At 50.1% G+C, this 57,671-nt stretch carries 48 protein-coding genes (2 of these 48 only partly in view); 32 read left to right on the top strand and 16 right to left on the bottom strand.

The genetic code is table 11. From position 1 onward, the window contains the following. Nucleotides 1-1,911, top strand: partial view of a transglutaminase-like domain-containing protein gene (locus AC50YG_RS07850; RefSeq protein ID WP_494825947.1) — the 3' portion only. Its footprint begins 843 nt before the window's first position; the window shows 1,911 of its 2,754 coding nt (coding positions 844-2,754); its start codon lies off the left edge, out of view; the stop codon is at nt 1,909-1,911. Here the strand turns inward: AC50YG_RS07850 and AC50YG_RS07845 are convergent. Further along, nucleotides 1,876-2,052 (bottom strand): hypothetical protein, encoded by a 177-nt coding sequence (locus AC50YG_RS07845; protein WP_494825945.1) that lies wholly within the window; start codon nt 2,050-2,052, stop codon nt 1,876-1,878. The two genes, AC50YG_RS07850 and AC50YG_RS07845, sit on opposite strands and share 36 nt — an antisense overlap. Before the next feature lie 134 nt (nt 2,053-2,186). Here AC50YG_RS07845 and AC50YG_RS07840 point away from each other — a divergent pair, with 134 nt between their 5' ends. Together AC50YG_RS07840 and guaA are read left to right on the top strand one after the other, a co-directional pair. Beyond that, the gene (locus AC50YG_RS07840) at nt 2,187-4,172 is read left to right on the top strand and encodes a helix-turn-helix domain-containing protein (protein ID WP_494826362.1); all 1,986 of its coding nucleotides are present in this window, start codon (nt 2,187-2,189) and stop codon (nt 4,170-4,172) included. Between the two features lie 183 nt (nt 4,173-4,355). Next, nucleotides 4,356-5,894, top strand: coding sequence for a glutamine-hydrolyzing GMP synthase (gene guaA, locus AC50YG_RS07835; protein WP_494825943.1), 1,539 nt, complete (start codon nt 4,356-4,358; stop codon nt 5,892-5,894). Between the two features lie 83 nt (nt 5,895-5,977). On the opposite strand, the gene trhO is transcribed toward guaA, so the two are convergent. Then, a complete protein-coding gene (gene trhO, locus AC50YG_RS07830; RefSeq protein WP_494825941.1) occupies nt 5,978-6,871 on the bottom strand; it encodes an oxygen-dependent tRNA uridine(34) hydroxylase TrhO in 894 nt (297 codons plus the stop codon). A gap of 241 nt (nt 6,872-7,112) precedes the next feature. On the opposite strand from trhO, the gene AC50YG_RS07825 reads away from it, so the two are divergent. Next, the gene (locus tag AC50YG_RS07825) at nt 7,113-7,532 is read left to right on the top strand and encodes a MarR family winged helix-turn-helix transcriptional regulator (protein ID WP_341281023.1); all 420 of its coding nucleotides are present in this window, start codon (nt 7,113-7,115) and stop codon (nt 7,530-7,532) included. A 24-nt stretch (nt 7,533-7,556) separates the two neighbouring features. Further along, complete coding sequence (locus AC50YG_RS07820; protein ID WP_494825939.1) at nt 7,557-8,477, top strand: oxidoreductase; 921 nt, start codon at nt 7,557-7,559, stop codon at nt 8,475-8,477. A gap of 418 nt (nt 8,478-8,895) precedes the next feature. Here AC50YG_RS07820 and AC50YG_RS07815 read toward each other — a convergent pair whose 3' ends face one another. Then, nucleotides 8,896-9,186, bottom strand: coding sequence for a hypothetical protein (locus AC50YG_RS07815; RefSeq protein ID WP_494825937.1), 291 nt, complete (start codon nt 9,184-9,186; stop codon nt 8,896-8,898). Nucleotides 9,187-9,378: 192 nt separating this feature from the next. Here AC50YG_RS07815 and AC50YG_RS07810 point away from each other — a divergent pair, with 192 nt between their 5' ends. Beyond that, nucleotides 9,379-9,777, top strand: coding sequence for a DUF6979 family protein (locus AC50YG_RS07810; protein WP_494825935.1), 399 nt, complete (start codon nt 9,379-9,381; stop codon nt 9,775-9,777). Between the two features lie 101 nt (nt 9,778-9,878). Here AC50YG_RS07810 and AC50YG_RS07805 read toward each other — a convergent pair whose 3' ends face one another. Continuing rightward, the gene (locus AC50YG_RS07805; protein WP_494825933.1) at nt 9,879-11,282 is read right to left on the bottom strand and encodes a prolyl oligopeptidase family serine peptidase; all 1,404 of its coding nucleotides are present in this window, start codon (nt 11,280-11,282) and stop codon (nt 9,879-9,881) included. Nucleotides 11,283-11,505: 223 nt separating this feature from the next. Here AC50YG_RS07805 and AC50YG_RS07800 point away from each other — a divergent pair, with 223 nt between their 5' ends. After that, entirely contained in the window at nt 11,506-11,670 is a 165-nt protein-coding gene (locus AC50YG_RS07800; protein ID WP_341281028.1) for a hypothetical protein, read from the top strand. 118 nt (nt 11,671-11,788) lie between these two features. Here AC50YG_RS07800 and AC50YG_RS07795 read toward each other — a convergent pair whose 3' ends face one another. Both AC50YG_RS07795 and AC50YG_RS07790 read right to left on the bottom strand, forming a co-directional pair. After that, complete coding sequence (locus tag AC50YG_RS07795; RefSeq protein WP_494825930.1) at nt 11,789-13,108, bottom strand: sensor histidine kinase; 1,320 nt, start codon at nt 13,106-13,108, stop codon at nt 11,789-11,791. Next, entirely contained in the window at nt 13,108-13,785 is a 678-nt protein-coding gene (locus AC50YG_RS07790; RefSeq protein WP_494825929.1) for a response regulator transcription factor, read from the bottom strand. The genes AC50YG_RS07795 and AC50YG_RS07790 overlap by 1 nt, the downstream gene beginning before the upstream one ends. A 458-nt stretch (nt 13,786-14,243) precedes the next feature. Here AC50YG_RS07790 and AC50YG_RS07785 point away from each other — a divergent pair, with 458 nt between their 5' ends. From AC50YG_RS07785 to AC50YG_RS07770, 4 genes are all read left to right on the top strand, one after another. Continuing rightward, on the top strand, nt 14,244-14,987 hold the full coding sequence (locus AC50YG_RS07785; protein ID WP_494825927.1) for a polyphosphate polymerase domain-containing protein: 744 nt from the start codon (nt 14,244-14,246) through the stop codon (nt 14,985-14,987). After that, nucleotides 14,980-15,663, top strand: coding sequence for a DUF4956 domain-containing protein (locus tag AC50YG_RS07780; protein WP_494825925.1), 684 nt, complete (start codon nt 14,980-14,982; stop codon nt 15,661-15,663). The genes AC50YG_RS07785 and AC50YG_RS07780 overlap by 8 nt, the downstream gene beginning before the upstream one ends. Before the next feature lie 128 nt (nt 15,664-15,791). Continuing rightward, on the top strand, nt 15,792-17,804 hold the full coding sequence (locus AC50YG_RS07775) for a carbohydrate-binding domain-containing protein (protein ID WP_494825923.1): 2,013 nt from the start codon (nt 15,792-15,794) through the stop codon (nt 17,802-17,804). A 293-nt stretch (nt 17,805-18,097) separates the two neighbouring features. Continuing rightward, entirely contained in the window at nt 18,098-19,489 is a 1,392-nt protein-coding gene (locus AC50YG_RS07770) for an NCS2 family permease (protein WP_494825921.1), read from the top strand. An 87-nt stretch (nt 19,490-19,576) separates the two neighbouring features. On the opposite strand, the gene AC50YG_RS07765 is transcribed toward AC50YG_RS07770, so the two are convergent. Next, nucleotides 19,577-20,656 carry a phosphodiester glycosidase family protein gene (locus AC50YG_RS07765; RefSeq protein ID WP_494825919.1) on the bottom strand — a complete coding sequence of 360 codons (1,080 nt, stop codon included), beginning with the start codon at nt 20,654-20,656 and terminating at the stop codon, nt 19,577-19,579. Continuing rightward, entirely contained in the window at nt 20,653-21,081 is a 429-nt protein-coding gene (locus tag AC50YG_RS07760) for a hypothetical protein (protein ID WP_473756599.1), read from the bottom strand. Before AC50YG_RS07760 ends, AC50YG_RS07765 begins: the two co-directional genes overlap by 4 nt. A gap of 262 nt (nt 21,082-21,343) precedes the next feature. On the opposite strand from AC50YG_RS07760, the gene msrB reads away from it, so the two are divergent. The 6 genes from msrB to AC50YG_RS07730 all read left to right on the top strand — a co-directional run bounded on the left by msrB (nt 21,344) and on the right by AC50YG_RS07730 (nt 29,944). Beyond that, nucleotides 21,344-22,333 (top strand): peptide-methionine (R)-S-oxide reductase MsrB, encoded by a 990-nt coding sequence (gene msrB, locus AC50YG_RS07755; protein ID WP_494825916.1) that lies wholly within the window; start codon nt 21,344-21,346, stop codon nt 22,331-22,333. Between the two features lie 22 nt (nt 22,334-22,355). Then, nucleotides 22,356-22,928, top strand: coding sequence for a nitroreductase family protein (locus tag AC50YG_RS07750; protein WP_099521446.1), 573 nt, complete (start codon nt 22,356-22,358; stop codon nt 22,926-22,928). Between the two features lie 281 nt (nt 22,929-23,209). Then, nucleotides 23,210-24,736: a glycoside hydrolase family 43 protein gene (locus AC50YG_RS07745; RefSeq protein WP_494825915.1), complete on the top strand. Its 1,527-nt coding sequence runs from the start codon at nt 23,210-23,212 to the stop codon at nt 24,734-24,736. Nucleotides 24,737-24,895: 159 nt separating this feature from the next. Continuing rightward, the gene (locus tag AC50YG_RS07740) at nt 24,896-26,647 is read left to right on the top strand and encodes a sensor histidine kinase (RefSeq protein WP_494825914.1); all 1,752 of its coding nucleotides are present in this window, start codon (nt 24,896-24,898) and stop codon (nt 26,645-26,647) included. Nucleotides 26,648-26,663: 16 nt separating this feature from the next. Next, a complete protein-coding gene (locus AC50YG_RS07735; protein ID WP_473756594.1) occupies nt 26,664-28,274 on the top strand; it encodes a response regulator transcription factor in 1,611 nt (536 codons plus the stop codon). A 152-nt stretch (nt 28,275-28,426) separates the two neighbouring features. Further along, a complete protein-coding gene (locus AC50YG_RS07730; RefSeq protein WP_473756593.1) occupies nt 28,427-29,944 on the top strand; it encodes an ABC transporter substrate-binding protein in 1,518 nt (505 codons plus the stop codon). Between the two features lie 122 nt (nt 29,945-30,066). Here the strand turns inward: AC50YG_RS07730 and AC50YG_RS07725 are convergent, their stop codons facing one another. From AC50YG_RS07725 to AC50YG_RS07715, 3 genes are read right to left on the bottom strand one after another with little or no spacing between them, the layout of a single operon-like run. Then, a complete protein-coding gene (locus AC50YG_RS07725) occupies nt 30,067-31,101 on the bottom strand; it encodes a 2,3-diaminopropionate biosynthesis protein SbnB (RefSeq protein ID WP_494825912.1) in 1,035 nt (344 codons plus the stop codon). Continuing rightward, nucleotides 31,098-32,066 carry a 2,3-diaminopropionate biosynthesis protein SbnA gene (gene sbnA / locus AC50YG_RS07720; protein ID WP_494825911.1) on the bottom strand — a complete coding sequence of 323 codons (969 nt, stop codon included), beginning with the start codon at nt 32,064-32,066 and terminating at the stop codon, nt 31,098-31,100. Before sbnA ends, AC50YG_RS07725 begins: the two co-directional genes overlap by 4 nt. Before the next feature lie 16 nt (nt 32,067-32,082). Then, nucleotides 32,083-33,303 carry a phenylacetate--CoA ligase family protein gene (locus AC50YG_RS07715; protein ID WP_494825910.1) on the bottom strand — a complete coding sequence of 407 codons (1,221 nt, stop codon included), beginning with the start codon at nt 33,301-33,303 and terminating at the stop codon, nt 32,083-32,085. Between the two features lie 183 nt (nt 33,304-33,486). Between AC50YG_RS07715 and AC50YG_RS07710 the strand changes: the two genes are divergently transcribed. Then, nucleotides 33,487-34,341, top strand: a complete 855-nt coding sequence (locus AC50YG_RS07710) for a YheC/YheD family protein (RefSeq protein ID WP_494825909.1) — start codon at nt 33,487-33,489, stop codon at nt 34,339-34,341. Between the two features lie 114 nt (nt 34,342-34,455). Here the strand turns inward: AC50YG_RS07710 and AC50YG_RS07705 are convergent, their stop codons facing one another. After that, the gene (locus AC50YG_RS07705) at nt 34,456-35,355 is read right to left on the bottom strand and encodes a LysR family transcriptional regulator (protein WP_494825908.1); all 900 of its coding nucleotides are present in this window, start codon (nt 35,353-35,355) and stop codon (nt 34,456-34,458) included. Between the two features lie 134 nt (nt 35,356-35,489). Here AC50YG_RS07705 and AC50YG_RS07700 point away from each other — a divergent pair, with 134 nt between their 5' ends. The 5 genes from AC50YG_RS07700 to AC50YG_RS07680 all read left to right on the top strand — a co-directional run bounded on the left by AC50YG_RS07700 (nt 35,490) and on the right by AC50YG_RS07680 (nt 43,051). Continuing rightward, complete coding sequence (locus tag AC50YG_RS07700) at nt 35,490-36,536, top strand: 2,3-butanediol dehydrogenase (protein ID WP_494825907.1); 1,047 nt, start codon at nt 35,490-35,492, stop codon at nt 36,534-36,536. A 349-nt stretch (nt 36,537-36,885) separates the two neighbouring features. Further along, entirely contained in the window at nt 36,886-37,755 is an 870-nt protein-coding gene (locus tag AC50YG_RS07695) for an ABC transporter permease (protein WP_341282861.1), read from the top strand. 12 nt (nt 37,756-37,767) lie between these two features. Continuing rightward, the gene (locus tag AC50YG_RS07690) at nt 37,768-38,655 is read left to right on the top strand and encodes a carbohydrate ABC transporter permease (protein WP_494825906.1); all 888 of its coding nucleotides are present in this window, start codon (nt 37,768-37,770) and stop codon (nt 38,653-38,655) included. A 13-nt stretch (nt 38,656-38,668) separates the two neighbouring features. Then, nucleotides 38,669-41,308 (top strand): glycosyl hydrolase, encoded by a 2,640-nt coding sequence (locus tag AC50YG_RS07685; protein WP_494825905.1) that lies wholly within the window; start codon nt 38,669-38,671, stop codon nt 41,306-41,308. 201 nt (nt 41,309-41,509) lie between these two features. Further along, nucleotides 41,510-43,051 carry a DUF5597 domain-containing protein gene (locus tag AC50YG_RS07680; protein ID WP_494825904.1) on the top strand — a complete coding sequence of 514 codons (1,542 nt, stop codon included), beginning with the start codon at nt 41,510-41,512 and terminating at the stop codon, nt 43,049-43,051. A 398-nt stretch (nt 43,052-43,449) separates the two neighbouring features. Here AC50YG_RS07680 and AC50YG_RS07675 read toward each other — a convergent pair whose 3' ends face one another. Then, entirely contained in the window at nt 43,450-44,493 is a 1,044-nt protein-coding gene (locus AC50YG_RS07675) for a LacI family DNA-binding transcriptional regulator (protein WP_494825903.1), read from the bottom strand. Between the two features lie 283 nt (nt 44,494-44,776). Between AC50YG_RS07675 and AC50YG_RS07670 the strand changes: the two genes are divergently transcribed. The 5 genes from AC50YG_RS07670 to glpK are packed head-to-tail and all read left to right on the top strand — an operon-like array spanning nt 44,777 to nt 51,442. Next, the gene (locus AC50YG_RS07670) at nt 44,777-46,582 is read left to right on the top strand and encodes a DUF5605 domain-containing protein (protein WP_494825902.1); all 1,806 of its coding nucleotides are present in this window, start codon (nt 44,777-44,779) and stop codon (nt 46,580-46,582) included. Between the two features lie 55 nt (nt 46,583-46,637). Further along, on the top strand, nt 46,638-48,071 hold the full coding sequence (locus AC50YG_RS07665; protein WP_473756575.1) for an L-fucose/L-arabinose isomerase family protein: 1,434 nt from the start codon (nt 46,638-46,640) through the stop codon (nt 48,069-48,071). A gap of 47 nt (nt 48,072-48,118) precedes the next feature. After that, on the top strand, nt 48,119-48,982 hold the full coding sequence (locus AC50YG_RS07660) for a transketolase (protein WP_494825901.1): 864 nt from the start codon (nt 48,119-48,121) through the stop codon (nt 48,980-48,982). Between the two features lie 3 nt (nt 48,983-48,985). Further along, nucleotides 48,986-49,924 carry a transketolase family protein gene (locus AC50YG_RS07655; RefSeq protein WP_494825899.1) on the top strand — a complete coding sequence of 313 codons (939 nt, stop codon included), beginning with the start codon at nt 48,986-48,988 and terminating at the stop codon, nt 49,922-49,924. Nucleotides 49,925-49,936: 12 nt separating this feature from the next. After that, nucleotides 49,937-51,442: a glycerol kinase GlpK gene (glpK, locus tag AC50YG_RS07650; RefSeq protein ID WP_494825897.1), complete on the top strand. Its 1,506-nt coding sequence runs from the start codon at nt 49,937-49,939 to the stop codon at nt 51,440-51,442. A gap of 197 nt (nt 51,443-51,639) precedes the next feature. Here the strand turns inward: glpK and AC50YG_RS07645 are convergent, their stop codons facing one another. Next, nucleotides 51,640-51,720, bottom strand: a complete 81-nt coding sequence (locus AC50YG_RS07645; RefSeq protein WP_414811846.1) for a putative holin-like toxin — start codon at nt 51,718-51,720, stop codon at nt 51,640-51,642. 213 nt (nt 51,721-51,933) lie between these two features. Here AC50YG_RS07645 and AC50YG_RS07640 point away from each other — a divergent pair, with 213 nt between their 5' ends. From AC50YG_RS07640 to AC50YG_RS07625, 4 genes are all read left to right on the top strand, one after another. Further along, complete coding sequence (locus tag AC50YG_RS07640) at nt 51,934-52,785, top strand: sugar phosphate isomerase/epimerase family protein (protein WP_494825896.1); 852 nt, start codon at nt 51,934-51,936, stop codon at nt 52,783-52,785. Nucleotides 52,786-53,044: 259 nt separating this feature from the next. Beyond that, on the top strand, nt 53,045-53,473 hold the full coding sequence (locus AC50YG_RS07635) for a MarR family winged helix-turn-helix transcriptional regulator (RefSeq protein ID WP_473756570.1): 429 nt from the start codon (nt 53,045-53,047) through the stop codon (nt 53,471-53,473). Between the two features lie 32 nt (nt 53,474-53,505). Next, nucleotides 53,506-55,161, top strand: coding sequence for an MDR family MFS transporter (locus AC50YG_RS07630; protein WP_473756569.1), 1,656 nt, complete (start codon nt 53,506-53,508; stop codon nt 55,159-55,161). Between the two features lie 174 nt (nt 55,162-55,335). Then, nucleotides 55,336-55,827, top strand: a complete 492-nt coding sequence (locus AC50YG_RS07625; protein ID WP_494825893.1) for a GyrI-like domain-containing protein — start codon at nt 55,336-55,338, stop codon at nt 55,825-55,827. Between the two features lie 102 nt (nt 55,828-55,929). Here AC50YG_RS07625 and AC50YG_RS07620 read toward each other — a convergent pair whose 3' ends face one another. Further along, entirely contained in the window at nt 55,930-57,207 is a 1,278-nt protein-coding gene (locus tag AC50YG_RS07620) for a glycoside hydrolase family 18 protein (RefSeq protein WP_494825892.1), read from the bottom strand. 399 nt (nt 57,208-57,606) lie between these two features. After that, nucleotides 57,607-57,671 carry the 3' portion of a hypothetical protein gene (locus AC50YG_RS07615; RefSeq protein WP_473756565.1) on the bottom strand. The gene runs 1,699 nt beyond the window's last position, so only the last 65 of its 1,764 coding nucleotides appear in the window; its start codon lies off the right edge, out of view — the gene reads right to left on this strand; its stop codon occupies nt 57,607-57,609.

The raw sequence follows: 57,671 nt of genomic DNA, 5'->3' as shown, positions 1-57,671 counted from the left end.
TATGGATTTGATGACAGCACATTAGGAGCGCCGCTAAAGCAGGATGAACGAATTGTTTTTACGGGGCTGTCTCCTGTGCGGACATATTGGCGCGGGGAGACGAAAGCCTTTTATACCGGCAAAGGGTGGCAGGAAACGGAGCAGCGTTTGACGCTGCTGCCTATTCCAAATGGTGGAGAGCGGATTGTGTCCGCTAATGGCGAGGGAAGTGTGGAGGAAGATAGTGAGGCGGTAGAGGCCATTGCAGAGGCAGCGATAGAGGTAGAGGCAGATACAGCGAAAAAGACAGAGACAGATATACAGACAGATGCAGATACAGCGAAAAAGACAGAGACAGATATAGAGACAGATGCAGATATAGCGAAAAAGACAGCTACAGAGACAGATGTAGAGATAAAGATAGATAAAGATGCAGATATAAAGATAGATACAGTGACAGGTGCAGAGGCTGGAGAAGACAGGGATATAAAAAGCCAAGGGACAGGCGCGGAGACAGCCGTCAGCCCAGAGCGAGTCGTCGTTCAAACGGTGCTCCTTAAACAGGCGGAGCGAGGCTTTCCGCTTTTTATGGGCGGAACCTCGGGTACTTTGCTGGATATAACCTCCTCGGAGCCAAAAAGCAAGCTGAGCACTTATTTAAAAAATGAAGCGTCGGGCGCGCTGTACGCCCCTTCGGATAAGGTGCTTATAGATAGGTACACCGTTCAGACGCTGCTTCCCGTGATGGATGAAGCTGCCTTGCGCAGTGGCGGTATTCAAGCGGGAGAGAAGGAAGCACTGGCCGAGTATTTACAGCTGCCGGAATCGCTGCCGAGCCGTGTTGCTGCACTGGCAGCCGAGGTATCGGGGGGCGGATTAACGAGCCGCTATGATCAGGTGAAGGCGGTTGAAACTTATTTGCGAAGCAGCTATACCTATTCGGCTGAAAATAGTGCGCTCCCTAAAGGTGGAGCAGATTTCGTGGACGATTTTTTGTTTAAGCAGCATGAAGGGTATTGCGTACATTTTTCCAGTGCGATGGTCATTATGCTTCGTACACAAGGCATACCAGCTAGATGGGTGAAGGGCTTTGCGCCCGGCACCGTATCTTCGGAGCAGCCGGATGCACGAAATGATACCGCCCATGCAGGAGTGAAGCTGACCGCCTATGAGGTGAAAAGCAAGGATGCCCATGCTTGGGTAGAAGTGTACTTCTCAGGAGCAGGTTGGGTGCCTTTTGATCCGACGCCGGGGTATGGCGGCGAGGGAACAGCCGCGGGAGCAGCGCTCGCGGGCTTGGCCGGCGGCACAGCCGGCAGTGCGGCGGCAGGCGGCGAAGGGGCCGCCGGAGCTTTTGCCAGCGCTGCTGCGCGCCCGATAGGGCAGCGCGCGCAAGCGCTGGCTGTGGCGGCGGCTGAGCAGGCCGCCACGGCTCTCGCGCAAGGGGCGGATGCCCTTGCGCGTGCGGCGCTTGGCGCCGCCGAGGCAGCGGCGGGGGCGACGCCCGCCGCTAAAGGCGCCGCAGGCGCGGCTGCGCTGGCGCTGGCAGCCGTGCTCTGCGCTGCGGCGCAGCATAGGCGGCTGCGCCTGCGGCTGGCGCTGCGCCGCTACAGCGCCGCCTCCCGCGGCGGGACGCCGGACCGCGGCAGCGCCGGCGTCCAAAAGCAGTTTGCCGCAGTATCGGCGGCAATCTGGCCACAGCTGGACCGCTGCGTAGCCAAAAGGCAGCCGCAGCAAACAGCAAGGCAATACGCAGCAGCGCAAGCCGCTCTGCTGCCCACCTCCCAGGCCGAAGCCTTGCAGCGCTTCGTCACCTGGGATGACGCCGCCCGCTATGGGCAGCGGCGTGCCTGGCAAGCGCCGCTGCCGGAGGAGCTGTCGGCAGCGGTCGCCCTATTATGTGCCCGCAGGCATTCCGCGCGGCGCACATAACCAATCGGAGCAAGCCAGCTCCATCAGCTTGCTCCGCATCTCCAAAGAAGCAGGCAGTCCACTAACCATGCGACTGCCTGCTTCTTCTTTTTCCCCATCATACTCCCATCCTTCCTCACCGTTCCCATTCATCTTAGTCATACCAGGAGCTCCCTAAGCTCAAACGACGCACAGACAAAAGGCTAGTGATGAGAACCATTTTCAACTATAATAAAATGGAGCTTAAAAGGACAGATAACGCTTATCTGTATCGGGATGTGAATTGAGTGAATCGAATGAATCGTATGAACTGGAATGACCAGCTGTTGTTGTGGCATGAAGCGACTGTTAAATTGCTTGATATCAGGCATGTGGCTTTGGGGAAAAATGAAGAGCTGCGCGGCTATTTATTGCCTTCCAGCAGCTTTATATGGATAACGCGCGGACAAGCGTTGGTGACACTGGATGGGGAGAACTATGCTGCCCAGCGCTTTCGCCTGCTGCATGGTGGCAAGGGGATGTGCCTAAACATTGTTCCGTCAGCGGATGTAATCGAATACGATCTTATTTTTTATAAAGGACATTTGGCTGGTCAAGGCAATCGAAAGCTTCAGCAGCTAATGGAGCACAGCAATCCGTTTCAAATCCAATACGGCTTTGCTCCGCAGAACCCGCTTGCGCTGCATACGATTGTGCGGAAAATGGAGGAAAGCTGGGGCAAGCTAAGCATGCTGGACAAGCTGGGCTCGAAGGGGCTGCTTTATCAGTTTGTGCATGAGTTGATGGGCCAGCTTACGGCTCAGGAAATTGCCGCAATTCGGCCAGACTTGGTATGGCAGGCGATTCGTTATATCGAAGACAACTACCCGGAGCCGATTACAGTTGAAGGTCTGGCAGGGCTGCTAGGCTGCAGTGCCAGCTATTTGTCGCGTTTATTCAAAAAACAGCTGGCAACGACGCCGAACGACTATTTGATAAAAGTTCGCATGGATCACGCCAAGCAGCTGCTTTCGGACACGCAAGCTACGCTGCAGGAAATTGCGGCGAGCACCGGTTATCTGGATGTGTATTATTTTAGCCGTGTGTTCAAAAAGCATACCGGATTGCCGCCGCTTCGCTTCCGCTCCCGAGCCTCAAGCGGCAAATTAGTTCAGAATAATCCATTTCATCGGTCAGGGCAAGCCATTGTCCCCCATCCAACCCACAGCTACAATTACAATGATAATAGTTATCAACCAGTTGGAGAGGGAGATTTAGCAATGTATAAGGAATTAAAATTGTCGATGGCTGCTGTTATGCTGCTTTGCATGGCTCTATTGTTCAGCGGGTGCGCAGGTTCTGCGGCCGTAAATGATCGCTCGATAACGGCAGAAGCGTCGGCAACGGGGGAAAACAGCGCGGTGCAGCAAGCGCTGCAAACCAAGGTTGTACAGCATGTAATGGGCGAGACGGAAATTCCGGTTAACCCGCAGCGAATAGCGGCAAGTGGCCTAGAGGATATTTTGCTGGCGCTTGACGCACCTATTGTGCAGGCACAGGCGATGAAGGGCCAGTATTTATATGAAACGCTGCAGGAGAAAAACATTCCGGCCATTTACACGCCAGACAGCTTGAACTATGAGGCTATTTTGGATGCGAAGCCGGATTTGATTATGGCCCATTTGCTGCCGACCGATAAAGAAAGTTATGAAAAATTGAGCAAAATCGCTCCAACGATCGTTTACGATCGTGGTGACTGGAAAACATCCATGGCAGCTATCGGCAAAGCCATCGATCGGGAAGAGCAAGCTCAGGCAGTCATTGATGCGTACAATGAGAAGCTGGAGCAAACCAAAGAAGCTGTTGCGAAGGCTGTAGGCGCCAATAATTCCGTCGCGTTTATTCGCCCGTCTCAAAGCGATGTGCAGGTCTTTTTCCCGGCGTTCGCATACACTAGCCTTGTCTACAAGGATGTTGGCTTAGCTACGGATGCCTCTGTCGTAGAATTGGAGCAGAAGGAAGAAGAGGGCATATGGGGAGTAGGCGAGTCGCTGGAGAAGCTGCCCGAAATAACGGCTGACCATTTATTTGTGACGGTTGGCGGATCATTTGATTCGGAGGAAGAAGCTCAGACGGCTTTGACTGAACTGGATGAAATCGAACAAATGAAAGTGTGGCAGGAAATTCCGGCCGTAAAAAAAGGCAATGTGCACAAAGTATCAGCGAGACATTGGATGCTGAATGGGCCAACAGCTGACAGCATGAAGCTGGACGATGTGCTCCAGGCACTCGTTAAATCTTAAAGCAGCGCAGCAGCTCTGTAGGGGGCCTTCCGTCATGGAAGGTCCTTTTTACCGCCGTTATACTACCTTTTTTATCCATATGAGGCGCTTCTCCTTTAAAAAAGAAGGATTATCGTCGCTCAGCCTTGACTCGCTCAAAGCGCCTTATATATAATTACTACATTAATTGAGGGAGGCTCGGTAATGAACAAGCCAAATGAAATCATCATTGTTCTGGACTTCGGAGGACAATACAATCAGCTAATCGCACGTCGCATTCGTGATTTGGGCGTATACAGCGAGTTGCTGCCATTTAATACATCGGTTGAGCGCATTCGTGAAATTCAGCCGAAAGGGATTGTGTTCTCAGGAGGTCCAGCCAGCGTATACGAAACGAACTCGCCGCTTGTTGACCCGGCAATCTACGATCTGGGAATTCCGATCTTTGGCATTTGCTACGGCATGCAGCTGATGTCGCATCAATTGGAAGGTAAAGTAGAGCGCGCAGGCAAACGGGAATACGGTAAAGCAGAGGTTGATTTTACGCCGGACAGCCGTTTGACGCAAGGCCTAGACGCTCGCCAGACCGTATGGATGAGCCACAGCGATCTCGTAGTAGAGCCGCCAACAGGCTTCAACGTTGACGCAAGCACGGAGCATGCTCCAATTGCGGCAATGAGCAACCCGGACAAGCACTTCTATGCGGTGCAATTCCATCCGGAGGTTCGTCACTCTGTATTCGGCAATGAAATGATTCGCAACTTCCTCTACAACATTTGCGACTGTGACGGCAACTGGTCGATGGAGACATTTATCGAGGATACAATCCGCGATATTCGCGATCAGGTTGGTGACAAGAAGGTACTATGCGCCCTTTCCGGCGGTGTAGATTCCTCCGTTGTTGCGATTTTGCTGCACAAGGCGATCGGCGATCAGCTTACTTGTATGTTTATTGACCACGGCTTGCTCCGCAAGGATGAAGCAGAAGGCGTTATGGAAACATTCGTGGGCAAATTCGATATGAAGGTTGTCAAAATCGATGCAAGAGAGCGTTTTATGAGCAAGCTTGCGGGTGTTGACGATCCTGAGCAAAAACGTAAAATTATCGGCAACGAATTCATTTACGTTTTCCAGGAAGAGTCGGATAAATTCGATGACTTTGAATTTTTGGCGCAAGGCACGCTGTATACGGATATCGTAGAGAGCGGTACAGCTACAGCCCAAACGATCAAGTCCCACCACAATGTCGGCGGATTGCCGGAAGACATTAAATTCAAGCTTGTAGAGCCGCTTAAAGCGCTATTCAAGGATGAGGTTCGTAAAGTCGGTTCCGAGTGCGGATTGCCAGATGCCATCGTATGGCGTCAGCCATTCCCAGGTCCAGGCCTTGCGATTCGCGTGCTTGGCGAAGTAACCGAAGAGAAGCTGACGATCGTACGCGAGTCGGATGCGATTCTTCGCGATGAAATTGCCAAGGCTGGTCTCGACCGCGAAATTTGGCAATACTTTACTGCGCTTCCGAACATGAAGAGCGTAGGCGTTATGGGCGATGCCCGCACGTATTCCTACACCGTAGGTATCCGCGCCGTTACGTCGATTGACGGAATGACAGCAGACTGGGCGCGTATCCCTTGGGATGTGCTTGAGAAAATCTCCGTTCGTATCGTAAACGAAGTGGACAACGTTAACCGTATCGTTTATGACGTTACGTCTAAACCACCAGCTACGATTGAGTGGGAATAGTCGTAACGTAGCATAATCAAAAAACTCTCTTTCTTTTGCGCTTAATGGCAATGGAAAGAGAGTTTTTTTATATTCAGCACCCATTAAACGCTTGTCACATGCTCCTCGCAATCCATAGAGCAGAAGCCGTGATGGGTCTCCTCGCAGTCCGGGCATACAATATGCTGACGGTGACAAGTATCATCGGCGCAGTTAATATAGGTTTCCGCGGGAGCTTCGCAGTGATAGCATTTTCCGACGACGACAGCTTCATCCGTGCGGTTAATGGTCACCGAAATCCGCTCATCGAACACATAACATTTACCATCAAAAAGCTTTCCTTGAACTTCCTCGTCTTTGCCATAGGTGACAATGCCGCCATCAAGCTGATAGACATCCTTGAAGCCTTCGCTTAGCATGACGCCAGTCAGCTTCTCGCAGCGGATACCGCCAGTACAATAAGTAATGATCGGCTTGTCCTTCATATCCGCCATATTTTCGCGAAGCCATTCCGGAAATTCCTTGAAGGTTTTAAGATCAGGCCTGATCGCATTGCGGAAATGTCCGAGATCGTATTCGTAATCGCTTCGGCCATCAAGCACGATGACATCTTCTCTTTGCAAATAGTCGTGGAACTCTTTGGGAGACAAATGCGTTCCAGTTAACGTATTAGGATCAAGCGGTTTGTCGTAGCGGAGAGTAACGAGCTCCTTTTTATAACGGACAAACATTTTTGGGAATGCATGCTGATCAGCTTCATCAATCTTAAATACCATATCGGCAAATAACGGATTGGAGAGCAGGTCTCGCATATATTGCTCGGTTTGCTCAATCGTTCCGGAAACCGTGCCATTAATGCCTTCGTCCGCAATAAGAATGCGGCCTCGCACGTTTAACTCCTTGCAGTAAGCCAGATGTTCGGCTGCGAATGGCTCCGCATCGGGGATCGCAACAAATTTATAATACAATAAGACCTGATAATTGGAATGGTTGTTCATTGCCAAATTCCTTTCTGTAACTAAGTTGAGAACATATTATATTGTAATAGACATAGGACATGTTCACAACACCAACTGTGCTTATAATTTCGTTAGGATGACATCGTTTTTTAATCCAATCCAGTCATTTTCTGCTAAATTAAGCTCGAAACCACCTATAACGATGTAATTGACTTTAATATAGCTTAGTTATAAGATATGTATAAGATAGACAGAAGGTATAGAGAGGATGCAGGTGGAAATGGAGAATTTGAAACTCGAGTATTACCTCAAGCTATTTCAAACCTTCGAGATACTGGAGCGGAAATGGATTAAGGATTGGAATCAGAACAATCAAGTGGGACTTTCAAAAAGTCATATTAGAATACTTGGAATATTAAATGACAAAGGCCCTCAAAGACCCTCTAAGCTGGCGGACGACCTAAACATAACGACGGGCGGCATAACGCTGCTTACAAAAAAAATGCTTGATGACGGCTATATCATCCGGTCAGAGGGCCATCGGGACCGCAGAGTGGTGCAGTTGGAAATCAGCGCTACAGGCAAAGACATTTTAGCCACAGCGCAAGAAGAAATTAATCGGCTCATGGAAAATATGTTTAATAAGATGACGTTGGAAGAAATGCAGACAATGGCTGCACTTTTAAACAAGCTGCTATAAACAATAGAAATGGAGTGCATACAAATGAGCGTAGTTTGGACCAAAGACAACATCACAGATGTGTCAGAGCAAGTAGTCATTATTACAGGCGCGAATAGCGGGTTAGGTTTTGAAACAGCAGCAGCACTAGCTGAAAGAAAGGCGAAGGTTATATTAGCTGTTCGGAACATGGAGAAGGGAAGCGAGGCAGTCGGCAAAATAAAGTCGCTCTATCCGGGTGCACATGTGACACCGATGCAGCTCGACCTTGGTGATTTGAATAGCGTTAGGACGTTCGCTGCAGATTTTATGAATCAATATGAGTCGCTGTCTATTCTTATCAATAATGCAGGCATTATGATTCCGCCGCTTCGCTTGACCAAGGATGGCTTTGAATCACAGTTTGGCGGAAACCATTTGGGCCATTTTGCACTGACAGGCCTGCTCTTGCCAACGTTAATTTCGACTCCAAATGCAAGAGTTGTTACCGTAAGCAGTATAGCTGCTCATAATGCCGCTATCGATTTTGACAATTTAGACGGTTCCAAGGGATACAGCGCTATAAAGTTTTATGGACAAAGCAAGCTGGCCAATCTCATGTTTGCCAGAGAGCTTCAAAATAAGCTGCGTTCCAATCATTTAGATGTGGCAAGCGTAGCCTGTCATCCGGGAATATCCAATACCAATTTATTTTCCTTCGGTTCAGGAAAACAGGCCAACACATTCATGCGTATGCTTACGGGTTTATTAAGTCAACCAGCACATATGGGGGCTTTGCCTACCTTGTATGCTGCTACAGCACCTACAATCAAGGGCGGGGAGTATATAGGCCCGGATGGCAGAGGCGGCAGGAAAGGTTATCCTAAGAGTGCCGAGATTATTAATAAATTATACGATGCTGATATTTCAAATCGGTTATGGAATATTTCAGAAAGCTTAACGGGTGTTTCTTACAAGTTCAACTAGAGTATATATGCCAATCAGAATTGTGCGGTTACTTTTTACTTAGCACTTATCCGAGGCTAATCTCATCTGGAAGCTAAAAAGAGGCTTAAAGACCGCCGCATGCGAGTGTTGCAGGGAGCAAGCAGCTCGGGGCGCGCTAACTCCTTTTTTGAAGGACTGAGTTTCCGCTATTCTGACATGTGAGACGATTTGAGACCTTAAGCGGACAGGGGAGCCGTTATGGCTCTTTCACGTCAAAATCATGTTTGGCAGTGCAATAGCGTCTCCTGAGTCCGCATTTCCTGCCATAGCCCGTGATTTGGTTGAAATAGCGTCTGCTGTGTCCGCGGAGAATATGCACGAAGCTTAAATAACTCCCTTCCGTGTGCGATAAACCGCAGCCTCAAGGGAACTTATTAATATTTGCGATGTGATGAGCTTACTTAGGAAACTGCAAGGGGATGAAATTGTTGAACAATCCCGCAGCTGTGATTTTTTCAGATTCACTAATTTCGGTTGTGCATACACTTAAAACTACGTAGCTTTGACAAGTGGTTACTTTCTCAATAATCGTTGTGCCGAGTAGGTCCACGCCCAAATTGATAATTAAACTGTTGCTTTCCTCTTTGATGTGCCCTTTCAGCCACTCGGCGTATTGCTGCTTGCTAGGAACCGTTACCGCGGCTATTACAAGTAGGAATAGAACGATGATAACCGTATATTTTTTCACAACCAACCATCCTTTATGTACATAGTCATATTTCTGAATCACTCGCGGTTTGCCAAGCTGCTTCAAGCCAAATACGATGCCTCAAATGTATTGGAATATGTTAGCCTGTATATAGGCATTATAGCTAGTTCGAAGCTTGAGAGGAATACAATTTTGGGAATTATTTGATTATAGCAGAAAAGGATGATAGGGATGAACAAGTATGGGGTGGTCGCCATTCATGCTGCGCGGCTCATTTTAGATGATGGCAATATTCAGCCCTTAACTGCGTGGAATTCAGCTGCTTCGAGTCTTTTTGGCGAAGGTACTTCTTCACAGAAAAAAAGGTGTCCTAAAAATTCCTTTCTTGGTTTATGTGAGGAAGGGCTAGTGCATGGTATACATAAAGGTAAATACACGGTTACTGATGGATCGCAGTTAAATAAGCAATATGCCATTTGTGCTGTTCAGATTTTACGAAGCCAGCCTGAACTAATAAATGATAAGTCAGGATTATGGAAGGAAGTTATGAAAGGTGTTCAGAAGAAACACAATTCACAAATGGATGTTGTACTCGCATTATGGAACAGTAAGTTAATCGTCGAGGAGTAAAAAAGGGGTATGCAGATTTTCTCAGGTGCGAATACGCAGCTACGCAAAGTCTTTAACGCATTCGCACCTTAAGAAAAGGTCTACCTATAATTTAACTTTCATTATTTTGTTTGCTTCGCCAGCCATTCCATAAGGGTGACGGCTTTACCGCCCACCTTCACAGGCTTGCCATTATAGTCGCTCAACACTTCATTGTTCAGTACATAAATCCAGGACCAATGGCCATTGTATTCATATGGATTGTTGTTTCCATTGCCTTTGACGTACTGGCCGCTCTTGTCGAGCACGGTGTCAAAATAAGAATAATGGACATCTGGTGCACCAGCAGCAATGAGCCGCTTATAGGTAGGCGTTGTGTTCTTTGAAGTATCTACGGTTTGATCCGCTCCGGCGGCCGTAAACCAGATCGGAACATTTTTAAGCTTGGCGATATCCCTGTTAGTTAACCAAGAGTCCAAATAGGCCTCTGCCGATGGATAAGCAGCTGCAAAATAATTAGGGTTCGCAAGAAGCATATTAAGGGTCATAAATCCGCCGTTTGAACAGCCGCCAATATAGATACGCTTCGGATCAATATTCGCTTTATTGTCTTTGACATATTGTTTGATTAAGGCCGTCAAGGCGCTTGTATACATGCTGCTGCCATCCTGCGTATATTGCCCGGTTCCGTTATTCATCCAGAAGGTAGGTGTTTGGGGTACAAGAACAGCTGCTTCGCCAAAAAACTTCTGTACAGAGTCTTCAGCTAATGCGGTTACCCGGTTGCCCAATAGGGCTATACGAGGGTCGGTTCCCCCTTCTCCAGCTCCGTGGAGCCAGATAATTAACGGGAGCTTCTTCTCGTCGGAATCAGGCACATAAGAGGCATAGGTAAGCGCAATGTTGCCATGTTTAGAGTCTTTATAATTGAATTTTCCTGTTGTATCAAATTTGTCGACAGTCTGTTCCAAGACCGTATGAGGAGTTTCCTTCGTCGTTGTCAAATCATTAATGGCGTTTCCGGCATTATCCTTGAGCACTTTCTGCTGAATGATTGTATATTGAATATCCACATATTGATTCGTAAAGGTTTGCAGATCATAGTTAAACGTGCTTGCAGTTGCAAGATCAGGATGAACGCTCATCTCAATCGTAATGTACCGGCCGGTTTGCTGATCCAGTTTATTGCCTTCCTCGTCGGAAAGGTAGGTGTTAGTTATTTTTCTGCTGCCGCTATCGAAGCCGTCATAGGAGCTTTGGGTTTCGAAGTTGAACATGGGATAATTGCGCTCCACCAATACCTTGAAGCTGTCAGTAGCCAGCGAGTTTCCTTGAATCGTGCTTCCGGTGTTCAGGACGATTTTATGCACGCTTGGCCCCCAGTCAAAGCCCTTCACAATGAGCGAGTAGGAAGGCTGTACAGATTTGGAATCTGAATTGTTTGCGCTTACATTTGTGAACGCAAAATTGGTTGAGGTAACCGCCAAAACAAGCAGGCTCGAAAATAATCCTTTGTTCATCTTCATGATCATACTCCTCCATTTCAATTGGCTGCTTTAAGTAAGCGTATCACTTCAACCATAAAATGACAATAAAATTGAAGGATAAAGCGCCTCCCTCCATGTTCCAATTCAACAGGTATGAGAAGCTTCATAAATATTTCCGCAAAAATTCATATCCATTTAAGGTTGCTTGTCTATAATAGGTATTGTTCACATCAATATGGGACAGAAATGAGAGGCTACCATTATGAAAAAGACATTAGCAGCAAGTATGCTGATGATCAGTATTATGTTCAGCAGCACATTGGCGTCAGGCGCAGCAGCAGCGGACAACTTAAATCGACTACAAGGCAACCAAAGTTCAATCGAGAGCGCACAACCAGATGGAGCGGACCAGTCTGCTTCCAAATAGGCGAGTACACCTTAACGATTGCAAAATAGCCAAAAAAGACTGATGAGCCGTCATCAGTCTTTTTTGTACGCGTTTCTAGAGGTGCCGCACGCAGGAGCCGCTAGCCGCTAGCCCCCGCCTAATCCCCGCGAGATAGATGAACATAAAAGCTGGTTGACTCGCCAACTGTACTTTTCGCGTAAATTTTCCCCTTATGCTGATCGATGATAGATTTGGCAATCGCCAAACCAAGTCCGTATCCGCCTTGCTTGCGCGCCCTGGAGGAATCGGTTCGGTAAAAGCGGTCAAAAATGCGGGTCAGATGCTCAGCGGCAATTCCTTCACCAGTGTTGGTGAGCAACAGCACGACATCGTTTTGCTGCTTCTGGAGCGACATCGTAACCGTTCCCTTGGCGCTTGTGTATTTGACCGCATTATCCAGCAAAATCATGACGACTTGCTTAATCTGCTCACTGCTGCCCAGCACCATCAAATCTGGCTCAATCTCATAATCCAGAGACACATTTTTTTCGAATATGACAGCTTCCATCGTTAAAATAATATTTTCAACCGCTTCACTCATATTGAACTGTCTATAGATCATGTTTGCTCGGGAATCATCCATTTCCGTTAAATACAGCAGGTCATTGGTCAGCTTCGTCATTCTTTCTGTTTCTGATTTGATATAATGCAGCCATTTCGCCTGATTGTGAATCGTATCCTCACTATTAGAGAGCAATACATCCGTATTGGTGTTAATGATCGTAAGCGGTGTTTTCATTTCATGGGAAGCATCGGCGATAAATTGCTTCTGCTTATCGAAGGCTTCCTTCACGGGTCTGATCGATTGGTTAGCGAAGAAACGGCTGGTGAAAAACAAGATGATCAGCATCGCGAGTCCAACGAAAGAGAACGTATAAATTAAATTGGTCAAAATCTCTTGCTGGGCGGTGACGTCAAGGAAGACCAGGTTATATCCTTCATTGGTCTGCTGCTTGATAAAAGCCCAGTGGCTCCCATCTAAATTGAACTGTCCGGTGTTTTTATTCACCGTAGAGGCCTCCTGCACAGCAGCGATGCAAAATGCATTGTCTACTGCAAATGGAGAATTCGTGCTTGTAATATTCCACTCGGCATCTGTTTTCAGTGAAAAAGCAACCGAACGCTCCGGCCTTGAATCTCCATTATCCATAGGTCCGCTATCCATGGGTCCACTCTCTATAGCTCCGTTATTAATAGATGCAGAAGGAGAATCGTCCTTGTGCCTGCCGGAGGGGGAAGAATTAGAACCGCCAGAGGGCTTCTGATAAAAATCAGCTACCCGGTGAATCTCATCGTTGATATCTGCCTGTACATTACGGTACGTAATAACGTATATAGAGGCGAAGGCGATCAGCATGACGAACGAAATGATGACCAAATTAACGATAAGAAACCGATTTCTGAGCTTCGTGAACATTAGGCAGTCACCTCTAATACATACCCTACGTTTCGAATCGTGTTAATGCGTACCGTCGAATGTAGGAACGTAAACTTTTTCCTCAAAAAAGAGATGTATACCTCCACATTGTTGTGCTCCGCCTCTGAGTCAAAGCCCCATAGCTTCTCAATAATCAGCTCCTTGGAGGTGATCGCCTGCTTCCTGACGATCAGCAGTTCGAGTAGAGCACTTTCCTTCAAATTGAGCTTTATTTCTTTATCTTTAACGGAAAGCTTCAAATTCGCCGTGTTTAATTCGATATCTCCGAACTTTAACGCATCCTCCGGCAGCACCTCGCCTTTGCGCCTTAGTGCAGCTCGTATTCGGGCAAGCAGCTCCTCCGATGAAAAAGGCTTGGCGATATAGTCATCCGCTCCATGGTCAAGCCCAGCCACCATATCGGTAATTTCCCCTTTTGCGGTCAGCAGAATGACCGGGGTAGATACGCCCTCTTTACGAAGCTGGGTAAGGACGCTGATTCCGTCCATTTCTGGCATCATAATATCAAGCAGCAGCAAATCATAGATGCCGCTTCGTGCATAGTCGAGCCCGGAAACGCCATCATGGACAGCGTCAACGGCGTAATTATGCTTCTTTAATATTTGGCTCAACGCTTCAGCTAAATGAAGCTCATCTTCTACAATTAAAATTCTCATGGCCAGTCATCCTTTATATATAGGTTGTGTATCAAGGTGAAACGGCCGAAAGCCGTCCTTGGTGACGCGGCGCGTTTCATTCCGAGAAATAGAGAGAAAGGATAACGAAATGATATCCCTTCCTATATTTTTAATAAGGCCATTATATCAGGATTACCTTTAGTCAACCTTAATGTTTGCAGCGGAAAGGCCTCGTTTGACAAGGTTTCTTAAAAGCATGGTGAAAAAGGCGTAGCGGAATGAAAAGGCAGGCCTTGCGAAGCGTCAGCCAAGCTTTTCATGCAGTGCAGCCCCATTTTCACCACTTTTTTAAAATTAAAATATTGTAAATTCATTTAAGTTTCGTTAAAGGTTTGGGGACTAAGATACGAATATAGCAAGCGAGAACATAACGCAAACCACAAACGAGATCGCCAAGCCAATAACATGCGAGACCAAATAGAGAGGATTTGAACGATATGGCTATTGAGGTTTTTAACCGATATGAAAACAAATATTTGCTCAACAGTGCAGCCTACCGCAACTTCTACCTTCAACTGCTGGAATATATGGAATTGGACGATTACAACAAGCAGCATGAATTTTACTCCATCACCAACCTGTATTATGACACCGAGCATGATGCCTTGATTCGCAACAGCCTGTCCAAGCCGAAGTATAAGGAAAAGCTTCGCCTCCGAGCTTACGGCACTCCTAAGGAGGATGCCAAGGTTTATCTGGAAATTAAGAAAAAGGTGTTTGGTCTTGTTAACAAAAGAAGAACGGGACTGAAGCTGAACGAAGCCTATGAATTTGTCCGTACAGGACTTCAGCCGGAGCTGCAAGGGTACATGAACAAGCAGGTGCTGCAGGAAATCACCTATTTTCTTCACCAATATGAATTGCAGCCTAAAGTGTATCTGGGTTATGACCGTAAAGCGTTGTTCAGCAAAGAGAATCGTGACCTCCGCATTACCTTTGATACGAACATTAATTGTCGGCGGTATGATCTGAGGCTCGAGAGCGGCAATTATGGCGAACCGCTGCTGGAGCCTGGACAATGGCTCATGGAAGTGAAGGCAGAGAAGACGATCCCGATGTGGCTGTCGAGAATGCTGTCGGAGCATCAGATGTATCGCACAAGCTTTTCGAAATACGGCAATGAATATAAAAAAATGCTGAAAAACAGCAAGCTAGAAATGGAGAGTGTCCTTTATGCTTGATTCTCTTTTTTCCTCAACGCTCACGACAACGGATTTGACCTTTAGCACAGCCGTTATCACGATTTTATTATCCCTTGTTCTTGGTGGAATGATCAGCTATACCTATATGAAAACGAACCCGAATGGCTATTCGCAAAGCTTTACACTGACGATGGTGCTGCTGCCCGTCATAGTGGCGATTATCATTTTGCTTATCGGCAGCAATATCGCTCGAGCGTTCAGCCTTGCAGGAGCCTTCTCCATAATCCGGTTTAGAAGCGCGCCAGGCGACCCTAAAGACATCACCTTTGTATTGTTCACTATGGCAGCGGGTCTAGCTTGCGGAGTCGGTTCATTCGGTTACGCGGTATTGTTCACGATTATTCTTTGTGTACTCATGGTGATTCTTAACCGCGTTAAATTTGGCGTAAGAAAGACGCTGCAAAAAGTGCTGAAAGTAACGATCCCGGAAAATCTCGGGTATGAAGAAGCATTTGCTGAAGTGTTTGCTGAGTTCAAGGTAGGATATGCGCTAAGCAAGATCCGCACGACTGAACTTGGCAGCTTATATGAGCTGGTTTATACCGTTACTATTGATGAGCAGACGAACCAAAAGGAATTTCTGGATGCGATTCGCTGCAGAAACGGAAATCTGGATATCTCATTAACAATGAGCCCAACTATGAATGACTATTAAGCGTAAACGGCTGTCGCCGTCTTCTGACGGCAAAGCTACCGTTTCGCGGTGAAATATAAGAGGATTATAAGGGTGAAACTTATGAATTCTTATATTTTAAACCAACCTAAACTGAGAGGATGATTTATATGAAAAAGAATAAATTTCGCGAGATGTTAGGTGTTTTGCTCATTTGCTCGGTCGTATTGTCGGCTTGCAGTACTTCATCACAAGCAACAACAACAACAACGTCAGCGGTTACTACGTCAGCTACTACCGCAGCCGCTAGTTCACAAAGCAGCGATACCACTGCTGCTGCATTGCCAGCCAGTGTTGCCGTATCGGATGTAGTGACGTTTGACGAGGCGGAAAAGGCTGTTGCTTGGAGCGCCGAGACGTCCACGACGATCAAGCTGAATGGAACAAGCGCTGCCGTTACTGGCTCAGGAGCAAAAGCTTCGGGCGGCTCCGTAACGATTTCGGCAGCCGGCACCTACGTTCTCAGCGGAACGCTGAGCAACGGGCAAGTTGTAGTGGATGTACAGGATGATGGAGACGTTCATCTCGTGCTTAATGGAGCTGCCATTCATGATAACGACAGCGCTGGAATCTACATCAAGGAAGCGGGCAATGTAGTCCTTACGCTACAGGAAGGTACGGAAAACACGATCTCCGATGGTGATACCTACGTATTCGCGGATGCTGCAACGGATGAGCCAAGCGCAGCTATTTTCAGCAAAGCGGATCTGGCGATTAATGGTACGGGCAAGCTGACGGTAGTCGCAAGCTACAATGATGGAATTACAAGCAAAGACGATTTGAAAATCGTATCTGGAACCATCGACATCACGGCTGCGGATGACGGCATTGTCGGTAAGGATATGGTTGCGATCGCGGATGGCACGGTAACGATTAAAGCTGAAGGAGACGGCATTAAATCGACGAATGCTACCGATGAGGGCCGTGGATTTATCGCGATTGCGGATGGTACATTTACGATTGAAGCCGGTAATGACGGCATTCAAGCTGAAACAGCGCTGATTGTAGATGGCGGCACCTTTAATCTCGTAACAGGTGGAGGCAGTGTGAACGGTGAAGTGAAGCAGGAAGAGGGCCCAGGTGGCATGCAAAGAGGCGGAATGAATGCCACTTCGGCAGCAGGCACATCAACCGACGCAGCGGCGACAGCCACTACAGAAACTACGGCAACCGAATCAACGAGTGCGAAGGGGCTTAAGGCAGGCGGCGATCTGACGGTTAACGGCGGCACCTTCGCCATTGATTCAGCAGATGATGCCCTGCACAGCAACAGCAATGTGACGGTAATAGGCGGAGAGCTAGAAATGGCTTCGGGTGATGACGGCATTCATGCTGACGCACTGACGACGATCGCCGGAGGCAGCATTAACATCACGAAAAGTTACGAAGGCATTGAAGGAGCAAATATTACGATCTCCGGCGGCGAGACGCATGTCGTTGCTTCCGATGACGGCATCAATGTAGCCGGCGGCAGTGATGAAACGAGCGAGGCGGCAGGAGGCCGGGCAGATCAGTTCAGCGCAGCCTCCAGCAACCTGCTCACCATTAGCGGTGGATATGTGACCGTGGATGCAGCAGGCGATGGACTAGACTCGAACGGCTCGATTACGATGACAGGCGGCACGGTTATAGTGAATGGCCCAACGGGCAACGGTAATGGTTCATTGGACTACGATGGCAGCTTTGACATTAGCGGAGGAACGCTTGTGGCAGCAGGAAGCTCAGGCATGCTTCAGGCCACAGCTGACAATTCCAGTCAATCCACCATCGCGATGACGTTCTCTGAGGCTCAGCAGGCGGGTACGCTAGTCCATCTGCAAGATAGCGATGGCAATACGATTATGACCTTTGCGCCATCGAAAAACTATCAATCCGTAGTGATTAGCTCACCGGAGCTTGCGCAAGGCGGTTCCTACACCCTCTACACAGGTGGAAGCTCAACCGGCAGCGATGCAGATGGCATGTATACGGATGGCGCCTATACAGGCGGAACGGAAGTGACCGATTTCGAAATTTCAAGCAGCGTAACTTGGTTGAATGAATCCGGCGTAACGACTGCCAGCAGCGGAGGCGGCTTCGGCGGTGGAGGTGGAGGAGGAAGACCTCAAGGCGGAGGCCGATAACCACAAAAATATACTAAAAAATGCCCTTTCGGACATCCTATCCGAAGGGGCATTTTTTGCCGTTATTCGCCTTTCCTCAAACGCTTTCATTTACGGAAAGCAACGATGAATGGAAGGGGGTCACAGCCTTTTTGGGAAGGAATTGCAATGAAAACCGAATGATTTAAGAGTGACCATTATAAATGTTCGTTTTAAATCATTGACAAACAAGGAAGCAATTGATTAAAATGAGTTTCTAAAAATAATGCATCAGTGGGCAGTATAATTTGACTTTGGGAGGCTAGTGATTAGCGATGGAACGATTTTTTCGCTTGAAAGAGCATGGTACGAACATTCGTACGGAGATTATGGCAGGACTGACGACCTTCATGACCATGGCGTACATACTGGCTGTTAATCCGATTGTGCTCACACCAGCCGGATTTGACTGGGGAGCCGTATTTTTGGCTACGGCGCTGTCAGCAGGTATTTTCACGATTGCCATGGGGCTGTTCGTTAATTTCCCCGTAGCTCTCGCGCCCGGAATGGGGCTCAATGCGTATTTCGCAGCTACGGTTATTTCTTCACAGGCGACTGGAAAGCCGATTTCCATCGCGATGGGACTTACAGCGGTATTTATTTCGGGTATTATCTTTATCATTTTGACCGTGACTCAAATCAGGCAAATGCTGATTACAGCCGTGCCGGACAGCCTTAAACATGCGATTACCGTCGGTATCGGCTTGTTTATCGCGATTATCGGCCTTAAGGGCAGCGGCATTATGACGATTGCCGTATCCAGCTTCACGGACATAAGCAAGGGCGCATATACCGACGTGTCGGGCTCGGAGACGGTCATTCACCTCGGCAGCCTGCACAATGGCACAGTAGCGCTTACGGTTATAGCACTGTTCATTATTGGAATTATGATGGTGCTTCGTATCCCTGGCGCGATTTTGTGGGGCATTTTGCTCACGACGGTCATTGCGATTGTTATCGGCCAGGTAAACGTCAGCGAGAAGCTGACCGGACAAACATGGGTGCCTGATTTTTCAAAAATGAATTTGTTCCACTTTGATTTCCCTGGCGTGCTGGAAGTTGGTCTCGTGACCGTCATTCTGACGTTTACCTTCGTCGAGCTGTTCGATACATTCGGAACGCTTGTCGGCACGGCGAACCGCGCTGGCTACATGAAAGATCCGGTGGAAGGCAAGAAGCGCATCGGCAAAGCGATGTTCGTGGATGCTATCGGCGTTAGCGGCGGGGCTATGCTCGGTACGAGCACAGTGACAGCGTATGTGGAAAGCTCCTCAGGCATCGCGCAGGGCGGACGTACGGGGCTCACTTCAGTTACGACGGGTATTTGCTTCCTGCTCGCCGTATTCCTCTCGCCGCTCGTTGCACTTGTGCCTCCAGCAGCTACGAATGCGGCTCTCATTATCGTCGGCGTGCTGATGATGCAGTCGATTAAGGAAATTGATTTCACGGATATGGTTTATGCGATTCCGTCATTTTTGACGCTCGCCTTGATGCCATTTACGTACAATATTGCGAACGGCATTTCGTTCGGTATCGTGTCTTATGTTGTATTGGCCTCTGTTGCCAACCTGTCAGGCAAAGCCAAAGAAAAATACCAAATCCACTGGCTCATGTGGATACTTGCCGTGCTTGTCATTTGTCGCTACGTATTCATGGGCGGCGAATAAATAACGAAAAGCGTTCAACCCGCTCATGCAGCAGGGTTGAACGCTTTTTTTGCGTTTATATCATGATAGAGAAATTCGTTCAAGCCATTACTTGAAAAATAGGAAGCTCGTTGGCAGCTTGCGGAGCTGGCGATCAGAAGGACTATTAATGACGCTGCCGTTCCAGATCAGCGACGAGGAGCCACCGCCATCGAGATTAAAGCCATTAACGGCGCCGTAGCGCTTAAGTAAAATTTGCAGCTCTTCCAGCGTCGCGCCGGAGCTGCCATTCTCGTTATAGCCATCGGCGACGAGAAGCAGCAGCTGATTGTCCTTGTAATTCGCGATGACCGTGCGCGGTGCGCGCTTCGGGCTATTTTTCCACTTGTCGGGAATCGGCATGGCGGCACCATTTTGCAGCAGGACAGGCACGAATGAAGCACCAAATTTCATATGCTGGCTGTCGAGCTGCGCCTTGCTGGTGAATTTCCCGCCTACGAGCTCGTTATCCTCATTCAAGCCGACAAAAAATAAATCGGCAAATGATGGCTCAAAGCCATTCACATATTCGCCGTCAATCATCGTCGTGCTTAGCGGGTAGCGAACGCCCTGAGCGTCTGCGAAGCCTCCGGCATTGATGCCGATATACGCGCCGAGACGCTTCACTGCTGCGAGCGTCGTCTCCGCGCCGCCATATTTGTCTCCGCCGAGCGCCATTTTCATCGCATCGTCTGATTTCAGCTCGATTTTCACCGCGTAGCTTTGAAAGTTTTGCGTCTTGATACGGAAGAGCTGGGCGCGAAGCTTGTCCGTATTAACGGTAGCCGACGGCGCTCCAAGCTTGCTCGTAATGAGCTGGTCATAAATATCAAGCGGTATGCGGGCTTGGGCAGCTGCGGTGCTGGCGATTTGCTTCATCTCCGCATTTGTCCGGTTATACAGCGTGATTTCCTTCTTTATCAAGTCTCCTGTCGCCTCGGCTGTTGTACGAGCCTGCTCCAGCCCCGCCGCTGTCTTCGAGGTGAAGGCTGCGGGCTCTTGCCGCTGCGCTTCAGCCTCGTGAACGGGAAAAGCTGCGGTAGACAGCTCAACGACCACCTCCGACAGCAGCAGCCAAAGCAGCATGCCAAGAAAAGGGGTACACGCGAGCAGCATGGTCCTATTCAGTGCTTTTACGGATACATTCATTTCAACACATCCAGATTTTTTTGCAGTTCGTTCAGCTTCTTCTTCACTTCATTAAGCTGGGTATACAGCTTGTTGCTGTTGTCGGTCTTGGAATCGGCATTGTCCTTCGTAAAGGTCAGCAGCTCATTCAAGGCATCCACCTTCGCATCGAGCTGGGCCAGCTCCTCCTTATAGGCAGCTTCCAGCTTGTCCATCCGCTGGGTGTAGTCCTGCTGCATCGCCGCGATTTGCGCGGACGTCTGGCGCTCCAGATCAGCGGCGACGTCATGCTGGATCTTGTCGCTATACCATTTGGCGCCCATGACGCCGCCAGAAATGAGAACGATCCAGATGATGACGAATACGAAAAAAGCGCGATTGCTCCGTTTGCGCCGCCGCAGCGGCTCATGGTGGCTGGAAAGCTCAGCTTCTTGCAAGTTGCTCATATTTTAACGTTCACCTCATTTTGAAAGTCTTATTGTGTGCTGCAACGAGGCTGAACGAACTGCAATCGTAACCTGACTTATACGGCTATAGTATTGGACGGAAAAAAAGCCATTTTGTTGCGCGTGTCACTACATTGTAACAAAGAATAGGGCGCAGGTCTTGTTGTCCTTTTGCGGAGGCTGGCAGTTGAGGTATAATAAGGGTCAGGCGATTGTATAGCAGCAGCGGCTGCAGCAAGCCTGTAAAGGAGGCTGTATAGACATGTCAGTTGAATTGAACGAAAACCAGAATGAGTCACCATCATATGAAAAGGCGATATTTGCCGGAGGCTGCTTCTGGTGCATGGTTTCTCCATTCGAGGAGATGCCCGGCATTATTGAGGTAGTATCGGGCTATACAGGCGGCCATGTGCCGAATCCGACCTATGAACAGGTCTGCTCGGAGACGACAGGCCACACTGAAGCGGTGCAAATTACATTTGATCCGGCGATTTTTCCCTATGAGAAGCTGCTTGATGTTTTCTGGCAGCAGATCGACCCGACTGATCTGGCTGGCCAGTTCGCGGATCGCGGCAACTCGTACCGTCCCGGCATCTTTTATTATAGCGAGGAACAACGGGAGAAGGCGGAAGCCTCGAAGAAGGCGCTTGATGCAAGCGGCCGGTTCGATAAGCCTATTGTAACGCCGATTGAACCGGCGGAGCCTTTTTATTTGGCGGAGGAATACCACCAAGGCTTCTACCGTTCAAATCCGCAGCGCTACAAATCTTACCGCAAAGGCTCTGGACGCGAGGATTTTCTCGCAAACCATTGGCAATTTAAGAAAAGTCTAGGAGAGCTGAAAGATCGACTGACGCCGATTCAGTTCGAAGTGACGCAAAACAGCGGCACCGAGCGGGCATTCACCGGCGAATATTGGGATCATAAGGAAGAAGGCATCTATGTAGATATCGTATCGGGAGAGCCGCTCTTCAGCTCGCGCGACAAGTTTGATTCAAGCTGCGGCTGGCCTAGCTTTACGAAGCCGATTCAGGAATCGAAAGTAACGGAGCACCGCGATATTAGCCATTTTATGATCCGTACGGAAGTCCGCAGCAAGGCGGCTGATTCGCATCTGGGACATGTTTTTAATGATGGCCCGGGACCAAACGGCTTGCGCTACTGCATTAATTCCGCAGCACTGCGTTTTATTCCAAAGGATCAACTTGAGGCAGAGGGCTACGGTGAGTACGCGGTCTGGTTGAAAGCTTAATTTGAGGATTGGGGGATTGGACATGCAAGTGGAAGAGGCTATACGGGGAAGACGTACAATCGGAAGAGTCAAGCAGGACCCGATTGATCGCCGCCTCATCGAAAAGCTGCTGGAGGCAGCCAGTTGGGCGCCTAGTCACCATAATACGCAGCCATGGAAGTTTATCGTCATGACAGGAGAGGGACGTGCCAAGCTGGGCGAAGGGTATGCGCGTGTTGCGCTTGCTTCGCTTGAGACTGGCATCGGTACCGCTTTGGAGGACCGCTTGGCGAAGGAGCGCTCTAAAGCCTATCGTGCCCCTGTCGTCATTGGCGTCGTATGCTCGCCGGCAGAGGACCCGCGCGCTGTCTATGCGGAAGAGCTGGCGGCGGCGCAAGCCGCTGTGCAAAACCTGCTGCTCGCTGCCCATGCCAATGGGCTGGGCGCCATCTGGCGCTCAGGCGAGCCGATGTACCATCCGCTGATGAAGGATACATTTGGCCTTGATGCGGAGGAGCAGTTTGTTGCCCTCATTTATCTCGGATATCCAGATATGCAGCCGTTGGAAGCGAAGCGGACGTCCGTTTCTGACAAAACGGTATGGCTGGAAGGGTAATTATCCTTCAAACAATCGAATGAATTGAATGATAGATTCATACAGCCCAAGGCACAAGTCTTCCTGAACCGCATTAGCATGCGGGGAGGGGAGGCTTTTTGGCGTGGAATAGCGGCCTTTGTACCGTGCAGCTGATAAAAAAAGTCGTGAAAATGGCAGTGATAGGTCGTCCAAGCGGCGGCATCGCGAGGGATGGCCAGACTACAATGAAGAAAAACAGATGAGCAGTCTGGTGAATAACCATGAGTTTGGTCACTGCCCTTCAAGAGGAGGAACTAAATATGCATTTTTCAAATCCTATATTAAGCGGTTTTTATCCTGATCCGAGTGTGTGCCGTGTGGGGGATGATTATTACTTGGTGACGAGCTCATTTGAATATTTTCCGGGCGTCCCGATTTTTCATAGTACGGATTTGGTCAATTGGCGGCAAATCGGACACTGCCTGACGAGAGAAAGCCAAGTACCCTTGCATGGCAGCCCAAGCTCCAGAGGGATTTTTGCGCCGACACTACGATATAACCATGGGCGTTTCTATATGATCACGACAAATGTAACCGTATTCAAAAATTTCTATGTTTGGGCAGACAACCCGGAGGGGCCATGGTCAGAACCGGTATGGCTGGAGGAATGGCCGGGTATCGATCCATCGCTGCTCTTCGATACGGATGGGAAAGTCTATATTACCGGAACGAGCATCATGTTTGGCGGTGAGCTTCCGGGCATTTATCAGGCAGAGCTGGACTTGCAGTCGGGCCGCCTGCTTAGCGAGCGAAAGCTGATATGGCAAGGAACAGGCGGTTCCTTTCCTGAAGGGCCGCATCTTTACCGAATTGGCGAGTGGTACTACCTCATCATTGCCGAAGGCGGCACCGAATACGGGCATATGGTGACTGCGGCGAGGAGCAAGGAGCCGTATGGCCCGTTTGAAGGCTGCCCGCATAATCCAATTTTGACGCAGCGCAGCACCGATAACCCGGTACAGGCGACGGGACATGCCGAGCTTATCCAAATTACTGAGCAGGAATGGTGGGCGGTGTTTCTGGGCATTCGCCCGATCGGCTACCCAGCGGCGCATCACCTGGGCCGTGAAACGTTTGGCGCACCGGTGACATGGACGGCGGACGGCTGGCCAATTATTGGTGACAACGGCCGGGCGGCATTGGAGCTGGACGCGCCGAATTTGCCGCTCAGCGAGCAGGAGCCTTGGCAGGAGCTGGATGATTTCAATGAGCCGGAGCTGGCGCTGCATTGGAATTTTCTGCGCAATCCGAGAGAGGCAAGCTGGTCGCTTTCGGAGCGTCCCGGCTGGCTGAAGCTGCAGGGCAGCGCCCACACGCTCGATGATACGGAGTCGCCTGCATTCATTGGGCGGAGGCAGCAGCATTTTAAGGCAAAATGGTCGACGTTAATGGCCTTTCAGCCGCAGCTGGGCGGAGAGGAAGCGGGGATGACGGTGCTCATGAATGAGCGCTTCCATTATGAAATTGCGCTCGTAAGGCTGGAAGGGAAAAATCAGGTGATTTTGCGCCGCCGGATCGGAAGCCTGTGGAAGATCGAGCACTCGGCGGATTATAGCGACTCTATTATTAGACTCGGCATAGAAGCTGATGAAACGCATTATACGTTCAGCTACTCGCCACCAGATGGGCAGACGCATGTATTAGGAACGGGAGAATGTGCCATGTTATCCAAAGAGGTGGCTGGCGGCTTTACAGGTGTATATGCCGGACTTTATGCAACGGGAAATGGGAAAATCAATACAGCGCCAGCGTATTTCGACTGGTTCAAATATGAAATAGAGGCATAGCAGGAAGCGTATGGCAGCTGGGAGCGATTTTCGACAAGGATTTCGACAAATTTCCCGATAAAGATTGATCTTCCTTCCTAGAGCGTGCTAAGTTTCATGATAATGGCGTAGCAGTTGGCCCATTATCTAAGTAGTCGCGGAGAACGGGGGGCTTTGTGGATGAACAGTCGATTGAAAATTTTATCGTGGAGCTCGATCCGAACGAGATTAATCACCAGCGTTTTGCTATTTACGCTGCCGCTCATTATATTGCTGCTGTATAACAGCTTTTATTCGATTGATGTGGTGCGCAATCAGGTGGCAAACTCGAACCGGAATATGATGACCTTGTATATGGATCAGATCGATCAGAGCCTCGAGGATGTAGATCAATATGTGAATAGCATCGCCGCTGTAGATCCGGATTTGCTGGTAATGGGCACGACAAGGCAGCCGGATGAATATTATATGGCGAAAATCAGCCTGTCCAACAAGCTGTCGCAGGCGCTGGCGATTTATAAAAGCATGGATGCTTTTTTCGTATACTCGGATCAGGAGAAGGAATTAATGCTTAGCCCGCAAGTGAGCAGGCCCTTTGGAGAACGGGAAAAAATGCGGTTTTTTTTGAACCAGGTGATGATGGACAAGGACAACAATGGGAGCCTGCTGCACACCGCCGATTGGAAAATTACGCAGTTGAATAATCAATATTATATTTATCATATCGTGGAATCGGGCGGCAGCTATATTGGTGCCTGGGTTAATGCCAATCGATTAATTGGCGGGCTGGGATTGATTGATCTGGGTGAAAAGGGGCAGTCGCTGTTGACGACGAGCGATGGAATCCCACTAACGTCCTCTACTCTGTTTCAGGATCATGGCATTGAGCTCAATCATAGCTTGGCTAATTATTATATGACCGGGGATCAAACCCGCTTTCTTGTCGTAGGCGCCCCTTCGCTTCGAGGGGATTTTAATCTAGTAGCCGTTATACCGGATGAAAAAATACTTGAAAATCTCCCTTATTTGCGAAGCCTGATTACCTTTGTCGCGCTAGGCTCGCTCATCATTTTACCGCTCGGCCTGTTAATGCTGCGCCGGGAAATATTGCTCCCGCTGAACCGGATTTTGGCGGCGATGAAGCGGATACGTGAAGGCAATCTGGATGTCCGTATCAAGGCCGCTCCTAGCGCCGAGGAATTTCAGCTAGTTAACGAAACGTTCAATACGATGATGGCGGATATTCAGCAGCTGCGTATTGATGTATACGAGGAGCAGCTCAGCAAGCAAAAGGTGGAATTGCAGCATTTGCAGCTGCAAATCAATCCCCATTTTTTCATGAATTCCCTGAATATGATGTACAGCCTTGCCCAGGTGCGCAATTATGAGCTGATTCAAGAGCTGACGCTGTGCTTGGTGGGCTATTTCCGCTATATGTTCCGCAGCAACCTCAGCTTCGTTTCCTTGAAGCAGGAGCTGGATCATGTAAGCAACTATGTCCGCATTCAGGAGCTGCGTTATCCGGACAGCCTGACAAGCAGCATCGAGGCGCCCGACTATATGATGAACGCCAGTCTGCCGCCGCTCATTATTCAGTCCCTTGTTGAAAATGCTGTCAAATACGCCGTAACGCTGGATGAAGCGGTGCACATCCATATTCGTATTGAGCTTCTGGACACAACTGATGAACCGAAAATGCGGATTGTCGTGCAGGACACTGGCAAAGGCTTTAATGAAGAGGTATTGAAGCAGCTTCAGGAAGGCCGAAAATTAATAAGGGAACAAGGCGGACAGGTTGGCATTTGGAACATTTGCGAGCGGCTGCGGCTGCTCTATGAAGGCCGGGCGCAAATATCATTCGCCAATGCGCACGGTGGAGGGGCGATTGTTGAAATCATCCTGCCGATGAATGCGGAAACGGAACATAGCTAGCGAAGGGGGAATTTACATGTATTCGGTACTCATTGTCGATGATGAAGTGCATGCGGTCAAGGCGATTGAATCGGCCATCGATTGGGACAAGCTTCAAGTAAGCGAAGTGTATACCGCCTATAATATCCGCCAAGCGAAGGAAATATTCGACCAGCAGTCCATCGATCTGATGCTGTGCGATATTGAAATGCCGCAGGGCAGCGGATTGGAGCTGCTGGAGTGGGTGCGTGACAAATATCCGAAGACAGAGTCGGTTTTTCTGACCTGCCACGCGGACTTTGAATTCGCGAAGCAGGCGATGAAGCTCGGCAGCCTCGATTATATTCTCAAGCCGATCCCCTATGCGGAGCTGGAGAAGGTTATTGTCAAAGCGACCGACAAAATCAATAAGGACAGCGAGCTCGCCCAGTTCAGCGAATACGGGCAATACTGGTTTAAGCAGCAGCCGATTATGACGGAGCGGTTTTGGCTGGACATTCTGAACCAGACGATACCAGCTTATGAAACCTCCATTAAAGAAGCGGCTACTGAGCGATATTTGCCCTACATGGAGCATTTGCGGCATTTGCCCATTCTGATCTCGGTTCAGCGCTGGCGCAAGAAGCTGTCGGTGCGCGATGAGAAAATTATGGAAATCGCCCTGCGCAATGCGGCAGAGGAGACGATTTTGAACCATGGCGCTAGCGGACATTTGGTGCAATGGGAAAAAGACAAGCTCGTTGCGCTGCTGCCAATGGAGATCAATGACGAGCCGGAGCTTGCCGCTTTGCGAGATGCCTGCTCCTTGTTTATTTCGGCCTCCAATGCCTATTTCTATTGCGATCTTTCCTGTTACATTGGCGAGCCCGTGCCTAGCTACCAGCTGTCGGCGATGGCAAGGCGGCTAACCGGCCTCGATCAGAACAATGTAGCGCTTAGCAATATCGTCTTGCATACTAGCGGCAGGTCGAGCCTGACGCCAGAGATGAAGCTGCCTGATTTAAGCCTGTGGGCGGTGCTGCTGAAGGAAGGCTCCAAGGACAAGCTGCTCGCGGCAATAGACGCTCATCTTAAGGAGTGCATTCGGCTGGGAACGCTTGATGCGAAGCGGCTGCATACATTCCACCAGGATTTTCTGCAAATGATGTATTATATGCTCCAGTTGAAGGGCATTCAAGCCCATCAATTGTTTGGCGATGACGAGTCGATTGAGCTTTCGGGCCGGGCGAGCCGTTCGGTGACGGATATGTATGGCTGGATCGATCATATTGTGACCAAAGCGGCGGATTATGCAAAGTCGGTTGAAGAGACGCAGACGGTAGTCGAGCGGGTCATTGCCTATATTAAGCTGAATCAGAACAAGGAAATTACGCGCGAGGAGCTGGCGAACCATGTGTTCCTGAACCCGGACTACTTAACGCGTATTTTTAAAAAGAAAACGGGCTTGTCCATTTCCGATTATTTGCTCAATGAACGTCTGCTTGTAGCGAAGGAGCTGCTGATGAAGACGGATATGCCGGTCAGCGCGATAGCGGTTCACGTAGGCTATGCGAACTTCTCGCATTTTTCAAGGATGTTTAAGAAGTACGCAGGCCTCAATCCGCTGGAATTCAGGCAAAATTATGAGCTCAAGAAGCAGGGCCATTGAAATGGTCGGAAAACGCTTACCAAAAAGTCGTTTGCGGGGCAGTAGCAGGGATGGGGATTCTCTACAATGAGTATAGATTCACTCGCTTCAGACGAGCTGGATCTCGATACTATAAAGCATCGGGGGAATTACGAATGAGAAGGATAACAACGATGATTAGCTTGGTCCTCATCCTTGGCTTGGTGCTGAGCGCATGTGGCGGCAGCAGCACGGGCAGCAACGGAGAAGCGGGTACAGGCACAGCAGGAGCTACAAACTCAGGCGGCAATACAGATGCAGCGGCAGAGCTTACTGTTGCGTACGTCACGTTTGGCAATACGCCTACTGACCTGCAAGCGGTACAGGACGAGCTGAACAAGCTGACTAAAGAGAAAATTAATGCAACTGTGAAGCTTCTCCCAATCGGAATTGGCGCATGGAATCAGCAAATGAACCTCATGCTTACGAGCAATGAGAAGCTGGATCTAATTGTAACGGGCAGCAGCGCAACGTTTGGTTATGCACCGCAAGTGGCGAAGGGGCAGCTGCTTCCGCTTGATGATCTGCTGGAGCAGCATGGACAAGGCATTAAATCGGCAGTTGGAGAAGATTTTATTAAAGCAAGCAGCATTGGCGGAAAAATATATGCCGTGCCGTCGATTCGTGATTTGGCGGTCAATTATGGCGTGCTGATCCGTAAGGATCTGGCTGATAAATACGGCATCGACGCTGCCAAAGTCAACTCGATTGACGCTTTGGAAGGCATGATGAAAACGCTGAAAGAGAACGAGCCGAACATGGCGGCTATCTCTCCGGGATCGGCTGGGCAATCGATTGCTGACTACCTGCTCAAGCTTGATAAATTAGGGGATGGCTATGGCGTTCTGATTAACAATGGGCAGGATGATTTAAAAGTAGTCAACTACTTTGAAACGCCTGAATATGCGGAGCTGCTTAAACGTATTCGCGGCTGGTATCAAGCGGGTTATATTTTGAAGGATGCAGCAACGAACAAAGAGGGCATCGCGGATTTGATTAAAGCAGGGCGCACAGCTGCTTATGTGGCGAACCTTAAGCCGGGCATCGAGATGCAGGAATCACGTATTGTGGGTACAACAATCGTAAAAGGTGAAATCACGGCTCCAGTTTCCAAAACAGAGACGGTAACTAACATTATGTGGGGCATTCCGCGCAACGCGACGAATCCTGAAGCATCCATGAAGTTCTTAAACCTGATGTACAGCGACAAAGATATCATTAACTTGATGGACTGGGGCATTGAAGGCAAGCATTATGTAAAAACCGATCAAGAAAACATCATTAAATATGCAGATGGCGTAGATGCCAACAATAGTGGCTACAACCCGAATACAGGCTGGTTGTTCGGTAACCAGTTCATGTCCTACTCCTTTGAAGGGGACAACCCGGATATTTGGAAAGAAACAGATGAATTTAATAAAAACGCAACGAAATCCAAAGCATTAGGCTTTACTTTCGATTCCGCATCCGTGAAAACCGAGTTTGCTTCGGTAACGAATGTTCTGAATCAATACAAGCTCGGTCTGGAAACAGGTACGCTTGATCCGGAGAAAACACTGCCAGACTTTATCTCCAAGCTGAAAGCAGCGGGCATCGACAAAATCGTTGCAGAAAAACAGAAGCAGCTTGATGCATGGGCGGCAGCGAAATAAAATAAATCGGCAATGTAATCTGACGCAAACACAGCAATCGCCAATCCTCCTCGTGAGGGTTGGCGGTTGTTTGTATTTTTATGATGGTGCATGAGTAACAAGCTGGCGGTACATACCCTGCCTTAGCCGTCGATTTCCAGACCAATCCCGAGCTCCCGAGCTTTTTGCACCCAATAGTCAGCTGTTGCAATATCAAAGACGGCCATTCCCATGGGGCAAAATAGAACAGGCTCAGCCGGATCGAAGCCGGCAAGCGCGCTGCGGCATACGACATCGGCAAGCGAGCGGGTACCCTCTTTTGCTAGCCCCTGCTCCTTATGCAGCAGCTCAATGTCGGTATTTTCTCGACATACCTCATCCCAGTCATCGACGATGATGGCGGTTACGCCGTTCAAGGCAGAGGAGGCATAGTCGCGCAGGGAAACGTCCAGCAGCAGGCTGCCTGGGAGTGGAGGCAGATTAATGTAGCGCTTGTCGCTTACCGTACAAGTAATAATGACGTTGCAGCGGCTGTATAGCTGCTCCCAACTATCCGCCACCTTCGTTCGTCCAAGTAGTCCAACTTTCTTACCAGCGCCGATAGCATCGGCTGCAGCAGCTGCGGAGAGGTCGTTAGCCTCCAGCTCGACACCGCGAATATCATAAACATAAGCTTCTTCGATTGCTTCTCCGAACAGCTGCTCACACATGTCGTAATGCAGCTGCCCGACTGGACCGAAGCCGATAATGCCCAGCCTTATGCGATGCGGGTTGCTTGGATGCTGCACGCTGCGCGCATGCAAATAATGGCGAAGCAGCACGGCGCTAACGGCAGCTGTCCGTGCCGCGCTTGGCAGTGATGCATGGACAATCGCATACGGCTTGCCTGTATCTGCATCATTCAATACCAGCAGGCTGTGTGCTCTGGGCAGTCCGATTTGGAGGTTGCCAGGAAAGCTGGCAATCCATTTGATGCCGGCTGTGTGCATGCTGCCGCCTACATAGGCGGGCATAGCAATGATTCGGTTTGCCGCCTTGCTGCCGTATCGCAAATAAGGCTTTACCGGCTGGGCATAATCTCCGCTATCCATCACATGCACCGCATCTTCAATGCGATCCGCCAGCTCCTGCCAATGGAGTCCAACAGCACGGATATGTTTTTCCCCAAGATAAATCATGCTCGCTCTCCTTCCCCACGGAGGAATTGCTGCTGAACCCAATCATCATTGTAGACGGTGTCCATGTAACGTTCACCGCGGTCGTGCAAAATAACGGCGCAAGCAGAACCATCTGGCAGTTTATGCATCATCGATTGAAGGGCAAAAATAACAGCGCCGGACGATGGCCCGGCCAAAATCGCCTCTTGCTTCACCAGCATTCGGCAGCCTGCAACCATATCGGCATCGTTAACCTTTATCGCATAATCCATAAAGCGGCTTTGCCCGAACGGAGGAACGATGCCGGCCCCAAGACCCGGAAACAGTCTGCTTCCGCTGATCCCGCCAAAAATAATGCTGCCCGCCGCGTCAACAGCTACGATTTTCGTATCCAGCTTATGGTCGCGGGCATACCGCGCACAGCCAAGCATCGTGCCGCAGGTGCTGACACCCCCAATGACATAATCCACACGGCCCAGTGAGGCCACAATTTCCTGCATGGTGCCTTCATAATGCGACAGGTAATTATGTTCATTGTTGTATTGATTCGGCCAGTAGCTGCCTGGAATCTCGGCAAGCAGCTGCTGAACGCGGTTCAGCCTGGCAGGCAGAAACTCGCCTGTATCCGGGTCTGGCTCCTCAACGAGCTCAATGTCGGCGCCATAAGCGCGCATAATGCGGATGTTTTGCTGCGTCGTTCTAGGGTCTACGACGCTTATAAACCGCATGCCAAGATAGGAGCAGATCGCGGCGAGGCTGATGGCCATATTGCCCGAGCTGGATTCGATGATGACAGAGCCGGGCCCGATGCGTCCCTGCTCCAAGGCCGCAGCAATAATGCGGGCGGCGGAGCGGTCCTTCGCGCTGCCATTCGGGTTAAGCATTTCCAGCTTGGCATGCACGGTAATGCCGCGATCATTCGCAAACAGCTTTGACAGCTGGACGAGCGGCGTCTGACCGATACAAGAAAGCCAATCTATTCCCATGGGCGATTAGCGCCTCCTAAAAATAAAGTTTTTTCGATTTGACCGCTCCTCGCTCAAGCGTCTCATCTTCCGCTGCGCGAGTCACCACGATACCGGACAGCATGCGACCCCGAATCATTTGGCCAATCGCTTCAATTTTTTGCTCAATGGCTTGCTGAATAACGGTAAGCATGCCATCGTCCAATATTTTGCTGCGAATATGGATGGACAGTTTATTACCCTGCAGCCGGACGCGCAGCTCGGCGTCGCTTACGAATTGCTGGACGACGCTTTCGATGTCGTAGAGGCTTATTTTTTCCCCGTGCTTCAGGTCGGTTCCGATCCGTTTCGAGATACAGCTGAACGTTTGCCGTACCTGCCCATCAATGATGACAGTTCCGAAATCCCTAATCACATCGTAGGTGACATAACGGACAGCGGGAAACAGGGTACGCTTGAATGACGTAAGCACAAGCACCTTCTCATTATCCTCCAGCGCATCGAAGCGCGCATCTATTTCGTCAGCACGGAGTGCTTCGGCATGGATGCCAGCATCTAGTACATAAACGCTATGCTCGTGAGAGTAGGATGCAATAGCGCCGATCTCGATGGAGCCGTAGGTGTCGAGAATATCATGAACGCTGATGCCGAACCGCGCAGCCATATTGGCCTGCCAGGCTGGCGGCGCAATTTCGCCGACAATAATGATTTTCTGTATGCCGAAGGCCCCCGGATCTGGAGCAGCGGCAGCAATGGCGTCGAGAATGGAAGGCATCGTATACAGCAGCTGCGGGCGAAAAGTGGCCAATCGCTTGATATGCTCCTCTATTGGCAAGGCGAAAGAAAGCGAGTCTGCTTGGAAGCCAAGCTGCTGAAAAATCGTAATGGCGGTACTTGCCGCATGTCCCGTTCCCATATCGGCCAGCGCCCTTGTAACAACTGCTGGGCCTCTTGCCAGCCACTCTCGGAAGCAGTCCGCTTTGCTGACGATGTATTGCTCATCATCCTCCGGAGAATAATAAATCGCTTTGCGTATGCCGGAGGATGTTCCCGACGTACGGTACACGGAGAGCCCGGCTTCTGTCCGCAGCTCCTGCGTGAAATAATGCGCCTCCAACCTGTCCGCCGTCATAAGCGGGAGTTCTGGCAGTACAGCGGCGTTCGGTTCAATGCCCCACTCTGCAAGCAGCTCTCCATACCAAGGATGAAAATGGCAAATAAGAGCAAGCTGCTGCTGAAGCGTCTGTTTTGGCTTCATGTATGCCTCCTAACTAACGTACCGATGGCGGCCGCGTACTGGGAATTGAACAAACATCCTGACAGGTTGCCTTAATTAAGCATATGAAGCCGCTGCATGATGGTTCGTTCTATGCCGACAGCGGCCTACAACCATTTTCAAAAAGGTTCGTATGCTAATAGGAGAATAGAATGGAGGGGTAAAGTGACGAGGAGCAGGAAGATATCGACGGGGTTGCGTGCGAGGAGCAGCGGCCGCAAAGGAAGCAAAAGTGTGAAGAGCAAAAGCCGGATGATTGGGGATAAGTGGAGCAAAACGATCGCGATGCGGAAGGATCTAACGCTGAAGAAGCACATCCCGCGGACGAAGCTGGCGACAAAGGACAGCCTGCGCAGCATGCTGACGCAATATAGAATGGTCTATGTGAAGCCTTCGCGGGGCTCGCAGGGGCGTGGGGTCATGAAGATGGAGAAGCTGGGGGCGAAGTATACGTATCAATTAGGCTCGAAAAAATCGACCTTCACCACTTACGAGGCAGCTTACCGTTCGATTCACAAGGAAATGAAGGGGAAGCGATATTTGGTGCAGAAGGGCATTCGCCTGCTGAAGCATAAAGGACGCCGCTTCGATATTCGGCTTATGGTGCAGCGCGCACCGCAGGGCGGCTGGGCAGCGACCGGGACGCTTGGCAGAGCGGCCCATCCGGGCAAAATTGTAACCAATGGCAGCCAAGGTGGATCGATTTATTCGACCGTGCAAGTGCTTAAGTCACATGCTGGGCCATCAGGGCGCAGGAAATTGCTGAAAAGCATGGATCGGCTTGGCCTTCGCACAGCGCGGCTGCTGCGCGGCGTTTCTCCCGGCATCAAGGAACTGGGCCTCGACTTTGCAATTGACGCGAAGCTGAAGCCATGGATTCTTGAGGTGAATACCGTGCCGGCCGTTTGCCCGTTCTCGCTGCTTGCCGATCAGTCTATGCTGCGGCGTATCGTCCGGTATGGCAAAGCCTATGGAAAGACCTACCAGCTGAAATGCACCAAGGCGAAGCGCGGAAAATAAACGGCAAGCGCTGCCTGTGCAGCGAAGCTAAGCTAAGGCCTTGTGCCAGATAAGAGAAGGCACAAGGCCAGCTTTTGGATGGTTCTTCAAATTTTTCGCATATCTAAAAGCGGTCTACTTAAACGTATATTCGTGCTCAAAGCGATTAATAAAATAATCCATTACCGGAGCATTCGAATGGTTTTTGGCCCGGACCCAGCCAAAGTGGACAGGCTGCTGAAAAAAATCTTCAATTTCAAGCATTGCAAATTGCCGGATCGTTTCGTTGGCATTTTGCCTAAAGGAATAGTCATGGCCGATTGATACAGCCAGCCCCTCCAGCAAAGCGCTTTGAATGGCGACATCGTAATCGGTTCGAAATAACACCTCCACGGGCCCGTGCTGCCTGGTGAAATCAAGGATAAACTGGTCGACATGATCATCCTTGTACAGGACGAAAGGGTATTGCCGCAATTCCTCCGGCGATATGGAAGCCCGTGAGGCAAGCGGAGATTGTGCGCCAACGAGCGCGACCATTTTTCCCTTGCACAGCGAATGAAACGAGAGACCCTCTATTGGCAGCTTGTCTTCCCGCATCGCAATCATGCCAAGATCAGCCAGCCCCTCCCGCACGCTGCCAAGCGTATTCAATGAGCCGTCCTCGGATACCTCGATGCGAAGAGCGGGATGCTCCTTTTTCAGCCAAGCGATCACTTTAACCATCGTCTTCATTTGGGCAGGCATCGTAGACAGGCGCAGCTCGCCGCTTAGGCTGTTCAGGCTGCTAGCTGCTTCCAGTCGGATTTCCTCGATTATTTTGGCAGCTTCATGCACTTTTTTTATAATGGCTGCACCCTCAGCGGTAGGCAAGGTGCCGGTTCGTGCACGTTTGAACAGCTTTAGCCCCAGCTCCTTCTCCAGACTAGTGATGGATTGGCTGAGTGCAGATTGGGAAATATGAAGATTCGCAGCGGCTTCAGACAATGATTTGGATTTGCTCAATTCGACGATATACATCAGCTGCTCAAGGTTCATAGGTTGCTTCCTTTACATAAGTATTACTTAATTAAATGTAAGTATAATTAAATATATTTAATTTAACAACAGGAGTACAATAACGGTAAGAAAATATAAGCGCTATCATTTTATTGCTAAAGGAGATGCTGTTTATGAAAGCTGCTGTTATTTATGGAGCTAAGGATGTCCGTATCGAAAATGTGAACGAGCCTGCAGCTGCTGCAGGCCAAGTGAAAATAAAGGTGGAATGGGCGGGGATTTGCGGAAGCGACCTGCATGCCTACCATCATGGGTTTGGCGTATCGGCTGAGCCTCATCCCGTGACAGGACGCGGTCTTCCGCTTGTGCTGGGCCATGAATTTGCTGGTGTTGTAACCGAGCTTGGCGAAGGTGTAACGAATCTGGCTGTTGGAGATCGCGTAGCTGTAGAGCCGATCGTGTATGCCGAGGATGACTATTATGTACAGCGCGGCAAGTACAACCTGGCTAGTCCGTTTGCTTTCCTTGGCTTGCAGGATGATGGCGGATTTGCTCAATATGCAATCGCAAATGCGAGCAAAGCTCATAAGCTTCCAAGCAATGTTTCACTTGAAGAAGGGGCATTGATGGAGCCGACCGCTGTAACGGTTCATGCAGTTAAGGAAAGCCAGTTGAAAATTGGAGACGCGGTCGTTGTTTATGGCGCAGGCCCAATTGGTCTTTTAACGATTATGGCGGCGAAGGCAGCTGGAGCCGCAAGCGTTATTGCCGTAGATATTTCCCCCGAACGTCTAAGCAAAGCGCTTGAGGTCGGAGCAAGCTCGGTTGTGAACAGCTTGGAAGCAGACGCAACAACAGAAATATTGGCCCAGCATGCAAACGGCGTAGATGTGGCCTTTGAAGCGGCAGGCGCTCAGGCGACATTCACAAGTGCGCTGGAAGTCATCAAAAAAGGCGGACAGCTGCTCATTATTGCCGGCTATGCCAGCCCCGTTACCTTGGATGTAAACAGCATTTTGGTGAAGGAGATATCCATTAAAACCTCACTGGCCTACCATCATATTTTCCCAGAGGTCATCGCCATGGTTTCCTCAGGACGCCTTGATATTAAGATGGTCATCACGAAAAAAATCAAGCTGGACAACCTCGTTGAGGAAGGTCTGGAGCTGCTCATCAAAGACAAAGCGCAGGCGAAAATTTTAATTCATACGCAGTCATAGTTCTAATATTGAAAACAAATAGGCTGTTCCAAAGGTCATGCAAATGGACCTTGGAACAGCCTATTTGTTTTGGCTAGCATGAGGCTTTCAATGGTGGGGCAGGCAGCAGGAGCGTCGTAATAGTGCAAATGAGAAGTCGTCTGAGCGGTAGAGGGCGCACGGGCGCATGCACTATCATCAAAGTATAAGACAGCGACAAGCTCATGCTGAAGAAAGAAGGGGTTCACCTATGGAACAAACGACGGGAAATAAAGGGACAGTGGCAGCGGCAGCTCCCCAGCAGGCAAAGCAGGTTGCCAAATCAAATGTGAAAAAGAAACAGTTCAAGCGCTATTTGCCTTTGTTTTTAATGATGCTTCCTGGGCTGGCGTATTTGATCATTAACAATTATGCACCGATGTTCGGTCTCATTATCGCCTTCAAAAACATCAATTTTGCACAGGGGATTTGGGGCAGTGATTGGATTGGGCTGCAAAACTTCGAATATTTGTTCAAAACGACAGATGCCTACATCATTACGCGAAATACGATTTTGTATAACGGCGGCTTTATTATATTGAATTTGGTCATTGCGGTAGGAATAGCGATTTTGCTCAATGAAATTCGCAGTAAAATTATGGCTCGCTTTTATCAAAGCGTCGTGCTGCTGCCTTTTCTCATATCAATGGTTATTGTCAGCTACTTGGTTTATGCGGTGCTTAGCATTGAAACAGGCTTTATGAACAAGACGGTGCTTCCGTTTCTGGGACTCGATGCGATTTCCTGGTACAGCGAGGCGCAATACTGGCCTTATATTTTGACAATCGTGCATATATGGAAAAGCGTTGGTTTCTACTGCGTCGTTTATTTGGCGGCGATTATTGGAATTGATCAGGAATATTATGAAGCGGCAACGCTCGATGGCGCATCCAAATGGCAGCAGATTAAATCGATTACACTGCCGCTCATTTCGCCAGTTATTACAATGATGACGCTGCTTGCAATCGGCCGGATTTTTTACTCCGACTTCGGCTTGTTTTATCAGGTTCCGATGGATGCAGGTGCGCTCAGTGATACGACGAACGTTATTGACACTTACGTATATCGCGGCTTAATGCAGCTTGGTGATATCGGGATGTCCTCTGCAGCAGGCTTGTATCAATCCTTGGTCGGATTCATTCTGGTTCTGCTCGCGAATTATATTGTACGCAAAATCAACAAAGACAACGCATTATTCTAAGGAGTGAATGACATGACGCATGAAAATAAAATATGGCAGTGGTCAGCCAACCTATTTATGATGGCCGTATCGATTGCTTGCCTGCTGCCCTTTGCCTTACTGGTTATATCCTCTTTCACCGATGAGCAGGCGATTATCAGCAATGGCTATTCCTTTTTCCCAGAACAGTTCAGCTTGACGGCTTACCGTTATTTGCTTGATCAATCGCAGGAGCTGCTGCGGGCTTATGGCATTACAATATTGGTTACCGTTCTGGGCACGTCGGTCAGCTTGGTGATTACGTCCATGCTTGCTTATCCGTTGTCGAGAAGAGATATTCCGCTTCGTAATCCACTAGCGTTTTTCGTCTTTTTCACGATGCTGTTTAACGGCGGCCTTGTGCCAACTTACCTCATTTACACGCAGTATCTCGATATTAAAAATACGATCTGGGCGCTTATTATTCCAGGCCTCCTGATGAACGGCTTTAACGTTATGCTCATGCGCACGTTTTTCATAACGTCCATTCCTGTACCGATTTTGGAATCGGCTTACATTGACGGGGCAACTGAATTCAGAACCTTCCGCTCGATCGTGCTGCCGCTGTCGCTGCCGATTTTGGCCACGATTGGTTTGTTCCAGACGATTGGCTATTGGAATGACTGGTTTAACGGGCTCGTTTATTTAACAGATCCGAAGCTGTTCAGCATTCAGAACATTTTGAACCGAATATTGACGGATATTCAATTTCTGTCGAACAGCGGCCTTGGCTCGAATGCGGGTCAAAGCATGGCGAAAATGCCAAGCGGCACCGTGCGGATGGCAATTGCCGTAGTTGGCGTCATTCCGATTCTTGTCGCTTATCCATTTTTCCAAAAATATTTTGTTAAAGGTATTACGATCGGTGCTGTAAAAGGGTAGGGGGACGACGATAATGGCTGAACGCTTACGTCATGTATTGGCAGGAGAAGAAGAAAACTATATTATGCCACTTCTATGGCAGCGCGGCGAAGAGGAAGGACAAATCCGCGAGGAAATGGAGCGAATCTATGCTTCAGGGATCAAGGCGGTCATCGTGGAATCGCGACCCCATCCGGATATGCTTGGTCCCGGCTGGTGGCGAGATATTGATATCATTATGGACGAGGCGCGCAGCCGCGGCATGGAGGTGTGGTTTTTCGATGACGACCATTTTCCGACGGGACATGCAGCAGGCAAGCTGAAGGAAGCTCCGGCTGAGCTGCGCAGAACATATTTGGCGGAGCGGCATATTGATGCTGTCGGCCCGGCTCCACAAGCCTCCTTCCTGCTCCATACACTGCTCCAGCCGGGCGATAAGCTAGTTGCGGCTGTTGCGGTTAAGCGTGAAGGTAAGCCGAGTGGTGATGCGGCTGAACAGCTTAGCGGATTTATTGAGCTGACATCCAGCGTGCAAAATAATGTGCTTTACTGGGATATTCCCGCAGGCTTTTGGCGCATTTTCGTTCTGATTGAGACAGCGGAAGGCGCGGAGGAAGCGAAACGGAACTATATTAATCCGATTGTACCGGAGTCTACGCAAGTATTAATCGACGCGATTTATGAGGGTTATTACGAGCGGTATCGGGACGACTTTGGCAAAACGCTGGCCGGTTTTTTCTCCGATGAGCCTGGCTTCTACAACGATAAAACGACGTTTGACTTCAACTCCAGACTAGGGAAAAAAGGCATCGTTCTGCCGTGGCGCCACGATATGCTGGAGCTGCTGTCCGCCGAGTACGGACAGCCTGTTGCGGCATTGCTGCCGCTGCTGTGGTACGAGGGCGGCGAGCAGACGGAAGCGCTGCGCTATACGTTTATGAATACGGTCAGCAAGCTGTATGCCGAGCATTTCAACGGCAAGCTGGGCGATTGGTGCCGCGAGCGCGGCGTCGAGTATATCGGACATATCATTGAAGACAACAATGTGCATGCTCGGCTCGGCTGTGGGCCGGGACATTTCTTCCGTTCGATGTGGGGGCAGGATATGGCCGGCATTGACGTCGTGCTGCATCAAATTATGCCAGGCTTTGACGAGGTGCCGTTTACTTGGATTGCTGGGGAAACCGATAGCGAATTTTTCCACTATGCGCTCGCCAAGCTCGGCTCGTCACTCGCGCATATCGATCCGAAGAAAAAGGGGCGGGCGATGTGCGAAGTATTCGGCGCCTATGGCTGGAGCGAAGGCCTCAAGCTGATGAAATGGCTGACCGACCATATGCTCGTTCGCGGCATTAACTATTTCGTGCCCCACGCCTTTTCGCAAAAAGAGTTCCCGGATGCTGACTGCCCGCCGCATCTGTATGCACGCGGCGAAAATCCGCAATACCGCTATTATCGCCAGCTCAATGATTATACGAACCGCATCAGCCATTTGCTGAACGGGGGGCGCCATTATGCGACGGCGGCGGTGCTTTACCATGCGGATGCGGAGTGGTCAGGCGCTGAGGCGATGCTGATTCAGAAGCCGATTAAGGCGCTGATGCAGGCGCAAATCGATTGCGATGTTATTCCGTTTGATGTTCTGGCTTCTGGAGCGTACGCGGTGAAGGACGGCGAGCTGCTTGTGGCAAAGGAGGAATACCAGTGCCTCATCGTGCCTTATGCGGAAGCGCTGCCGGCTGTGCTCGTGGAGCAATTGGCAGAGCTGGCTGAAGCAGGACTGAAGGTGCTGTTTGTAGATGGGCTGCCTGTCCGCACGATTGAGGGCAGCGGCGAAGCGGCGGAGCTTAAGCGCCTGAAAGCGCTGGAGCACGCAGCGATTGTTCCGCTTGCGGAGCTTGCGGCGACGCTTCGCCATGAAGGTTTGTACGATATTGAGACGGTGGATGCCGCGCCGTATTTGCGTTTTTACCATTATGGGCATCCGGACAGCGATGTATATTTCTTTTTCAACGAGCATCCTTATGAGACGGTGGATACGGTTATCAGCTTCCAGACCTCCGCTCGAATGATGATTTATAACGCCTTTGACAATCAGCTGAGCGAGGCAAGCGTAGAGCAGGCTGATGGTGTGAACCGCTTGAGGGTAAGGCTAAGCGCCTACGAGACTTTGATCGTGCTGTCTGGCGAAGCGCTGCCGCAACTGGCGGTACAGTCGCTGCCCGATTATACAGCATGTATGCCAATAGAGCTGTCTGGCGAATGGACGGTAGCAACCTCCGGTTCGCTGCAATATCCGGTATTTGAAAGCTACGGCAAGCTGAGCGAGCTGGAAAATATCAATGCCCCGCACCGGCTGCCGGATTTCACCGGAACGATTCGCTATGAGCTTTCCTTCGATTGGAATGGCGAGGGCGAGCCGTTGTACTTGGATTTGGGTGCCGCGTTTGAGACGGCGGAGGCATCGGTGAATGGCGTGAAGCTGGGTACAGCGATTGCTCCGCCTTATCGCTTTGCAGCTGGCGCGAATATTCAGCCGGGAACGAACGAGCTTGTCATTGAAGTGACCAATACGCTGGGCAAGCAGCAAAAGGATTTCTTTTCGCGTTTTATGCAGCAGGAGCCAGGCGGTTTAATTGGGCCCGTGCAGCTGCTTGTAAAGTCGAAGGCTTAATGATTAATGACTAAGGACTAATGACTAAGGACTAATGACTAAGGACTAATGACTAATGACTAAGGACTAAGGACTAAGGACTAAGGAAGCAGCTGAGTTTATAAAGCTTTTAAATTGAAGCGTGGTGAAAACGATGGAGTAAGGCTCCTTTTTCTCCGCGCTTCTATACGTAGACTGTTGAAATGGAAGGGGTTAGACACAATGCAGCAAATCCCTCATTTGGTGAGCGAGAATGGTACAGCCACCTTATACGTAAATGGTGAGCCGTACCTTGCGCTTGGCGGGGAAATACACAATTCCAGCGCTTCAAATCTGGCATATATGCAGGAGAAGGTGTGGCCGGAAGTTCGCAAGCTGAATTTAAATACAATTATTGCCCCTGTATATTGGGAATTAATCGAGCCAGAGCAGGGAGCGTTTGATTTTTCGCTCGTAGAAGGTTTAATTGAGCAGGCCCGTGCGGAAAAAATTCGCTTAGTGCTGCTTTGGTTCGGCTTATGGAAAAATGGCAAGTCCAGCTACGTGCCGAGCTGGGTAAAACGGGACTATGCGACGTATTTCCGTGCCTCCTATGCCGATGGTTCGCCAACGGACACCATTTCTCCGCTGTGTGAAGCGGCGGTAACGGCTGATGCGGCAGCCTTCCAGCGTTTGATGGCGTTTCTTAAAGCGTTTGATGAGGGAACCCACACCGTTATCATGATGCAGGTAGAAAACGAAATCGGCTTTCTAGGCAGTGATCGGGATTATTCAGCAGCGGCGAATGCTGTATTTGAAGCGGCAGTGCCTCAGCAGGTAGCTGACGCATATGGCGTACAGGGCAGCTGGGAGCAGGCCTTTGGAACGGATGCAGGCGAATGGTTCATGGCGTACCATTATGCGCTGGCAGTTGAACGTATTGCGAGCGCTGGCAGTGAGCCTTATCCGCTGCCGATGTTCGTCAATGCATGGCTGGAGCAATATCCATGGCGTGCGGGCACGTATCCGAGCGGCGGTCCAGTTGCCAAGGTGATGAAAATGTGGAAGCTTGCAGCACCGACCCTATGCCTGTACGCTCCAGATATTTATTTGTCCAGCTTTGCGGACGTTTGTAAGGAATACACGCAGGATGGCAACCCGATGTTCATCCCTGAGGCGCGGCGAGACGTCTCGTCGGCGACCAATGTGTTTTACGCCATGGGCAAGCATGATGCATTAGGCTTTGCGCCGTTCGGCATTGAGGGCTTTTTTCCTGAGGAAGCTGCAAGCGGCGGGCCTGATTTCAGCATTATGATGGCGTTGAATATTGATTTTTCCGGGTTTATCGTAAATGGAACAGGCCCGTACCTTGCGGCAAGCTATAAGCTGCTCGGCGGAATGCTGGGGCTGATTGGTCAAAATCGCGGCACGGGAAAAATGACCGGTTTTCTCCAGCAAAACGATGGCGGCTGTATACTCCCCTTCTCGCGCTACGATGTGAAGCTGTCCTACAAACGGGCAGCAGAAGGGACGCCTCCGGCAGGCGGGCTCGTCATTGAGCTGTCCGATGACCGGTTTATTTTCGCCGGGATCGGCTTTTCGGTGGAGCTGCTGCCCAAACAGGGTGAACACGCGAAGGTCGGCTTGATCCGAGTGGAGGAAGGAGCATTCGAGCAAAATGAGTGGGTGCGGGGCAGAGTGCTGAACGGCGATGAGTCTGCGTATCGTATTGCGGTTGGCGATTACGCCTCTGCTCTTTATATTGAGGCTTACAAATACAAGTAATAGGCGCGGCTGTGTTTATGAGTTGGGGCTTGCACCTTACTCCTTACTCCTTGCACAAAGCTAGACTTGGTGGACACAGCAGCGGCTATTTCATCCAAATCACGAGTTGTGGCACCGGCTGCGGACTCAGAAGCCGCTAATGTGCTGGAAATAGCCATTTTGACAGGATAAAGACGGTCATAACGGATTTCCTGTCCACGTGCGAGCTGAAAGCGGGTCAAAAGAAAGAATAGCGGAAACTCAGTCCTTCAAAAAAGAGGGGCGTCTCGAGCGCCCCGAACACCCAAGCGCCCCGAACACCCAAGCATCCGAACGCCCCGGGCTGCGTGGTCTCAGTAACATTTTCAAAAATAGCCCCTCCTGGCTCTCGCAATGCGCGGTCCTGGAAGGGCTATTCGTCATCGATTAGCTGGTGCGCTGGACGAGTGACGGACGATAAACTGCGTGTCGACGGCAATTTTGGTTTTGACCTCATGGTCCTGTTCAATGGCTTCAATCGCCAAATCAACGGCTAGATGGGCCATGCGTTCTTTTTCAACATGAACGGTCGTGAGCTCCGGTGAAACAATACGCGCCTCCGAAATGTTGTCGAAGCCAACGACAGAGGTGTCCTCGGGAACACGGAACCCAAGGTCGGTCAGCGTCTTGATGGCGCTGATCGCGATATAGTCGCATTCGCAGAAGAAGGCGGTCGGCAGTTGGCGTCCCGCAGCTTGATAGGCGGCGAGCTGATTTTTCAGCTCCTCCTGGAATGAGGTTATCGTCGGGGCTACGGAGAAAATATCATTCTCGTCGATCGACAGTCCCCGCTCCTCTAAAGCGGACATAAACCCTTTGCGCCGATCATCAAAATTGCTGATCCGCACATTGGAGGCCAAATAGCCGATATGCTCATGGCCAAGCTCGCATAGATGCTCGCCCGCCTGATAACCGCCCATCACATTGTTAATCGTAATGAAATGGACGGGAAGCGTTTCAAAGCATGTATCGAGCACAACGAGCTGTGCCGGCAAGCTTTCAGCCAAGCTTGCAATTTGCCCTCTATCAAGGTTCGTGCCGAGCAAAATGACGCCATCACTGCGGATATCCTCCGCCAAGGCATGGCTGTCACTGGAAAAAGCGTTGACGTCAATCGACGTAAACAGCAGCGAATACCCCTTGGCGCGGCAGCGCATCTCTATATAATGAATGAGCTCGCGGAAAAAAGGCTGCTGATAATATTGTTCCAATACGATGCCAGAGTTGGCTAGAACGAGAAAGGTTAGTGATTTGCTGGCGGCTTCCGGCAGGGCGGCACGCGTTTTAGGCAGATAACCATTGTCCTTCGCAACCTGTAAAATACGCTCGCGGGTTTCTTGCCCAATGCCCGGCTTGCCGCTGAAGGCAAGCGAAACAGCTGATTTAGATACGCCAGCAAGGGCAGCGATGTCTTCCATTTTCACAATAAATGATTCTCCCTTCGAGCTTGTAGCCGATTGTTTAGTAAGTTTAGTGTATATCCAGCAGGCATTAAAAGCAATGGACAATGCTAGTTTAGCTAAAAAATTTAGCTAATACACTAAATTAAAGCGTTTTATTTATATAAACTTATTGACTTGATGCCGTTTTACTGCTAAATTAGGGGTATGAATGCAGGAATAGTCCATCAATAGTTTAGTATTTAGTTTAGTTCGTTCGACTAAACTTATAATAGCCAAAAGCAGAAGCCAATAGGAGGATGCGAAGATGATTTTTAGCGAAGAAACGAAGATCGGATATATTTGGGCAAGCCCGGAGGGGCGAAAGGTTTTGCTGAAGCATGCTCCTGAGCTTGCGGATTCGCCTTATCTTTCTTTTATTAAAATGAATACGCTGCCACGCTTCGCAACCTCAAACCAAGCCTTAATGCGCTCGCCGGAATGGGTAGCAGAGGTGCTGGGCGAGCTAGCTGGCATTGAATATGTAATTGAAGATGAAACGGAGCAGAAGGCTGCTTCTGCTTTAGACAATGAGAGCAATGAAGCTTCAGCAGCACAGCTCTCAGCAGGAGTAACGTTAGAGGCACAGGCTGATGCTGAGGGATCAGCGAAGCTGCTTGCGCAGGGTGAAGTCGCGCGCTGGGACGTTTATGAGCTGGAGCTGCATGGCCCCGCTCATGGTAACCCTTTCACGGACGCGGCGATTAGCGCCGTGTTCAGCCAAGGAGAGCGAAGCCTCTCCGCCCAAGGCTTCTATGATGGCGACGGCATCTACCGCGTGCGCTTTATGCCCGATGCCGAAGGCGAGTGGCACTATCGCACGAGCAGCAGCGTCGGCGCCATGAACGGCATTACCGGCAGCTTTGCCTGCCGCAGCGCCGAAGCAGGAAACAACGGTCCGGTTCGGGTAGCGGACACGTTTCATTTTGCCTATGAGGATGGCAGCCGTTATTTGCCTGTAGGAACCACCTGCTATGCGTGGACGCATCAGGGGCAGGAACTGGAGGAGCAGACGCTCGCCACGCTCGCACAGACGCCTTTCAACAAGCTGCGGATGTGCGTATTCCCCAAGGCTTACCTCTTTAATGAAAATGAACCGCCGCTTTATCCGTTTGAGCGCTCGGCAGATGGACAATGGGATTTCACGCGCTTTAATCCCGCGTACTTCCGCCATTTGGAGCAGCGGATCGCCGAGTTAGGCAGGCTGGGCATTGAGGCGGACTTGATTTTATTCCATGCCTACGATCATTGGGGCTTCTCGGAAATGCCGAAGTCGGCGGATGACCGCTACCTGCGCTACATTACAGCGCGTCTGGCCGCATACCGCAACGTCTGGTGGTCGCTTGCCAATGAATATGACCTGATGTGGGCGAAGGAGGAGTCGGATTGGGAGCGTTTTGCCCAAATCGTCACGGATAATGACCCTTATGGTCATCTCATCTCCATTCACAATTGCTTCGGCTTTTATGACTATACCCGCCCTTGGATCACCCATTGCAGCGTTCAGCGGGTGGATGTGTACCGGACAGCGGAGAACACCGACCAGTGGCGCAAGGACTGGAACAAGCCGGTCGTCATTGACGAATGTGCTTATGAAGGCGACATCGATATGGGCTGGGGCAATATTTCGGGCGAGGAAATGGTGCGCCGCTTCTGGGAAGGCGCGATTCGCGGCGGTTATGTCGGTCATGGGGAAACGTATTTGCACCCTGAGGACATTTTGTGGTGGTCGAAGGGCGGCAAGCTGCATGGCACAAGCCCAGAGCGCATTGCTTTTCTGAGAAAAGTGCTGGAGGAAGGGCCGGAGCAGGGCTTAAATCCATTGCGGTCTGAGTGGGACGCTCCATCGGCTGGCATTGCCGATACGTATTATTTGTTTTATTACGGCTTCAATCAGCCGCGCTACCGGAACTTTACGATGAAGCCGGGCATTGCGTATGAGGTGGAAGTACTGGATACGTGGAACATGACGGTGACCAAGCAGATTGGTACCTATGAAGGAACGTTCCGCATTGAGCTGCCGGGCAAGCCTTATATGGCGATTCAAATGCGGCGCGCTAATGCGTCTGCATAATAGCTTAACAGCTTGGCCTAATCGATCATTATGAGTCAACAAGGGGGAGTCAGCGGTGAAAAAGTTGAAGCTCGGCTACGCGCCGACAAGACGGTTTGTTTTTAGTGCAGAGGATGCGTTTCGGTATAAGGTGCTCATTAAGGAAAAAATCGAAAGCTTCGGCATGGATATAGACATTGTCGATCTAGAGGGTCTCAACAGCGAAGGGCTGCTCTATGATGATCATATTAATGCAGACGAGATTGCGGAGCATTTTCGGCGTGAAAATGTCGATGCGGTTTTTTTCCCGCATTGCAACTTCGGTACCGAAGACACCGTTGCCCGTGTAGGCAAGGCGCTCGGCAAGCCGGTGCTGCTGTGGGGCCCGCGCGATGAGTCGCCGCTCGAAGACGGCATGCGGCTGCGCGATACGCAGTGCGGATTATTCGCCTCCGGCAAGGTGCTGCGCCGCTTCAACGTTCCATTCACCTATGTCACGAACACAAGGGTCGATGATCCGGTATTCGAGCGCGGCTTCACGAATTTTATCGCCGCGGCGAATGTCGTTCGTAAATTCCGTTCTTTAAGAATTTTGCAAATCGGGCCGCGCCCGGCTTCCTTTTGGACGATGATGTGCAATGAAGGCGAGCTGCTTGAGCGGTTCGGCATTGAAATTCATCCGATTACGCTAGTCGATATTCAGCGCGCCTCGCAGCGCATTGAGAAAGGCAGCAGCTCGGAGCTGGCGCAAGCGATTGACTACATTAAAGCTAAGCTCGATTGGTCGGAAGTGACGGAAGCCGATGTGCGCCGCATTGCTGCGCTTAAGGTAGCGATGAAGCAATATGCCGTGCAGACAGGCAGCACAGCGATTGCGATCCAATGCTGGTCGTCGCTGCAGGATGCGATGGGCATTATGCCATGCCTCGCTAATGCGATCCTTACCGATGAGCAAATTCCAGTTACCTGTGAGACAGATATTCACGGTGCGATTACGTCAGTCATGGTGCAGGCGGCGACGATGAATCAGCATCCAACCTTCTTCGCGGATTTGACCGTACGCCATCCGGAAAACGCCAACGGCGAGCTGCTCTTCCATTGCGGCAACTTCCCGGTTTCCTTGTCTGTCGAAAACAAGCCGCGGCTGCGCAAGCATTTTCTGTTCGACGACCATGCACCGGGTACACATGAAGGTGAAATTAAAGGCGGAGGCATGACGCTGGCCCGCTTCGACGGCGACCACGGCGAATACCAGCTGTTTTTGGGCAAAGCCCGCGGCATTCAAGGACCGTATACACGCGGCTCGTATGTATGGGTTGAGGTCAATGATTGGCCGTTGTGGGAAGAAAAGCTGGTCAAAGGCCCTTATGTTCACCACTCCGTTGGCATTCACGCCAATGCGATTCCGGCGCTGTATGAAGCGTGTCAATATATTCCTGGCTTGAAGCCAGATGCAGTTGATCCGACAGAGCGGGAAATTCAGGCATGGCTGCGCGGCTCGGGCTTGTAATCGGAATAGAGGACAACGCTTAAGGAAAACAACGAGGAGGGCTAACGATGGGGAGCAATGCAAGCTTGAGCAGCACGGAGCTCAAAAGCAAGGCGGCACAAATACGGATGGATTTGCTGCGCATGATCCATGGCGCGAAAACAGGACATACGGGCGGCTCATTGAGCAATACGGATATTTTAACGGCCTTATATTATAAAATTATGACGATTGATCCGGCTCAGCCAAAATGGCAGGAGCGCGACCGCTTTATTGCAAGCAAAGGGCATTCTGTTGAATCATTATGGTGCATATTGGCCGATCGCGGCTTTTTCCCGAAGGAGGAGCTTGCGACGTTCAGCCAGTTTGGAACGAGGCTCATCGGGCATCCGAACAATAAAGTGCCAGGCATTGAGATGAATACGGGTGCGCTTGGGCACGGACTGGCGATATCGGTGGGCATGGCGCTTGCTGCGAAGAAGGATGCGAGGGCGAGCCGCGTATTTTGCTTGATGGGCGATGGCGAGCAAGCTGAGGGCTCCGTTTGGGAAGCGGCGATGGCTGGCGCTCATTACAAGCTCGACAATTTAGTCGGCATTATCGACCGCAACCGGCTGCAAATTAGCGGCTCGACGGAAGAGGTCATGGGACTGGAGCCATTGGAGGAAAAATGGGCTGCCTTCGGCTGGCATGTCGTTTCCATCGATGGCAATGATATAGACGCGCTTGTAGAAGCTTTCGAAGCTGCCCCTGCTGTAGCAGGCAAACCGACGCTCGTTATGGCGAATACGGTGAAGGGCAAGGGAGTGTCTTTTGCTGAAAATGTGCCGCATTGGCATCATCATGTGCCTAGTGACGAGGAGCTGGCGAAGGCGCTTGCCGAGCTTGAAGCCGTCATCGGCAGCTACACACAGGAAGGGCAGGTGGAATAAGCGATGGCGAATAAAATACCGAATCGGCAAGTCATTTGCGAGACGCTGGTAACGCTGGCGCAGGAGGATAAAGATATTATGGTGCTGGCGAGCGACTCGCGCGGCTCTGCGGCAATGGCGCCTTTCGCGAATGCTTATCCCGAGCAGTTTGTAGAGGTCGGCATCGCGGAGCAAAATATAGTCGGTATCTCGGCAGGCCTTGCCCATAGCGGCAAAAAGCCATTCGTAACGTCACCGGCCTGCTTCCTGAGCATGCGCAGCATTGAGCAAATTAAAGTCGATGTCGCTTATTCCGGCACGAATGTGAAGCTGGTTGGGATTAGCGGCGGCGTCAGCTACGGCGCACTCGGCATGTCGCACCATTCGGTGCAGGATATCGCCGTAGCGCGGGCGATTCCGGGGCTGGCGATTATTTTGCCGGCGGATCGCCATGAGACGAAGCGGATGACCGAAGCACTTGTTCAGCATGAGGGTGGCGTGTACGTCCGTATCGGCCGCAATCCGGTCGAAGACAGCTACGAGTCGGATGACTATGAATTTGTTATCGGCAAGGCCGTGACGATGCGCGAAGGCACGGATATTACGATTATTGCGACGGGAGAAACGGTAAGAATCGCTTTGGATGCGCAGGTGGAGCTGGCGGAAGCGGGCGTGTCGGCACGCGTGCTGAACATGCATACGATTAAGCCGCTTGACGAGGAAGCCATTGTGCGTGCTGCACAGGAAACAGGCGGTATCATTACCGTTGAGGAGCACAGCATTCATGGCGGTCTTGGTGCAGCGGTTGCTGAGGTGGTTGTGCAGCAACATCCGGTGCCGATGCGGATTTTGGGCATTCCCGATGAGCCGGCAATTGCAGGCAAAACATCAGAAGTGTTTGAGCATTATGGCATTAGCAGCAGCAATATAAAAGCGATTGCTTTAGGCATGCTGGGAAAGTAGAGGGCATCGGCGATGGACAAAAGCTATCTGCTGACGATTGACCAAAGCACCTCCGGCACGAAGGCGCTCATTATTAATCATGCGGGCGAGGTCGTGTCACGCAGCTCCGCGGAGCATACGCAGTATTATCCGCAAGCAGGCTGGGTGGAGCATGATCCGCTGGAAATTTATGAGCAGGTGAAGCAGGCAGCGAAGGAAGCACTGCGAGCGGCAGGCATAGCGGCGCGCGAGCTTGCGGCACTTACCATTACGAATCAGCGGGAGACCGCTGTGATGTGGGATAAGGAGACGGGGCAGCCTGTTTATCGCGCCATCGTCTGGCAGTGCCAGCGAACCGCGGAACGCTGTGATGCGCTAAAGGCGGACGGTTTGGAGCCGTTGGTACAGGCGAAGACAGGCCTGCTGCTTGATCCTTATTTCTCAGCGGCAAAATGGGGCTGGCTGCTGGAGCATGCCGCTGGCGCCAAAGAGCTGCTCGCAGCAGGCAGGCTGCTCGTTGGTACGATCGACAGCTGGCTGCTGTGGAAGCTGACGGGCGGGGAAGTGCATGCGACCGACTATACGAATGCGAGTCGGACTTCATTGTTTAATATCCACACGCTCCAATGGGATGTGGAGTTATGCGAGCTGTTCGGCATTCCGCTAGCTGTGCTGCCCGAGGTGAAATGCTCGGATGAGCGATTCGGTTATACAAACGACTCGGATTTATTCGCTGAGCGAGTCCCGATCGCGGGCGTCGTAGGCGATTCACAGGCTGCGCTGTATGGGCAGCTATGCCTGGAGCCCGGTATGGCGAAGGCTACCTATGGCACCGGAACATCGGTGCTGATGAATGTGGGCAGCAAGCCGGTCGCTTCCGGCAATGGGCTGGTGCTCGCCATTGCTTGGGGGCTCAGCGGCAAAATGACCTATGCGCTGGAAGCCGTTATTCGCACCTCCGGCGACAGCATGCGCTGGGTGCGGGATAATCTGGGGCTGTTCAGCTCGTTTAGCGAGCTTGCGCAGCTGCTTGAGGAGACGCCGGATAATGACGGCGTCTATCTTGTCCCAGCCTTCGTTGGGCTGGGAGCGCCCTATTGGAAGCCGCATGCCCGGGCGGCGATTACCGGCATGAGCCGGGGAACAGGCAAGGCGCATATTGTGCGCGCCGCCCTGGAGAGCATCGCGTATCAGGTGCGCGATGCGGCCGAGCTGATGCAGGTGGAGACCGGCATCGCCTTGAAGGGTTTGCGGGCCGATGGCGGAGCATCGGACAATGCCGTGCTCATGCAGTTTCAGGCGGATATGCTCGGGCAAGCTGTCTCGAAATCCGATGTAGCAGAGCTTTCCGCTATGGGCTCCGCCTATATGGGCGGCGTAGGTGCAGGCTTTTGGGAGAATGAGGAGCAATTGGTTCAGCTATTGGGCGCTAAGGCGAGCGCTTATCACTCGTATTCGCCTGCGATGAAGCAGGAGGAGAGAGACCGCTTGTACAAAGGCTGGAAGCAAGCTGTTGCCTCTGTATTGCATGAAGGCTAGATATAAAGTCAACATTTAGATGACTTTCACATGACTAGAGGCAATGATGCGTGTTATAATACGATTAGAAAATGCGTACAATGCAAAGAGAGCCGTGCTGGTAACACGACTCTCCGCGCAATAGCCGCTTTTAAGGGCGGTAGGCTTCTAATCGAGGTTTACGTCAAAATAGACCGTCTCCTTTGACCTAGGGCGGTCTATTTTCGTTTATGGGACAGTAGCATCACGATAAGCGTACCGAAGGTAAGCATTAGCATTATTGCTTCAAATACTGTCACAAGGCATCCCTCCCTTCTATCGAGAGGTAGCCGGCCGCCCTTGTAAGCCTTTTCTATTGATTTGCGATTATACCATGATTAAAGTGGATATGGATAGATCTGTATATACAATACAAATACTAGCTGTGCAGCTTATTTGACGCTGGTACAAGCTTTAAGGTATAAAAAGAATGTAAACGTTTTTATGCTCACATCGAGAGGGGAATTACTTTTATGACATTGGAAATTGGCTTGCAGTTGTTTTCTGCCAAAACCGAATTTGCACGTGATCGCGCTGGCACATTGAATAAAATTGCGGAAATTGGCTACCGAAACATCGAAATTCCACTCGATTTTACAGGCCAGGATTTGTTCAAACTCGGCGATCTCAAGGCTGCTGATTTGAAGCAGCTTGTAGATCAAGCGGGTCTGAACGTAATCGCCACTCATATTTTCGTCTCGGACGATGCCCAAATCGCTGATGTCATTGCCTTCAATAAAGAGCTGGGCTGTACGAAAGCGATTATTCCGATATCATTTTTCACCAATTACGAGGACGTCCTTGCATTCAGCAAGAAGCTGAACCGCTACGGCAGCCAAATGCGCGAGCAGGGCATCAGTCTGCTTTATCATAATCATTTCCATGAGTTCCAGAAGTTCAATGGTAGCTATGCGCTCGACATTATTTTGGAGCATACCTCTCCTGAAAATGTTGGCTTTGAGCTTGATACCTATTGGGCGCTGCGTGGCGGCGTTGATGCTGTAAGCTATATCGAGAAGCTGGGCAGCCGCTGCGAATTTATTCATCAGAAGGATTTGCCGGCGAGCGTTAATCCGGTTAACCTTTTTGAAACGCTTGATGAGAACGAGCCCGTTACGATGGGAACGTTTATGTCGATTGGAAGCCCGGATGCGTTCACTGAAATTGGTGAAGGCACGATTGATATTGCGGGCATTTTGCAGGCGACTCAGAAGCATACAAGCACTAAATACATTATTGTAGAGCAGGACGCAACAAGTAAAGGCGAGCTGGAAAGCATTGAGATTAGCTATAAAGCTTTGACTAAGCTGTTGGCTGAGCTGTAGAACGCAGCTATCATTAACGACATCTATTATAGTTAAAATAGTAAGAGCCGAGATCTGTTTTGCAGATTTCGGCTCTTTTTTGATTTTGCCCAAGTGGAGCGCCAGATGTCACAAAACCAAATAGGCTAAAGCATTGACTAATTTCGCGAAAAGATTTATAGTGATAAATAGTTTAGTAATGAAATATTTATTAATTGCGCTTTATGATAAAGCGCTGGAATGATTGGACGATGAACGCAAATAGGGAAGGGGTGAATACATGCCAAGCAAGGAAGACGTTGTCGAGCTCTCCACCATGTTCAAATTGATCATGAAAAATGCGAATTCAGAGTGGAACAAGCGGATGCAAGGGAATATGTCATTGTCCCAGTTCAAGCTGCTTTATTGGCTCAAACAAGATGGACAGCAAAGAGTATCCGATCTGGCCGAGAAAATGTGCATTTCCGCTGCTGCCATAACGGGATTGGCTGATAAGCTATCTGCGGAAGGCAATATTGATCGGGTTAGGGATGAGGAAGATCGCCGCGTCGTATACATCGATATTACCGAGAAAGGGAAAGCTACTCTCGACCAAATATCGGATGATCAAAAAGAGACGCTCGGCATGATGTTAAACTGTCTGGCACCAGAGGACATCGCACATTTAAAACGAATTTTCAAAAAGCTAAACGATCATATGCATATTTAATTCATACCGAATGAGGGGAAGAGATTTAACCTATGGAACATTTATCACAAAAAAGAAAGCTGACCATTATGGTTGCTATTATGTTCGCTATGTTTTTTGCAGCGATCAACCAAACCATCGTCAGTACGGCGATGCCAAGAATTATTGCAGAGCTGCACGGAATGGAGCTGTACACATGGTCGATTTCGATCTATATGCTCACTTCAACCATCGCGACGGTACTTGTCGGCAAGCTGTCGGATATTTACGGACGTAAGCCATTTATATTGGCCGGTATTTTATTTTTTATCATCGGCGCTTTTCTTGCAGGAACGTCAACTGACGTTTACCAAATGATTTTCTACCGTGCGATTCAAGGTGTAGGCGCAGGTATAATTATGGCAACGGCCTTTACCGCAGTAGGCGACTTATTCCCGCCACGGGAGCGCGGCAAATGGACTGGAATTATGACAGCCGTTTTTGGCTTTTCCAGCGTTATTGGCCCCACGTTTGGTGGTTATATTGTTGACCACATGGCATGGCACTGGGTATTCTGGATTTTCCTGCCGATCGGCATTATTGCCTTCATTATGATTTTGACGCTGTTTCCGAAGACGGAACGCAAGCAATCCGAGTCGATTGACTACTTGGGCTCGCTGTTTCTGACGACCACGCTTGTGCCATTGCTGCTTGCCTTTACATGGGCAGGTACAAAATATGCGTGGGGCTCTGCCCAAACGATTGGCCTATTCGCGGCAACGCTCGTATCGGCGCTGATTTTTGTATTCGTCGAATCCAAGGCGAAAAGCCCGGTGCTGCCGCTTCATTTTTTCAAAAATGGGATTGTAACGCTCTCTAATGTAATTGGCTTCCTGATGAACTTCGGGATGATGGGCGCATTGATTTACCTCAGCTTCTTCGTGCAAGGCGTGCTGGCGATTTCGCCAACCTATGCTGGATATGTCACGATGCCAATGTCGATTGGTATGGTTATTACGAGCGCGATTGGCGGTCAATTGATCAGCAAATCGGGCAAATACAAAAAATTCGCCTTAATCGGCATGCCGCTTATGGTGGCGGGCATGGTGCTGATGGTATTTATGAACAGCGTGTGGATGGCAGTTCTGGCGATGATCGTTTTCGGCCTAGGTCTCGGCCTTGGGATGCCGGTTTTCTCGCTGGCCATTCAAAATGCGGTTCCATTCAAGGAGCTTGGCGCCGTAACGGCGGCCATGCAGTTGTTCCGTAATATGGGCGGTACCATCGGTATTGCTGTAATGGGAACCGTGCTTTCAACCAGCTTGAAAAACAATCTGACCGAGCTTGCCCAGTCGGGAGATGCTGTTGACCTCAGCAAGCTTGATCCGAAAGTAGCCCAAGAGTTCGCCGTATTTGCTAATCCGCAAATGCTGACGAACCAGCCGGAGCTGGAAAAGCTGCACCAAAGCTTGCCGGCCGACCTACAACCGTTGTTTACAAAAATGGTGGAAATGCTTCGCGAGGCGCTGGCTTCGTCGCTTTCAACCGTGTTTCTTGCAGGTACGCTCATTTTGGTTGGTGCGGTCATTTTGACCTTCTTCCTGAAAGAAATTCCGCTCCGCACGTCGAATGCAGCACCGCAGCCAGCAAACGCGGATGCAGCAGCGGATACAGATACGGATGCAGGCAGCAAGCTGCGCGGCAAGCTTGTCAGTCAGCCGACGGAATAATCGGTTGTCGAATATCATTCATTAAGCGAAAGCCAGTGTGCTTCGCAGATTAAAAGCCATCCCCAAGTGCAGCATCGGAAGCAGTCTAACCGATGAGCGCGAGGGGATGGCTTTTTTATGATAAAATGGCTGTATTTCCTGCCTGTTTAGATAGGATTGAATGGAGGACAGCTCATGGAACAGAAACGAGAAGCAGAGGTCGTAGCACTGCCGCTTTTTCTTGTCGTAGGCTTTAAAGTGGAAGCGAGCGTTCAAGAGTTTGAATCGGGACTTGGGAAGGGAACCTATCAAGCATTAATCGAGAGAAAAGCAGAAATTCAGCATAGGAAAAATGACCGTATTCTTTTAATTCAAATTTATCCGATGACTGCTGAATTTAATCCCCAGACAGATCGGTTCACAAATATCGTTTGCTGCGAAGTAAGCGAGCTCGGCGATATGCCGCTGCATATGGTGAGTCATACGGTGGCTGAAAGCAAGTATGCGGCCTACACGCATATCGGGCCTGAATCGGAGCTTAGCCGCTCGTATAATTATCTTTATGGCGAGTGGATGGAAGAAACGGGACATGTGCCGCAGCATTATGATTTCGAAGTTTGGGATGAGCGATATGAACCCGAAAGCACGGAAAATGAGATTGATATATTTGTGGCGTTGAAGGAATAGCCGAGGTAAGACAATCGAATGTTTTAACGAACGATGGACATAACAAAAAGCGAAAGCCCTCCCGCAGCGGAGGGCTTTTTTGGCGAGGCAGCCGCAGTGCTGCTACACCAGCTTGCGGACGGTGAAATTTTGCTGCAGGACGTACCAATTTTGGGGAAAGGGTACGCCAAGCACCCAGTAGCTTACTCCTCTGAGCTTATAATCCTTCACAATATTGAATTTGGCTTGTACGCTGCGGGCGTCCTCATACCAGACCTGATGCTGTGCGCCTTGTTCATCATAATAAGTATAATGAGGCGATTCGGCTATCGGATCATATTGAATCGTTGCACCATATTTAGCGGCCCGAGCGACGGCTTGGGGCGGATTGACCGTCGGCGCCCACTTGCCGCCTTTTACGTACGGCAGCGTCCAGTCATAGCCATAGAGCGGCATGCCCATGACAATTTTGGAGGCGGGGATAACGGATAGCGCATAATTCAGCACCTTAACGACTTCGTTGAGTGGAGCGACAGCGAGCGGAGGTCCGCCAGACCAGCCCCATTCATACGTCATCAAAATAACAAAATCGACAATCCGTCCATGGGCGGCATAATCATGTCCCTCGTATAATGTGCCTTTCTGCTCCGCGCTTTGCTTCGGGGCAAGACAAGTAGATACGAGCAGATGATAGGGATGGAGCGTATCCACCAGCTTTTGCAAAAAAGCATTATACGCTTCACGATCAGCTGCCCTCACATATTCAAAATCGACATTCAGCGCCATGTAGCTCTTCTGCTGCATCACGGACAAGACGCTCGCAATGACCGCGCTTTGAATCGCGGCATCCGTCAGCACAGCATGGGCAATATCGCTGCTGAAGGTGCCGTTCTCGAAATTGGTCAGCACCATCATTGGTGCTGCTTTCTCTTGGAACGCCGCTTCAATTATAGCGCTGTCGTCAATTGGCACAAGCGTGCCGTCCAACTGGACACGATAGCTGAATGGGCTCAGATAAGTAAGGTTGGCGCCAATTTCATGGACGAGCGCTACGCCGTTGGCGCCGAATTTTTCCGTATAGCCGTTCACTTCTATGATAGGCTTCTCCGGCTGCGGTATGACGAGCACTTGGCCTGCCTTAATGAGGGCAGGGTTTTTGAGCTCGTTTGCGCGCATGAGTTGTTCGATTGTAACGCCGTATTTCAGACCGATCGACCATAGGCTTTCTCCCGGAAGCACCTTATGATTGCCAGCCTCCGAAGGAATAATGATTGCCTGGCCAATGACGAGTGGAACATCAGCGGATATGCCATTTGCCGAAGCGATAGACTCCGTGCTGACGCCGAAGCGCTGTCCGAGCTGCCACAGCGTATCGCCTTTTTTAACCGTATGGATATGCATGTCGCGATAAAACCTCCCCCAAGCAAAAGTTCTTTATCTACTTATATTCGACCGTTCTATGAAAAAAGACTTCGGTTTCACTTTTCCTTCTTTTTGTATGTGGGGTTGCTTCTACTCTTCTGCTCTTCAGTTCTTTTGCTCTTCATCTGTTAAAAAAAAGGCCCCCAAAATAAAAATGGGGGCCTAAAATCGGCATTGTAGCTTTTTTGTTTTGGTTTGTTTTAAAAGTGTGGTGAAGAGGGGCGGAGTGGAATGAAAAGCTTGAACTGGAGAAGCGATAGCGTTCGCTTTTACCGTTGGATTTCCCCCTATGGGGGCTAATTCACAGAAATCCAACGGTAATGGCGATCGGAAGTCAAGCTTTTCATGCAGCGCAGCCAACTTTCACCATGGCTTTTACTACGATAACCGAATCGAAAAGCGGTTATCGACTGGTGACAACAAATTAACGATCACGCTTTGAC

Source organism: Paenibacillus sp. J31R34 (genome assembly GCF_059383715.1).
Note: the sequence above shows the minus strand (reverse complement) of the source record. Positions and strands in the feature narration are given on the sequence as shown.

Bases quoted from the DNA above. Each gene is read 5' to 3' on its own strand.
- AC50YG_RS07805 (WP_494825933.1), bottom strand. From the start codon at position 11,282: ATGAAGATGAACAAAGGATTATTTTCGAGCCTGCTTGTTTTGGCGGTT.
- sbnA (WP_494825911.1), bottom strand. From the start codon at position 32,066: ATGGGAATAGATTGGCTTTCTTGTATCGGTCAGACGCCGCTCGTCCAG.
- AC50YG_RS07840 (WP_494826362.1), top strand. From the start codon at position 2,187: ATGAATCGTATGAACTGGAATGACCAGCTGTTGTTGTGGCATGAAGCG.
- AC50YG_RS07760 (WP_473756599.1), bottom strand. From the start codon at position 21,081: ATGAGCAACTTGCAAGAAGCTGAGCTTTCCAGCCACCATGAGCCGCTG.
- AC50YG_RS07660 (WP_494825901.1), top strand. From the start codon at position 48,119: ATGGGGAGCAATGCAAGCTTGAGCAGCACGGAGCTCAAAAGCAAGGCG.
- AC50YG_RS07750 (WP_099521446.1), top strand. From the start codon at position 22,356: ATGCAAGTGGAAGAGGCTATACGGGGAAGACGTACAATCGGAAGAGTC.
- msrB (WP_494825916.1), top strand. From the start codon at position 21,344: ATGTCAGTTGAATTGAACGAAAACCAGAATGAGTCACCATCATATGAA.
- AC50YG_RS07765 (WP_494825919.1), bottom strand. From the start codon at position 20,656: ATGAATGTATCCGTAAAAGCACTGAATAGGACCATGCTGCTCGCGTGT.
- AC50YG_RS07795 (WP_494825930.1), bottom strand. From the start codon at position 13,108: ATGTTCACGAAGCTCAGAAATCGGTTTCTTATCGTTAATTTGGTCATC.
- AC50YG_RS07640 (WP_494825896.1), top strand. From the start codon at position 51,934: ATGACATTGGAAATTGGCTTGCAGTTGTTTTCTGCCAAAACCGAATTT.
- AC50YG_RS07670 (WP_494825902.1), top strand. From the start codon at position 44,777: ATGATTTTTAGCGAAGAAACGAAGATCGGATATATTTGGGCAAGCCCG.
- AC50YG_RS07655 (WP_494825899.1), top strand. From the start codon at position 48,986: ATGGCGAATAAAATACCGAATCGGCAAGTCATTTGCGAGACGCTGGTA.
- AC50YG_RS07845 (WP_494825945.1), bottom strand. From the start codon at position 2,052: ATGACTAAGATGAATGGGAACGGTGAGGAAGGATGGGAGTATGATGGG.
- guaA (WP_494825943.1), top strand. From the start codon at position 4,356: ATGAACAAGCCAAATGAAATCATCATTGTTCTGGACTTCGGAGGACAA.
- AC50YG_RS07810 (WP_494825935.1), top strand. From the start codon at position 9,379: ATGAACAAGTATGGGGTGGTCGCCATTCATGCTGCGCGGCTCATTTTA.
- AC50YG_RS07705 (WP_494825908.1), bottom strand. From the start codon at position 35,355: ATGAACCTTGAGCAGCTGATGTATATCGTCGAATTGAGCAAATCCAAA.
- AC50YG_RS07725 (WP_494825912.1), bottom strand. From the start codon at position 31,101: ATGATTTATCTTGGGGAAAAACATATCCGTGCTGTTGGACTCCATTGG.
- AC50YG_RS07790 (WP_494825929.1), bottom strand. From the start codon at position 13,785: ATGAGAATTTTAATTGTAGAAGATGAGCTTCATTTAGCTGAAGCGTTG.
- AC50YG_RS07680 (WP_494825904.1), top strand. From the start codon at position 41,510: ATGCAGCAAATCCCTCATTTGGTGAGCGAGAATGGTACAGCCACCTTA.
- AC50YG_RS07625 (WP_494825893.1), top strand. From the start codon at position 55,336: ATGGAACAGAAACGAGAAGCAGAGGTCGTAGCACTGCCGCTTTTTCTT.
- AC50YG_RS07695 (WP_341282861.1), top strand. From the start codon at position 36,886: ATGATGCTTCCTGGGCTGGCGTATTTGATCATTAACAATTATGCACCG.
- AC50YG_RS07800 (WP_341281028.1), top strand. From the start codon at position 11,506: ATGAAAAAGACATTAGCAGCAAGTATGCTGATGATCAGTATTATGTTC.
- AC50YG_RS07785 (WP_494825927.1), top strand. From the start codon at position 14,244: ATGGCTATTGAGGTTTTTAACCGATATGAAAACAAATATTTGCTCAAC.
- AC50YG_RS07700 (WP_494825907.1), top strand. From the start codon at position 35,490: ATGAAAGCTGCTGTTATTTATGGAGCTAAGGATGTCCGTATCGAAAAT.
- AC50YG_RS07630 (WP_473756569.1), top strand. From the start codon at position 53,506: ATGGAACATTTATCACAAAAAAGAAAGCTGACCATTATGGTTGCTATT.
- AC50YG_RS07635 (WP_473756570.1), top strand. From the start codon at position 53,045: ATGCCAAGCAAGGAAGACGTTGTCGAGCTCTCCACCATGTTCAAATTG.
- trhO (WP_494825941.1), bottom strand. From the start codon at position 6,871: ATGAACAACCATTCCAATTATCAGGTCTTATTGTATTATAAATTTGTT.
- AC50YG_RS07745 (WP_494825915.1), top strand. From the start codon at position 23,210: ATGCATTTTTCAAATCCTATATTAAGCGGTTTTTATCCTGATCCGAGT.
- AC50YG_RS07825 (WP_341281023.1), top strand. From the start codon at position 7,113: ATGGAGAATTTGAAACTCGAGTATTACCTCAAGCTATTTCAAACCTTC.
- AC50YG_RS07770 (WP_494825921.1), top strand. From the start codon at position 18,098: ATGGAACGATTTTTTCGCTTGAAAGAGCATGGTACGAACATTCGTACG.
- AC50YG_RS07715 (WP_494825910.1), bottom strand. From the start codon at position 33,303: ATGAAGCCAAAACAGACGCTTCAGCAGCAGCTTGCTCTTATTTGCCAT.
- AC50YG_RS07620 (WP_494825892.1), bottom strand. From the start codon at position 57,207: ATGCATATCCATACGGTTAAAAAAGGCGATACGCTGTGGCAGCTCGGA.
- glpK (WP_494825897.1), top strand. From the start codon at position 49,937: ATGGACAAAAGCTATCTGCTGACGATTGACCAAAGCACCTCCGGCACG.
- AC50YG_RS07740 (WP_494825914.1), top strand. From the start codon at position 24,896: ATGAACAGTCGATTGAAAATTTTATCGTGGAGCTCGATCCGAACGAGA.
- AC50YG_RS07685 (WP_494825905.1), top strand. From the start codon at position 38,669: ATGGCTGAACGCTTACGTCATGTATTGGCAGGAGAAGAAGAAAACTAT.
- AC50YG_RS07775 (WP_494825923.1), top strand. From the start codon at position 15,792: ATGAAAAAGAATAAATTTCGCGAGATGTTAGGTGTTTTGCTCATTTGC.
- AC50YG_RS07690 (WP_494825906.1), top strand. From the start codon at position 37,768: ATGACGCATGAAAATAAAATATGGCAGTGGTCAGCCAACCTATTTATG.
- AC50YG_RS07730 (WP_473756593.1), top strand. From the start codon at position 28,427: ATGATTAGCTTGGTCCTCATCCTTGGCTTGGTGCTGAGCGCATGTGGC.
- AC50YG_RS07735 (WP_473756594.1), top strand. From the start codon at position 26,664: ATGTATTCGGTACTCATTGTCGATGATGAAGTGCATGCGGTCAAGGCG.
- AC50YG_RS07820 (WP_494825939.1), top strand. From the start codon at position 7,557: ATGAGCGTAGTTTGGACCAAAGACAACATCACAGATGTGTCAGAGCAA.
- AC50YG_RS07780 (WP_494825925.1), top strand. From the start codon at position 14,980: ATGCTTGATTCTCTTTTTTCCTCAACGCTCACGACAACGGATTTGACC.